Genomic DNA, 57,671 nt, shown 5'->3' with positions numbered 1-57,671 from the left:
TACAGCAAAGCCCTGAGGCCATAACCGCTGAGGAAAACCAGCTTAGACAATTACTCAGTGGCGGCACCGATAACCAATTTGTGTTAGTTAGCGCCGCCAGTGAACAAGGGTTATTAACTGAGCTTGAGCAAGCTGATGACGTGTTAGCCGCCGCAGTGAATGCTAACGAATTAAGTCACTTTGTCAGTCTAAGTAAATACTTGCCTAGCCTGCAGCGCCAGCAACAAAACTACCTTCTATATGAACAGTTATACGCAGATCATTTAAATGACATCATCGACACCTTAGGCCTTGATGATTCAATAAAAGCCACCTTAATTACTGAATTAACAAACAGCCAAAATATGGCTATCAGCTCGGAAGATGTGCTCGCCCTAGCAGGTGACGATTTAGCTGGCTTGTGGCTGCCCGCCCATAGCCAGGATGTTAATCACAGCTCAAGCAGCGTCAGTTCTAGTAACTTAAGTTCAAGCCAGAGCCAATGGGGTAGTATCATATTGCTGGGCGGCATTAACGATTTAACCGCCCTTAAAAGCCGAGTCGACAGCAGTCACCTATCCATCACTGTGGTGGATAAAGTTGGTGATATCTCGCAGTTAATGGCCCAATTTCGCCTCATTACCTTGCAGTTATTAGCATTGGTTTGTGTGGTAGCCATTGGGATATTTAGTTTACGTTTTGGAATAAAGTTGGCGTTATTGATTGTGTCAGTGCCCGTGAGCGCCATGATATTAACCTTGGCTTGCTTGGGGCTTATGGGCTCACCGTTAAGTTTATTCCACGCTTTAGCGCTTATTTTAGTGCTGGGTATTGGTATTGATTACAGCTTGTTTTTTGCCTCGGTTAAACCACAAGCCTCTGCCGACGGAGTGATGATGGCTGTCTTTATGTCAGCTTGTTCCACCCTATTAGCCTTTGGGTTATTGGCCTTAAGCCATACCAATGCGATTCACTTTTTTGGCTTAACCTTATTGTTTGGCATCGGCTTTAGTTTTTTACTGGCCCCATTTATCAGCATAATGACAAGAGAAGTAGCACATTATGGAAAGTAGCTCATTAGAACACGCGCTTACACGAAAGCATCTAACTGACGATATCAATGTTGATGTGGTAATCATTGGCGCTGGACCTTCTGGGGCGATTGCCGCAAGTTTATTGCACCAACAGGGCAAACAAGTGTTGGTATTAGAAAAGCAGCATTTTCCGCGTTTTTCTATTGGCGAAAGTTTACTGCCTTGCTGCATGCAATTTATTGAGCAAGCAGGCATGTTAGCCGCAGTTGAACAAGCGGGATTTCAATTTAAAAATGGGGCGGCATTTAGGCATAAAGATCGCTATACCACCTTTAATTTTACCGATAAGTATACCCAAGGCCCGGGCACGACCTTTCAAGTGCAGCGTGGCCAATTCGATAAAATTCTTGCCGATACCGCAGTCTCTCAAGGGGTAGAAATTCGCTATGGCCACAGCGTTAACGATATCAACTTAACTCCGGGGTTAACTAACGAAAATAGTTCTATTTTATCGGTCACTGACGCGTCAGATAATCACTATCAAGTTACCGCTAAATATGTGCTCGATGCCAGTGGCTTTGGCCGAGTATTACCGCGACTGCTGAATATAGAAAAGCCATCAAACTTACCTTCAAGAAGCGCTATTTTTACCCATATTGAAGATAATATTACCGATGCTGATTTTGATCGCAGTAAAATCCTCATTAGCGTCCATCCAACCGAAAAAGATATTTGGTATTGGTTAATTCCGTTTAGCAATGGCCGCTGCTCCATTGGCGTGGTGGCTGAGCCGCATTTGATTGAACATTACCAAGGGGATTTAGAAAGCCAATTATGGCAACTTATCAAGGAAGAACCGGGGTTAAATCGCTTATTAGCAAATGCCAAAGTGGTACAAGAATGCGCCACTTTAAAAGGCTACTCGGCCAATGTATCCACTTTAGCGACCAATCAATTTGCACTGCTGGGTAACGCAGGCGAGTTTCTCGATCCGGTATTTTCATCAGGGGTGACCATTGCGATGCAGTCGGCCTCAATGGCGGTCAATACCCTTATCAAGCAACTAGATGGCGAAACCGTCGACTGGCAAGCTGACTATGCTGAGCCATTAATGCTCGGGGTTAATACCTTTAGAACCTATGTACAAGCATGGTACGACGGTCGTTTTCAGGATGTGATTTTTTATGATGACCCCAATCCGACCATAAAACAGATGATCTGTTCTATTCTGGCAGGCTACGCTTGGGATAGTAGCAACCCGTTCGTGAAAGATTCAGAGCGAAGACTCAATATGATTGTCGGCTTATGCCAACAACAACCTCAAGCGAGTTAACTATGTGGCGTACTTTATTCACTAACATATCGATAATTGCTGTACTGCTGGTATCAGGTTGTAGCCAGCAACTGCAGCGACAAACCTGCGTGCTATTAACCCCGCAAGTGAACTACTGTTTAGCGCCATTAATGACGCTGTCAGACCAAGAGCTTGCACCGCAAAATAGTCAGCAGCAATTGACACAAAAAATTAGCTTTACCCATGGTGACAAGCATCACGAGCTGTTAACTCAACTGGAACTTAGCCCTGAGATGATGACCATGGTAGGTTTAGCCCCATTAGGTCAGGCATTATTTACGGTCACTTATGATGGCGAAACCGTTGTGAGTCAGCAAAATGTGCTCATGGGGGATGACTTTAAAGCAGAGTACTTGATGGCTATTATGCAACTCATCTATCGACCGCACCAGCAAGTGAATCCCTATTTTAGCCAAGGTCAAATGCAGGATGTGGCTTGCGAGGCTGATAACTATAGTGATAAAAATCGTGATGACAATCGTGATGACAATCGTAATACCGGCAAATGCAGTGCCTTGATAGTCGACAATGAAGCAGCAATTCAAATTAGCTACTCGGATCTCAATCCATGGATTGCTGAGGTAATATTGCGTTTTCCGGCAGCGAATATCACCCTGTCGATCTCGCCTTTGTAGCGGCCCATTTTTCTAGATGTAACAATGGAATAAAAGTGTAATTAATGACTAATTCTATCGCCATAACCCAGATTGGATTGTGTACCCCATTAGGCCATACGCCGCAGCAAGTGCTTGGTAAGCTTTTAGCTGGCGATACCAGTGCCATGGTGTTGCGAGATGATCTAATGTTTAATGCCAATACCCGAGTGGGTGCCATTGATGAGGCGCAGCTAAAAGCTATTCCTGAGAGTCTGCAGCAATTTGATTGTCGTAATAATCAATTACTCTATACCGCAGCGCTGCAATTAGATAAGACTATCGCCCAAGCCAAATTACAATTTGGCCCATCGAGAATAGGCGTGGTGATTGGTACCAGTACTTCTGGTATTTCAAAAGGCGAAGCCGCCTTGGCGTATCACGCCGTTCACGGGGAGTTTCCACCCACGTATCATTACGCTCAGCAAGAATTAGGCAGTACTAGCGACTTCCTGCGTCAATACTTTAAGCTATCAGGCCCATGTTATACGGTTTCAACAGCGTGCTCTTCCAGCACCAAGGTATTTGCCAGCGCGAAACGATTATTAAATGCAGGCTTATGTGATCTGGTGATTGTCGGTGGGGTTGATAGTTTGTGTCAGCTCACCCTCAATGGCTTTAACGCACTAGAATCGGTCGCGGCTGATTTATGTAACCCCTTTAGCAAACATCGCGATGGCATAAATATTGGTGAAGCAGCAGCGCTATTTACCTTACAAAAATCAACCCCACATACTGAGCAGATAATCCTTGCAGGCATTGGAGAGTCATCCGATGCCCACCATATTTCTGCGCCGCATCCACAAGGTACTGGCGCTATAGCCGCTATGAATAATGCCTTAAGTGATGCCAACATTACGCCAAAACAAATCAGTTACGTGAACTTGCATGGCACTGCCACCCCCAAAAACGATGCCATGGAATCATTAGCGATGCAGCAAGTGTTTGGCAACACCGATAACATACCCTTATGCAGCTCCACAAAACCGTTAGTGGGTCATTGCTTAGGCGCAGCAGGGGCAATTGAAGCGGCGTTTTGCTACTTACTATTAAGTCAGTATAACGACAAGCAAGCCTTACCGCCGCAAGTGTGGGATCAACAACAAGATCCCGATAACCCCCTATTGCCATTAGTAACCCAAAATCAATCCACAGCCGTCAATTACATTATGAGTAATTCGTTTGCTTTTGGTGGCAGTAACGCCAGTATCATTTTAGGTCGGAGTCGAGCTCAACATGACTAACCTTATCGCACAAGCAGCGCTATTATCACAAGATGTCAGTCATTTTGTGCCCCATAGAGCGCCAATGATTTTAATAGACCGCTTATTAAGCCATCAAGTAGATACCCTGATCACCGAGGTTAGTATTAGCGACACGAGCGCTTACTTTAATATGGCATTAAATGGGGTGCCAAATTATGTGGGCATCGAGTATATGGCTCAAAGTATTGCCGCACTAGCTGGTGTTGAAGCCCATTTAAAAAATGATAAAATTCGAGTGGGCTTTTTACTTGGAACGCGCAAGTTAGTGATGCATCAAGGGCACTATGAACGGGGTAAATGCTATCAAATTAAAGTCACTCGGCTATACCAAGAAGAAACTGGACTAGCAGTATTTGATTGCCAAATTCTTGCTGCCGATGCCGTCATTGCCACAGCAAATGTCAACGTGTTTCAGCCTCAAGATACCACGGCTTACATACAAGAAAATCTAACTTAGCAGTCTGTTACTAACAGGCAATAGAGATAAGGAAAGTGACCAGCAGGTGCTGAATGTCATGGAGATAAAATGACCACAAATAAAAGAGTCTTAGTAACGGGTTCAAGCCGCGGTATAGGTAAAGCTATCGCGCTGAAATTGGCTCAACAAGGCTATGATATTGCCGTGCATTACCACAGTAATATCGTAGCGGCCGAGCAAACCCAAGCTGAAATTATGGCCTTAGGTGTCAATGCCAGCCTGATCGCTTTTGATGTTGCTGACCGCCAACTAGCAAAAACTAAAATCACTACCGATATTGAGCAAAACGGCGCTTATTACGGGGTAATTCTTAATGCAGGAATTACCCGCGACACCGCATTCCCTGCAATGACTGACGAAGAATGGGATAGTGTGATCCACACTAATCTAGATGGTTTTTACAATGTGATTCAGCCAACGATTATGCCGATGATCCAAGCTAGATTTGGTGGCCGCATCATTACTATGGCATCGGTATCAGGCATTGCAGGCAACCGTGGCCAAGTGAATTATAGCGCTTCAAAAGCTGGGTTAATCGGTGCCACTAAAGCCTTGTCCTTAGAGTTAGCAAAGCGAAAAATCACCGTTAATTGTATCGCCCCAGGACTGATTGAAACTGACATGGTCAGTGACTTCCCCAAAGAGATGATTAATCAAATAGTGCCAATGCGCCGCATGGGCAAAACCAACGAAATTGCCGGCCTAGCCAACTTTTTGATGTCTGATGATGCCGCTTATATCACTCGCCAAGTGATCTCAGTTAACGGAGGCATGATATGAGCCGCAGAGTCGTCATTACCGGAATCGGCGGTATTTCAGCACTGGGCCACGACTGGCCAAGCATTGCTAAGCGCTTACAAGAAAAATATAACTGCGTCGTCACCATGGATGAATGGAATAAATTCCCAGGGCTTAACACCCGCTTAGCCGCGCCAATCATAGACTTTGAGCAGCCCAAACATTACTCACGCAAAAAAATCCGCTCCATGGGCCGAGTATCTATTATGGCGACCCGCGCCAGTGAAATCGCCCTAGAAGATGCAGGATTGCTTGATGACCCTATTATCAAATCAGGTGAAATGGGCGTGGCTTATGGCTCCTCTACAGGCAGCACCGAACCCCTTATAGGCTTTGGTGATATGCTTAAAAATGGCGATATGTCAGGCATTAATGCTACCAGCTATATCCGCATGATGGCGCACACCACAGCGGTAAATGTTGGAGTATTTTTTGGCCTTAAAGGCCGAGTCCATACTACTAGTAGCGCCTGCACCTCTGGCAGTCAGGCCATTGGCTACGCCTTTGAAGCGATAAAATTTGGCCAGCAAACCCTAATGCTCGCTGGCGGCGGTGAAGAGCTGTGCCCTACCGAAGCTGTGGTGTTTGACACCCTGTTTGCCACCAGTACTAAGAACGATCAACCACAATCCACCCCTAGACCATTTGATAGCCAGCGAGACGGCTTAGTTATTGGTGAAGGAGCCTGTACGTTAGTGCTTGAAGAGTTACAACACGCTCAGGCGCGCGGCGCAAAAATTTACGCAGAACTAGTGGGCTTTGGTACTAATTCCGATGGCCTGCATATCACTCAGCCAAACGCTGACACCATGGAGGTGGCTATTCGCTTAGCGTTAAAAGATGCCGCAATTGATGCCGATAAGATTGGTTATATCAATGCCCATGGCACCGCCACTGAACGCGGTGATATTGCCGAGTCACACGCCACCTATTCAGTTTTTGGTGAACAAGTGCCTATCTCATCACTGAAAAGCTATACCGGCCACACCCTCGGCGCTTGCGGCGCATTAGAGGCTTGGGTCAGTATAGAAATGATGAACGCTGGCTGGTTCGCCCCCAGTTTGAACCTTGAGCAAGTTGACCCAGAATGCGCGCCATTAGATTATATCAAAGGTGATATTCGCCATATCGACACCCATTACGTTATGACTAATAACTTTGCCTTTGGCGGTATCAACACCTCATTAATTTTTAAGCGCTGGGATAATTAAACTACTTTATAAAAGACTTATAGCGTTCAACACGTTTTTATAAGTTGTCGGCTTTTCTCTAATCCACTTTGAGAAAAGCCACTTCTCTCCCTCTATCACTGGCATTCCTTGGTGTAAAGATAAGGGTAAAGGGGCAAAATTATTATCTGTGTTATTAAAAATAAGCAGCTGCTTACATTTGGGCTTGATTGATTTAGATAGTCTAGGGAAACAGGTCTCCCCTCCACTTTTGACGTCATTTAAATATATCAATACCGTCTTGAACCTCTGGCCACCATCTCTTAAAGCAACAGCAGAACCTGAATCTTTAGGGTGAAAAAAGTCATAGTGCGCTTTATATTCTTCTGTTGGTGAATAGTGCAAAACATTGCTTAATTCGCCATTTTCAATAGCGAGATTAAAATAAGCTGCTATTTTCATTTCAATGTTCAACAATATCCAATCATTTATTGAAGGCGTCAATTGTGCAACTGATCCAGTACGAGCCTTACTAATCTCATTTTTACCCGTTACACCATCGACCACCGTAGAGCGCTTGATATTTTTCTCTGCATGCCATCTAAGCCAATGACACTCAAAGTCATTGATGAAATCATCCACAGTATACAAGTTAATTTCTTGGGCAATTAATTGATAAGATAAGCTAGATAAGTCAGGCATTTTTATATCATCAAAGTCTTTCGTTGTTATCGCTTTATCCACTGTCCCAAAATCTAACATATTAGAAATAGCTGATACTGACTCGAGATGCTGAAAATGATAAAGAATGCTTTGAGCTTTAGCTAAATTACCCTGCTGATAATATAAATTTACCGCGGCTACAACGGCATTTTCATCACCCTTCAGATATGCCGCATATAAATAAGGCTGGAAAGCCACACCAACTTGAGGGTGAAAATAAAGTAAAAATGCCGCTTTATAATGTGCCCCTGGGATATCTTTTTCGGCAAGTTCAAATACATAATCTAACCCAACAGAAGGTTTTCTACCTATCATTACATCAACGTTCAGGAGTAAAGCTTCCGGGATTTGTTGCTGCAACAAAGGTTTTAAAACCTTTGCAGCTTCAAGATATTGTTGTCGATGTATAAGTGCGCGAGCTTGTTCTAATTGAAAAGAATATTTTGCAGTTAAGGGCATATTATAATAATTGATTTTGTATATGTATTTTTAATCATACTATACAAGTTTAACTATATGCACTTGGATATATTGATTAAAATTTCTCAGCCGAAGGTGAGCTTATGGGTTTCTGGCTCAATATGATTTAAAGAAACCGTAACTCTTAGCACAAATAGTTATGGATTATTTAAAGGTGTACTGAATAGTCAGACTTATGATTGTCGCTAATAGCGATACCAAGGCTAAGTATCAACAAACTTTTAGCGCTAACGCTCCCTGCCCTAGTGTGACTTAAACAGCTCTTGAATCAAGTTCACTTAGCTTTGCTAAAGTACAGCCCAGTAAAGCTGGCACAAAGCTTATCTTTACAATGCAGCTGTACCTCAAGTTTCACTTTTACCTTACCGCCATCAGCAAGGCTTGCTAATGAAACATCTGGCCAAATAACACTAGCAGTGGGGGCTTCAGTAATGGGCGCGCTATAGCGGATGTGTGCATCTGCTAATACGATATCACCACTAAAACCTTGCAACTTTTGCTGTAACCACATCATCCCCCAGCCCGTTAGGGTAGCCAGGGTATAAATACTGCCAGCAAACATGGTTTGATGCAGGTTAATATTGGGCTCGAGCGGCGCGGTAACTGTGAGTGTTTGCTGCTGAAAACTCAGCGGCTGCACTTGCATAAACTCACTCAAAGGAATGGTTTGATACCAAGTGTTTTGCAGTTCAATAAGTTGCTCTTTAGCCGCCATAATGTGCTCCTTTAAACCTGTAAATTAAAGGTCACAGGACCATCATTAACTAACTCTACCTTCATGTTTGCGCCGAAAGAGCCTGTAGCAGTTGTCACCCCTTGTTCACGACAAAAAGCCACGAAAGCTTCATATAGCTCATTGGCTTGATCTGGAGTCGCAGCGCTGGAGAAGCTTGGACGCAGCCCTCGGCCAGTATCAGCGGCTAAGGTAAACTGTGACACTACCAGTAACTCACCACCAGCTTGTTGCAGATTTAAATTCATCTTGCCGTTTTCATCACTAAACACACGATAGCCGATGACTTTTTTGGCCAGCTTTTGCATTTTCTCAATGTCATCGTCACGTTCCACCCCAAGCAGCACTAATAAACCTTTATTGATACTACCGGTGACTTCTTGCCCCAGCTCAGAGTCGATGGTGACACTGGCACGTGTCACCCTTTGGATTAAGCCAATCAATGTTACTTCCTAATACTTACGTGAAGAATTGTGCGATTACTTGCGGATTTACCTACACCAACAATAACCTTAGCCAGCGATATCTTGTTTCATCACTGGGATCGGTTTAATTAAATGCTCAGATCCTTTAGGTAATGATTTACCCACTTGATTAAGGCCTTCATCAGTCCACAACATAAAGCGGCGTAATTCTTCCAGTTCAATGGAATCAACAAATGTCGCAGCGCCTTGTACTTGGATCACCGCCCCATTGTCGCGAATGACGAACTTAGCAAAATTAAGCTTTTGGTTTAGTGAGCCAATTAACAACAATAGCTCTTTACTGCCATGTAATTGCGGATGCACCGCAAACAATCGATTGGTAAGAATACGATCGACCCCTTGCTCACTCATGCTAGGCTGCAGCACAAACTGAGTTTCCCCAAATTGCACCGCCACACTATTAGGGCTGAGTTTAGTGGCTAAGTAACTGGCGTTTAGCAACGTTTTATATAATTCTTCAGCGGCTTGCTCATCGCTCATATTAGCCATGTTGATCATCTTAGGAGCAGCAGAAACTACAGTATCTTCTGTGGTATTTTCGGTGGCGGCGCAAGCAGATAACCCTATTACGCATGCTGCAAGTATCAATTTTTTCATTTTCGTTCCTTGTTAAGTTATCTTTGCTAGCGATAAAGTATCGCAAGTTAACACTCATGTCAGGCTCAAGTGCTAAGCCCAGTCGGTGTATTTATAATGCTTGTGTTACTTCTCATTATCTTCTGAAGTAGAAAAAATCCCGGTATCGAGGTACTCAGGCATCGCGGCCGTTATTTCTGCGCCTAATAAAACAATTATCCACGACACATAAATCCACACAAACAAAATCGGGATGGTGGCTAGCGCGCCATAAATGGCTTCATAACTGGGAAACTGCGTCACATAAAAGGCAAAACCTTTTTTACCCGCTTCAAATAGCATCGCCGCTACCACAGCACCTAATAAGGCATGTAAAAAATGCACTTTTTTATTGGGCACCACCATATACAACAGTAAAATCGAGGCCACAGAAAACAACATCGGCAAACGCTCAACCAGCCAAGTCATTAAGCCTGATATTTCGCTATTATCAAATACCGTTAATGACACCACATAAGAGGTTGCCACTAAGCTGGCACCAATCAATACTGGCCCTAATGTCAGTACCATCCAATACATAGAAAAAGACACCATATAAGAGCGGCTTTCAGTGGTACGCCAAATATTATTCAGCGCTTTATCGATAGCAGAAATCAGCAACAAGGCCACCACCACTAACGCAATCACCCCGACAAAGGTGCCCTTTGAGGCATTTTCAACAAATTCATTGATATAAACCTGTACGGTATCGCCAGCGGCAGGCAAAAAGTTGTCGTAAATAAAGCTCTCAATTTTACCGCGAATACCTTTAAATACTGGAAACGCCGACAACATCGACATGGTCACCGCCACCATTGGCACTAGTGATAATAGTGTCACATAGGCTAAGTGACCGGCTTTGACATTGATTTGATCTTCTACCAAGCGCTGCTTAAGGTGAAGTATAAATTGCCAAATGCTAATAAAAACTCGTTGGATATAGGCTACATCTATCTTATTTGTCACAATATTCTCTTGATTATTTTATTTTCAATTCTGCGTTTTAATTCGTACAATGTTATAACACGATAGTTACACTCCAAGGGAGCGATTTAATGTCTCAACAAGGTTCTGCTGGTAATGTGATTGCCGCCATCGCCAGTTTCTTTTTCCCAGGTTTAGGTCAACTGGTTCAAGGTCGTATTATAGCTGCAATTCTATTTTTCTGTCTTACAGCAGTATGTTACTTCTTCTGGGTATTAATCATCCCAGCCATTATTGGTGCCATACTTCACCTTTGGAGCATTATTGATGCTGCCACATTTACCGCCGACTAATTCGATAATACGATAAGAGAGTAAACAATGAAGAAATGGATATCCTTGGCATTACTGAGTAGCAGCTTACTACTTAGCGGTTGTCAAAGCGCTTATTATGGCGCCATGGAAAAGGTCGGCTACCACAAGCGTGACATCATGGTTGATCGCGTCCAGGAAGCAAAAGAGTCCCAAGAAGAAGCCCAAGAGCAATTTAGTTCTGCGTTAGAAGAAATGCAGGCGTTACTTGCCTTTGATGGTGGCGATCTTGAAGATGCTTATAACAAAGCTAAAGATGAATATGACTCAGCGCAGTCAGCCGCTGATGAAGTGGGCGATCGCATCGATAAAGTTGAAGATGTAGCTGAAGCTCTATTTGAAGAGTGGCAAGCTGAAATTCAAGAAATCAGCAAAGCGAGCCTACGCCGTAATAGCACCTCTAAATTGAATGAAACCCAGCGCTCTTACGATTCATTGGTCAAAGGCATGCGCCGCGCCGAAGCAAAAATGCCTCCGATCCTGACGGCTATGAAAGACAATATGTTGTATTTAAAGCATAACCTTAATGCGCAGGCCATTGGCGCCATTAAAGGTGAGTTTGAAAGCCTGCAATCAGATATTACTAGCTTGATCAGCGAAATGAACAAATCGATTGCTGAATCGAATAAGTTTATTGAAGCCATGGAAAAGGGTTAACATCTTAAAAATAAAGTGAGCAGCTTTTAAGTCCTGACTTAAAAGCTGCTTTTCTCTTTAGTTGCCAATTTATCCAGTTCAGAACAAGTCTTAACGCCATCTCGGCAAGCAATCAATGTCACCTCAATATGTGTAAGCATCTGCTTTTGATCAAGTATAAAACCCTGCGAGGCAGCCAAGTGTGATAATACTTGATAAGCCTCAGTCTCTACTGAGCCAAACTGGAATGTATCGCCATTACTGAGTGATGCAATTGCAGTCATTGATAACTGATTATTGTTACTATCTTTTAGCTTTCGAGCTGAAAAATGTAACCTTTGCTCATCATCAAAGCCGCTAACGAGTGACGTTAACGTCGATTTATCGGCAAATTCAAATGTTATTTCAGGGGATAAATTAGCAATGGGGGTATTATATTCAACCCCTTGGATATAGGCTTCAAACCACATCTTTTTGAACTGGTAATAAGTTATCTTACGCTTCCAATCTGCATTAATTTGCACTATTCGGTCTTTATCATTAACTAATGACCATGCTGTTGCGGCAATGTCTGGAGCAACCTTTATTTGTAGCGGCTCAAAAAAGTCCTGCTGATATAAATACTCTGCATAAGTAATAAACTGTTCACGCTCGAGATTTTGTGGCGCTAAGGGAATAATGGTAGAGCGGTCTTCAAACTGGCAAATGCCTTGGGTGGCAGAGCGATTATAGTCACTACACACTTCAACCATTAATTTAATTACTTCAAATTTACGTAGCTCAAATTGGCTAAAGTTAACCACATTCATAAACGCGTGCTGGCGATTGGCTAACGCTGATAATGCTGCAGCTTGATATTTTTTATCTGAATTACAGTCATTACATTGAAGGTTTATGCTGCCAACTTTATTATTCGCAAAGACATTAGCAGTGACCAACATCAGCATTATTAACAGTACTAATTGGCTTAAAAATCCATTTCTCAAACTATTCCATCCCTATATAAAATTATACGTAACAAGCTAATAATAATCTAAAAGTAGCAATCGCGCCTGATGGCGCTGCAGTGAAATCAATACCCTAGCGATTAATACAGGTCAATGTAGTCATTTTTAGGCACAGCGAAAATCAGCGTATGATTATAATAAGCAATCAGATTGCCGCATGGGTTCTAATTTTGTTCAACGTTAAGGGGGAGTATCCCCAATTAAAGCTCCGACTTACATCCCCCTTAAACTCAGTTCAGTTAATTCAATTTATATAATGCCTACCATTAATCCGTTGAATAATTTGAGTGGCCGTTAAATCATGTACCACATTGATGACAGTCGATGCTGCATCGGTAATGGCGCCTAATACCACCAAAATAGGGATCACTTCGACGGGTAAGCCTAAGGTTGTCACAATAAAGATTTCCCCTAAAAATGCCCCGCCAGGCACGCCGCCAATGACAAATGCTGACAGCACCGAAATCAAAATGGTTAACATAAACACATCCGCGCTAAAGTCGAGCCCAAGTAATGAATAAATAAATACGATTTTAAGCGCGGTTATCATCGCTGCGCCGCCTTTATTTAAATTCACCAATAGCGGCAAGCTGATTTCAGCTATTTGCTCATTTAAACCCATTTTACTTGCTGTGCGAATATTAACTGGCAAGGTGGCCAAAGAGGAACTAGTACCTAGGGCGGTTACTGCAGGAGCTAACATATGCTGCCAAAAATTATTTACTCCTTTCCCTCCACCTCCAATCCATGCATATAGCGTTGAGCCTAAAGTTAAATACAAAAAGGTTGCCACTAAAAATAGCGCAATAGCTCGGGCAAATGTGCCCATTAACTCAGCATCTTGACTGGCCATAGTTGCGGCAAAATAAGCCCCTAAGCCAATTGGTGCTAAGTACATTAAGATGGCTATGATTTTCATGATCACGGTATTAAAGCTATCCAATAATGCCGAAACTTTGAGGCCGTCTTCACCTGATTGACCAATCGCTATTCCGGTGATCAGCGACATAATGATCAGCGCTAAAATATTCGATTTAGACATTAAGCCCACAAAATCATTGGTGGTTAATAAGCTCACAAAATCCATACTGCCAGTGGTTTCAACGGTATCGGCTAAATCAAGTGTCACTCCTTGGGCAGGGTCAAATGCTAGCGCCAACAAGGTAATGCCTACAGCGGGGATCATCGCCATGACAATGGACACGCCCATGATGGTGGCAAGTATGGAGCCAAGCTTTTTTAAATCGGTCATTTTGGCAATGGATGACATCACGCTAACGGCCACCAAAGGCACAATAATCATAAACAACAAGTTGAGAAATATTTGCCCTATGGGTTTAAGTTTAATGGCAAACTCAGGGGCAACTAAGCCCAACATGCCGCCCAGCATCAGGGCTGTGAGTAAAATAATCGATGAGCGATACGCGCGAAGGGCATTCCACATGGTGAGGTTCCAATAATTAAGATCTAGTGAGCATATGCTGATTTTTAATCATAGCCGAAAAGCCGTTACTATGAAGGCTGGGCTTACTGCAGCGCATTGATGACGAGTAACTTATCTGCAGTAAACTTGACTCTGAACTAATGCGCCCAAGCAAAGCCCGCGACTGCGGGCTTTGGCTAAATTGCGATAAACAGCTATCTTCCTCTGCTTCGCCCTTCTCTGGTCATTCCTGACTGACGCGCTTGTCGAGAACGATTCAGACTTTGATGATCTATGCTACTCGAGCGAGTTCGATTAATTGAGTGACTCATATTACTCGACTGATTACGGCTCGGTTGGCTGTGGCTAGTTTGATTTCGACTCGGTTGAATCGAGGTTGATGGCCGCGTACTTGTGACAGGACGAGTATTATTGGCGGGGCGGGTATTACTCGCCGGACGAGTAGTGCTAGATGGCCGTGTCGAAGGAAAACTACTACTATTGCCCTTTGACGGTTTATTTACATTGCTAGGTTTAGACCCTTGAGCTTTTGATGGCACATTATTCCACTTACCATCGCTACGATTTTCCCACTTGCCTTTATTATCACGGGCAACATTACCGTGCTTATCGGCAAACACATCATTAGTGCGCTTTTTATTTACCTTCGCTTTATTAAAATGCTTATTGGCTACACTTGGGCTGGCTAAGCGTTTACGATTCACCTCGCGATGGTAAAGGTTATTGGGTCTAGCGCGATTATTAGCTAATTTGTTCGAACGCATATGATTATGCATTTTAGTGCGATTACCGACACTGATACTGTTACCAATATTGATACGACCGGTATTGATCACCACTGGTCGTCTATAGCCACCGCCATAATAGCCACCACAGCATGGGCGACGATAACCATAACCGCCTCCCCATACCACACCAGCATTGAAAAAGCCGTTGCTCCAGCTCACGCCAACATTCCAACCTGTCCACGGATTATAACCAACATGTAATCCCCAGGTCGGTGGGCGAGGATAATAATAACGGCCTCGATACGGTGGGTAATACCAGCCGGTACCGTAAATTGGCACCCCATAATAAGGGTATGACCACATATAACCCGGCGTATAACCTACGTAAACCACTTCAGGGGTTGAATCATAAACCTGCACGTAAGTGGTGTTATAAACCGGCGAACTTGCGGGTATCTTGGCAATTTCTTCATCAGGAATATTATCAGCAACAATCCACGGGCCTTTGGCAGTTTTTGAGGTAAACCACACCCCATTATCAACAGCGTAATAAGCTTGATTTATCAACAATACTTGTGTGGCGGTATTAACAGCATAGGAGACTGATGTTCCTGTTACCGCTTCAAATTTAGGCTCGCCATCGTATTCAACCTCCAGTGTGGCTTCATCACGCTTAATCGCTGCAGTTTGCGGGATTTGCGCATCTAGCACTGCTTGATTGGCTTCATCAGTGCCTGCAACTGAGACACGTAAGCCACCAATATCAGATTCGGGAGGGATATCGTTAAAGCTTTCAGGCAGTTTGTCAGCCCTAACAAACTGCCAAGGTCCGGCCTGCTTTTTAGATTTAAACCAACGCCCAGATAAAAGCACATACATATCGCCAGAGGAGGTCTCTCTTACCCATGGGGTTTCGGTATTGGTGACATAAAGTAACTTACCATCAATCAGGCTTTGCCAATTGGGTGAGCCATCAGTGGCCACTAACTCAGTCGGTTCATTAGTGGTAATAATCTGCGGCGCATTGACGGTGCTTTTAGCGGCTTCATCCTCGGTATTCACCATGCTGACCAAATCTTCAGGAGGATACAATGTGACTTGCCATGGCCCCATAGGATCATCTGCCACATACCAAAAGGTACCACTGCTTAAATACAGCTTGTTCGTTTGCGTATTACGGGCAACGGCAAAAGGGGTATTTAACACTCGCTCATAGGGACTATTTTCAATTTCACTAAATTGTGGCTCACCATCATAGGACAGCAACACGCTCAAGTTATTACTGAAGACGATTTCTGGCGCATCGTTGTTAATATTATCTAAGCTGCGTTTTACCTGCTCAGCATTTTCAAGGCTGGCTGATAAGCGCTCCATGGAAATTTCGAAGCTAGTTGTCGCTAGCGCTTCTGAGACTGTATCGGTGAACGTTTGCTGGTCTTCGGCAGTGGATGATGGCCAGCGCACTTCGGTCACTTCAATATTACGCACCAAAGCAACATCGTCATCAGTATCGATTCTAGCGCTAAACCAAAAAGCGCCAAATACAGGGTCGTCTTGACCTTCCACTTCAAATGACATCGCAGCGCGGCTCATCAAGATATTGCCATCTAACGATTCTGGCTGCGGCTGATAAACCACTAAGGTGCCGAGTTTCGTTTCAACATCTTGCGGCCATTCAATTGCTACTGCCGAAAAGGGTAATAGCAACAATGCTATCCATACAGTTAGCACTTGCAGCCAGCGACGTTTGATATTGGTTATCATCATGAGTCCTTATTTTGCAATCATTTGCTATTAATCATGCGCGACTAATAATTAAAAGCGTGTATTTAAGTATATGTAGTAAAATCCATTTATTGCCAATTTGGTCATGATTAACAAGTTAGCATCTATTTGTTCATTTAATATACCGACAAACACATTGAATTTGTAAAATAGATTGTAGAAAAATAAAACAGCCACTTTTCTAAATATCCATCTACCCTGCCGTTTTATGAATATGCAAAGATCAAAAAAGCCCTTACTGGAAACCAGTAAGGGCTTTTTACTAACTGTTATTTACTACTATAAAAGCGGTCTATAAAGACGTCTTATAGTGAGTAGTAAAGTTCAAATTCAACTGGGTGAGTAGTACGTGCAACACGCTCTGCTTCACCTTGCTTGATAGCAATATATGAATCGATAAAGTCATTAGTGAATACTTCACCTTTAACTAAGAACTCACGGTCCGCATCTAAGCTTGCAAGTGCATCTTCTAGTGAAGTCGCAACTTGTGGGATCTCAGCCGCTTCTTCTGCTGGTAAGTCGTATAAATCTTTATCCATAGCTTCACCTGGGTGAATCTTGTTTTGGATACCGTCTAGACCTGCCATTAATAGCGCAGCAAAACCTAAATATGGGTTTGCATGTGGATCAGGGAAACGTGTTTCAATACGACGACCTTTAGGGCTTGGTACCACTGGGATACGGATAGAAGCACTACGGTTACGTGCAGAGTATGCAAGCATGACAGGCGCTTCGAAATGTGGCACAAGACGCTTGTAAGAGTTTGTGCTTGGGTTAGTAAATGCATTCAACGCTTTAGCATGCTTGATGATACCACCAATGTAGTAAAGAGCAGTTTCACTTAAACCAGCGTACTTGTCGCCTGCGAATAAGTTAACGCCATCTTTAGCTAAAGATTGGTGAACGTGCATACCACTACCGTTATCGCCCATTACTGGCTTAGGCATAAATGTCGCTGTTTTACCGTATGCGTGTGCCATGTTATGCACAACATACTTAAGGATCTGAACTTCATCAGCTTTAGCAGTTAGCGTGTTAAAGCGTGTCGCGATTTCGTTTTGACCGGCTGTAGCAACTTCATGGTGATGCGCTTCAACAACTTGACCCATTTCTTCAAGTACTAAACACATAGCACTACGTAAGTCTTGTGATGAATCAACTGGTGCTACTGGGAAGTAACCACCTTTAACGAATGGACGGTGACCAGTGTTACCATCTTCATAGCTAGTACCTGAGTTCCATGCCGCTTCTTTTGCATCAACTTTAGCAAAACAACCTGACATGTCAGCACCAAACTTAACATCGTCAAATAAGAAGAACTCTGGCTCTGGACCAATTAATACTGTGTCAGCAATACCAGTAGACGTTAAGTATTCTTCAGCTTTTTTAGCAATAGAACGTGGGTCACGGTTGTAACCTGTCATTGTGCCTGGCTCTAAGATGTCACAACGGATTAGTGCAGTTGTTTCTTCTGTGAAAGGGTCAAGAACAAACGTGCTCGCATCTGGCATAAGTACCATGTCAGATTCGTTAATGCCTTTCCAACCCGTAATAGACGAACCATCGAACATTTTGCCGTCTTCAAAAAAATCTTCATCAACCTGATGAGATGGGATAGAAACGTGTTGTTCTTTACCTCTGGTATCGGTAAAGCGTAAATCAACAAACTTAACTTCCAATTCTTTAAGTTGCGTTAAAACAGATTCAGCTGACATTCTTAAGCCTCCGGTAGAGTAAGGGTATTCCCTTTTATAATTCAAGTTCACCACTATACTACGACATTAAAGACGCGTATGTGTCGAAATATCACATAATTGACAATCTTAAAGCTATTACCATGCCAACTGAATAAGTATATGATTTTTATATATTTGACTTAATAGCCAATTATCGAAAACACAATTTTGCATCATTTTAGTGCAAGCGCACGCACTATTATGGTTCAAATTCTATTTTGGTGCGCGGCTAAAAACACTGCGCTGATTGTTTGTCACATTTCTGAATCGTTACTATTATATGATGCTATAAATGCCAAAATTGATGGTTATTTTTTAGCTAATCACAAAGTGTACAAAAATAATCCTATCCGCAAAGCGTCTCGTGGAGTAGAATGGCACGCTTTTTTATGGTGGCTAAACTTAATGCCGCTATAAACTCCTATTTATTTGTTTGATGGTATAGAGGTTTTATCCGTGTTAGAGAATTTACGTAACATCGCCATTATTGCTCACGTCGACCATGGCAAAACGACCTTGGTAGACAAGCTTTTGGCACAGTCAGGCACCCTTGAAAGTCGAGGCGAAGCCGCAGAACGTGTAATGGATTCTAACGATCTTGAAAAAGAACGTGGTATCACCATTTTGGCTAAAAATACCGCCATCAAATGGAACGACTACCGTATTAATATCGTAGACACTCCTGGTCACGCCGATTTCGGTGGTGAAGTTGAACGTGTTCTATCTATGGTAGATTCAGTATTACTTTTAGTTGATGCAGTTGATGGCCCAATGCCACAAACTCGCTTCGTAACTAAAAAAGCGTTTGCTCAAGGCCTTAAGCCAATTGTTGTAATCAACAAGATTGACCGTCCAGGCGCTCGTCCTGATTGGGTTATTGACCAAGTATTCGATTTATTCGACAACTTAGGTGCAACTGACGAACAGTTAGATTTCCCTATCGTTTATGCTTCTGCATTAAATGGTTTCGCGACCCTTGATCCAGACGAAACTAGCGAAGACATGACACCTTTATTCCAAGCAATTGTTGAAAAGGTTTCTTTCCCTGATGCTGATGCTGAAGGTGAATGTCAAATGCAAATTTCTCAAATCGATTACAACTCATACGTAGGTGTTATCGGTATTGGTCGTGTTAAACGTGGTAGCGTTAAGCCTAACCAACAAGTAACTATTGTTGGTGCAGACGGTAAGACACGTAACGGTAAAGTTGGCCAAGTATTAGGTTACATGGGTCTTGACCGTCACGAAGTTGCTGAAGCTAACGCTGGCGACATCGTTGCAATTACCGGTCTTGGTGAGCTAAAAATTTCTGACACTATTTGTGCTCCAGGCGCTGTTGAAGCCTTGCCTGCTCTTTCTGTTGACGAACCAACGCTAACCATGACTTTCCAAGTAAACACTTCTCCGTTTGCTGGTAAAGAAGGTAAGTATGTTACTTCACGTAATATCCTTGAGCGTTTAGAGCAAGAGCTAATTCATAACGTTGCATTACGTGTTGAAGAAACTGAATCTCCAGATCGTTTCCGTGTTTCAGGCCGTGGTGAATTACACTTAGGTATCCTAATTGAAAACATGCGTCGTGAAGGTTACGAGCTAGCGGTATCACGTCCAGAAGTAATCGTTAAAGAAATTGACGGTGAAATGTGCGAGCCATTTGAAACCTTAACCGTTGATGTTGAAGAAGAACATCAAGGTGCTGTAATTGAAAAATTAGGTACACGTAAAGGTGACATGAAAGACATGCAGCTAGACGGTAAAGGTCGTGTACGTATCGACTTTATCATTCCTAGCCGTGGCTTAATCGGTTTCCAAACTGAATTCATGACAGCGACTTCTGGTACTGGTCTTATCTACCATTCATTCGACCATTACGGTCCAGTGAAAGGCGGTGACATTGGTCAACGTGCTCGTGGTGTATTGATTTCAAACGCTACTGGTAAAGCACTGACTTTCGCATTGTTCGGTTTACAAGAACGTGGTCGTCTATTCATCGGCCATGCTGCTGAAGTATATGAAGGTCAAGTTGTTGGTTTACACGCTCGTGCAAACGATTTAACAGTTAACTGTTTGAAAGGTAAGCAACTTACAAACATGCGTGCATCAGGTACTGATGAAGCACAAGTGTTAACTCCGCATATCGAAATGACCCTTGAGCAAGCGCTTGAGTTCATCGATGATGACGAATTAGTAGAAGTAACTCCTGAGAACATCCGTGTTCGTAAGCGTTACTTAACTGAAAACGAGCGTAAGCGTCATAACCGTAGCGCTAAGTAATCGTTTTGATTAGTTAACGATTTCAAATTTTGAGAACCAAAAAACCCGCTTATGGCGGGTTTTTTATTGGCTAAATATACTTAGCCGCAAAACAGCACATGACTTAATTTCACTTTTAACTCACTTAAATCGACTATATATTTTCTCTCAATAATTAATCAACAGAGAATAATATGACCGTCATTAATCACGTTAACGTAGCCAAGCAAGCCAATGTTTATTTTGAAGGTAAAGTCATCAGTCGTACCATTCATTTTAATGACGGAAGCCAGCAGACTCTCGGAGTAGTGTTGCCGGGCGAATACAGCTTTGACACTGCTGTCGCTGAAATCATGAATGTGACTTCAGGTTCATTTGAGGTGCTATTACCCAACAAGAGTGAATGGCAAACCGTTCCAGCAGGTCAACTGTTTACACTTGATGCGAAAGTCACCTTTAAAATTCGTACCCATGAAATTAGCGAATATTGCTGCGAGTACAAGTAATTAGCCTATGTTAATCAGCAGTTAATACTGATCTTTAATTCAAAAGAGGCTAATATTATAAAGTTTAAAGCTGAAGGTGAAGGAACCCCAAATGCGTTTAACCTTATTAATAACTCTTATTTTATGCAGTGTTATCTTTTCTATCAGTCATGCCACCGTGTATCGCTGGGTTGATGAACAAGGAAATGTACATTACAGCGACCAACCACGAGAAAATGCTGAACAAGTAGAATTGAGTGAAAATACCCAAAACAGTGTTGCTGCGCCCACCGTCATAGAAACAGACAGCAGCCCAAAAGAAGCTAAACCAGTAGAGTATCGGGTACGTATTGTTAATCCGACCCAAGAAGAAACCATTCGCAATAACAATGGCAACTTTACTGTGGTTGCCAGTGCTGCACCAGAATTACCCAGTGGCTTTTTAATGGCGCTGTATATCGACGACTTACTTTATGGTCAGCCGCAATCAAGCAGTATTTTTAATGTTACCGAAGTGAATCGCGGTGAACATAATCTCGTGGTTAAAGTTTTGACCCAAAACGGCAAAGTCCTTGCATCAAGTTCTCCAAGAAAGATATTTCTACACCAAGCATCTGTTTTCTCAATCGCAAAGCCTCGACCTTTGCCAAGTAAAAAGTGATATATATCAAAAAGATAAATATTATGAATTTGAGATTGTTTTAACAAGTTGCCAGTGTAGAACAAGTTGCGCATCGCACCATATTGGTGCAACATAGTAGTGCAACTCTACTTTGCAGGACACTTGATGGACATGAACAATCTGCTGAATCATTTGGTTACCGCTGTATTCGTTATCGATAACGAATTACGGCCGCGTTATGCCAATGCTGCAGCTGAACAACTTCTTGGTATTGGCAGCAATAAATTACTAGAGCAGCGTTTACCTGAGCTATATCAGTTCATGGGCGTTGAAGCCGAGCTCCTCCAAGACTCGGTTAACGCAAATCAAGGGATCACCGTCAACACTGCGGCGTTAATTACTCTTGATGGCGTGCACCACATCATCGATATCACCCTGATACCGATGGAAAGTGAAGACAACATCAGCCTGCTAGAACTACGTCAAGTTGATCAACAACATCGTATTCATCAACAACTTAATTTAGATGCTCAGCAACAGGCGGCACAATTTTTAGTGCGTAACCTCGCCCATGAAATTAAAAACCCATTAGGTGGCTTAAGAGGCGCGGCGCAACTATTATCTCGGGAACTAGAAGACCCAAGCCTTAAAGAATTTACCGATCTGATTATTGAGCAAGCCGATAGACTACGAAATTTAGTTGATAAACTATTGGGCCCTCAGCGCCCGACTCAACATGAAACCCACAATATTCATCAAATAGTTCAAAAAGTGCTGCGCTTAGTCGAGCTAACCCTACCAAGCAATATCCGCTTGGAGCGAGATTATGACCCTTCAATCCCCGATATGGACATGGATGCTGATCAATTACAGCAAGCGGTGCTCAATGTGGTGCAAAATGCCGCGCAAGCATTAGATCCTAATGGCGGAGAAATACTCATCCGCACTCGCACCCAGCATCAAGTCACCATAGGCACTAAGCGTTTTAAGCTGGTACTGGCATTGTCGATTATCGATAACGGCCCAGGGATCCCTGCAGACCTATTAGATACCTTGTTTTATCCCATGGTCACCGGCCGTGAGGAGGGCTCAGGATTAGGATTATCCATCGCCCATAATATTGCACGATTACATGGAGGTCGGATTGATTGTATATCGGCACCAGGACAAACAGAATTTACGATTATTTTGCCATTACAATAATTTGCCAATGATGGCTCAAGAGGAAGTGATATGAACATAAGCGAACAAGTTTGGATCCTTGATGACGACAGCTCGATTCGCTGGGTTTTAGAAAGAGCCTTAGCGGGAGCTAAACTGACAACGGCAAGTTTTGCCGCTGCAGAGTCGTTATGGCAAGCCTTAGAAATATCTCAGCCTATTGTCATCGTATCTGATATCCGTATGCCGGGTACCGATGGCTTAACCTTGCTTGATCGCTTGCAAATGCACTATCCGCATATTCCGGTGATCATCATGACGGCTCATTCGGATCTGGATAGTGCCGTCAGTGCCTATCAAGCAGGGGCATTTGAATATTTGCCAAAGCCTTTTGATATTGATGAAGCCATTGCGCTGGTAGAGCGCGCACTGACCCATGCAACAGAGCAAGTACCGCCGCCTGTAGCTGAGCCAGAAAAGCTTAAAACACCAGAAATTATTGGTGAAGCGCCTTCAATGCAGGAGGTGTTTCGCGCTATTGGCCGTTTATCTCGCTCATCAATTAGTGTGCTTATTAACGGTCAGTCTGGTACCGGTAAAGAGTTAGTTGCTGGGGCGCTGCATAAACATAGCCCCCGTAAAGAAAACCCTTTTATTGCCCTTAACATGGCAGCAATCCCCAAAGATTTGATTGAATCTGAATTATTTGGTCATGAAAAAGGTGCCTTCACCGGTGCCGCTAATGTGCGCCAAGGGCGCTTTGAGCAAGCCAATGGCGGCACACTATTCTTAGATGAAATTGGTGATATGCCATTAGATGTGCAAACCCGTCTATTGCGGGTATTGGCTGATGGGCAATTTTATCGGGTTGGTGGTCACATTGCCGTGCAAGTTGATGTACGTATTATTGCCGCAACCCACCAAGACTTAGAATTATTGGTGCAAAAAGGCGATTTCCGTGAAGATTTATTTCATCGTCTCAATGTTATAAGAGTACATTTACCACCGCTTTCTCAGCGCCGTGAGGATATTACTCAGTTAGCAAGCCATTTCCTTGCCACTGCCGCCAAAGAAATCGGCGTTGAGCCTAAAATCCTCACTAAAGAAACCGCTAAAAAACTTGAGCAACTGCCGTGGCCGGGTAATGTGCGTCAGCTTGAAAATACCTGCCGCTGGTTAACAGTGATGGCATCGGGGCAAGAAATCCTGCCTCAGGATTTACCGCCTGAGCTGCTAAAAGATCCCATCAGTGCCAGCGAGCGTGTTAATGGTGTTTCTGATTGGCAAATGGCGCTGACCCAATGGATTGATGAAAAGCTCTCTGCCGGTGAAAGTGATTTATTAACTGAAGTGCAACCTGCCTTTGAGCGAATTTTACTTGAAACCGCACTAAAGCATACTCAAGGCCATAAACAAGAAGCCGCTAAACGTTTAGGCTGGGGGCGTAATACCCTCACCCGCAAGCTAAAAGAGCTTGAAATGGATTAAAGTCCTGCTTATTTCAGCCTAAAAGGAGTCCTATTTCGATAATGAAATGACTCCTTTTTTATGACTATATTGATTTAGTTTTGTAGTTTAAGCACTATTAACTCAGAGTATAAGCATTATTCAGAGCTTCGAATATGGAGCGAGTAACAACCCTCAATTACCACAAACACATGAGCTGTAAAGCCGCGAAGTATATCGCTCAACATAACTGCAAGGACTGAAAATGGCCGCAAAAAGCATTATTGTCATGGGCGTATGTGCCAGCGGAAAAAGTAGCATTGCTGCGCGCTTAGCTGCTGTTATCAAGGCTAAGTTTATTGACGGTGACGATCTACATCCTAAAGCCAATATCATCAAAATGGCCAAGGGCGAAGCGCTCAATGATACCGACCGCGCCCCTTGGCTTGAGCGCATAAGGGATGCTGCATTTAGCATTGAACAAAAAAACGAAACTGCAGTGATTGTCTGTTCAGCATTAAAACAAAGCTATCGCGAGCAAATACGCGAGGGCAATAATCATGTGGTATTTCTGTATCTTGAAGGCAGTTACCAACTAATTTTAAAAAGAATTCAAGCCCGTCATGGCCATTTTATGAAAGCTGACATGCTTGATAGTCAATTTGCCACCTTAGAAGATCCAAGCAATGAGCCTGACGTGATCACTGTCAATATTGATAATTCTATTGAAGCCATTGTCCAGCAAGCTTTAAAAGCTTTAACCGAGTTAGAATCAAGTTAATTTCGACCGCAACATTATCAAAACCGCACTCATCACTTGGCTGCAGATGTAAAAAAGCCTTAACTGCATATAACAGTTAAGGCTTTTTATTTGGCTAATATTGCCCTTGATAGCAACAGTATTATTAACTGCGGTATCAACTGCAATTGATGTCATCAGCCATTAAATCGGGTCTTGGTGAATAATCACTTCGGCATCTTCAAACTCTGCCCGTAAGCGATCTTCAGTGCCATCAGTAATTTCGTGGGCTTCAAGTAATAACAGTTGCCCATTTAATTCAATATGAAATTGAATGAAGGTGGTTTTACCGGCCTGACGCGTCCGTAAATCATGAATACCATTCACCCGCGGATCCGCGGTGGCAATGGCAACAATCTGCGCCCGAGTCTCTTCATCCAGCTCCCTGTCTAATAACGACTGAACCGAGCGATACGCTAAATCAAATGCTTGATGACCAATGTATAAGGCAATCAATACTGCAAACAAGCCATCAGCCCACCACCAGCCATATTGTGCTAATACCAATGCCAGCAATACTGCACCGTTTAAAAATAAATCTGATTTATAATGCAATGAATCCGCTTCGACTATGGTGCTGTTGGTCTTGGCTAAGGCTTTTTTCTGCAGTATCACCAAGGCAAAAGTCATGACTAAGGCAATAATGGAGACAATGACCCCAAGGCCTGCATGGGCCACTTCTACCGGATTAATTAACCGTTCGCCACCATAAAACATCAACAAAAATGCTGAGCCTAAGATGAAAGCAGATTGGGCAAGTGATGCAAGAGGTTCGGCTTTACCATGACCATATCGATGGTCGTCATCAGCGGGTAAAATGGCATAGCGAATAGCGATGAAATTCACTATGGATGCTAAGGCATCAGCAAAGGAGTCAGTAAGGGAAGCTAACATACTCGCCGACCCTGAATAGAGCCAAGCGAGTAGTTTTATCACGATCAGGATTAATGCTGTTGCCACCGCGGCTCGGCTGGCAAGTTTTACCCAAAAATCGTATTCAGATTCTGCAGTCATAATAGAGAAAACACTAGTAATTAAGCCATTTAGTTAATCTCTATTATAGCGGAGTCTTGGTTTATTTAACGAGAACCTTTACCTTTTACCTTGGTAAAGCGTGATTCAAATTTCTGTTGCTGCTCTTCTGTCAAAATTTGATAGATTTCATTTTGCATTTTGAAGAAATTCATCATTTGTTGTGTTTGCTTCGCCTGCTTAGCAGCAATGATTTGCTCAGCTTGAGACTCATTAAAGTTGGCATCAGTAATTAACGCTAACATGTCTGCTTTATGTGCACTGCGCTCTTCTGCTGAAGGACGCTCGCCTTTTTCAGCTTTGTACTTAGCCATAATCGCTTTAACGTCAGTCTTTTGCGCTTCGGTAAGATCTAAAGAACGTAGCATTTTACGTACGCCTTTATGCATGCTTTTACCGTGATGTTTGCCGCCGTGAGCGCGTTCACCTTTTTGGGTTTGCTCAGTTTTAACTGAGGTATCTGCAGGCTCTGCGGCATAAAGTTGACCAGCTAATAATGCTGATGATGCTACTAGAGCTAAAACGCTGCTTTTCATCTTTAATCGTGTTTTCATAATCTCACCTTTTATCTCAAGTTATTGAACCCGCTAAGACCGACGGTTAACCATTTAATCCATCAAATGTAACCAATCAAAAACTCACCTTAGGCTCAAAATCGTTTGTGTTGTCAGTATGAAAATGAACATCGCACTGATAACGGGATCTGGGGTCACCTACATACTGTTTCGTAGGAATGAAACAAGTTTAGCGAATGCAATGTCAATGAGGGTGTTGGCTCAGTAAAAAAATGTAAAGACCATTTTTTAATCAACACATATCTTGTTCTTCAATAAAATTGCCCATAATCACGACCTCGATGCAGAGAATGGGAGCAAGCTCACGTATTAAAGGTTTGATCATTTTCATAATGAACAAAGTTACACTTGTAACATCAAAGTTAGCGCTAAGTAGTTAACATTATGAGACATTAGCTTTATAGCGAGTGCGACTTATCAGAGATAATTTAAGCGCATGTGACAAAAGACTGCAGCTAAGAGTGAATGACTGATGTTATGAGTGACGAAATGCGGTAAATGATTGAATTGAGGTTATGGATGAACAAAGTTGTCAGCAATATCATTTTTATTAGTAGTTTATTATTTTCTGTCTGTGGTTTTGCACAAAGTAACGTGACACCCAGTCCTCACGAACCCAATGCCAGTATTTGGGTTAATCAAACCCAAGCCGGCCCCGAGATTAACTTACACTTTTTTTGGTCTGCGACCTGCCCACATTGTAAGGAGGCTCACCCTTTTATAGATGCCTTAGCAGAGCGCTATAGCTGGATTCATTTACAAGATTACCTTATCAGCGAGCCTGGCAGTGTCGACAAACTCATGGCCGTGGGCGAATTAACCGGGGTTGAACCCAAGTCAGTGCCTTATTTCGCCGTCTGTGGCGAAGCCATTACTGGCTACAACAGCCATGATGTCACCGGACGCTATATTCTGCAGCGCCTAGAGGCTTGTTATCAACGAAATGCAGGCAGCTTGCCAAGCAAAGACTTAATGGCTGATTTCTATACCGAAAAAACCACTGCTAGTAGCCCGCTTTTTGAAACCTGTGCTGATGATTCAGATCCAAATAACCCCAGCACTTGTGGGATGAACTTTAGTACGACTACTGGCGAACAAGCAAAGCTCGATTCAACGCCACATATCCAGCCCGTTGATATTCCGTTAATTGGTGCAGTACAACCAGAGCAAATGTCACTTCCTGTGTTGACCTTAGTCCTCGCCGGCGTCGATGCCTTTAACCCTTGTGCCTTCTTCGTATTGCTATTTTTGCTTAGCATTATGGTGAATGCCGGTAGTCGTGGCCGCATGTTATTAGTGGGCGGTATCTTTGTGTTTTTCTCGGGCTTTATTTACTTTATCTTTATGAGCGCGTGGCTAAACTTATTCCAGTTACTTGGCGGTGGTGATGGCGGCTGGATAATTACTAGCGCAGGAGTTATCGCACTGGTGGCGGCAGTAGTGAATATTAAAGATTTCTTTTTTGGTAAAGGCGATGTCAGTTTGTCTATGTCAGTTGAAAACCGCGGCAGCTTAATCAAACGCATGGGCAAATTATCTAAAGCTAGCTCTTTACCAAGCTTAATATTGGGTTCGGCATTACTGGCGATTATGGCCAATGCTTACGAGCTACTCTGCACCGCGGGTTTCCCGATGATTTACACCTCAGTGTTATCAATCTCAGGGGTAGATACCGTGCAGCGCTATTTATACCTCATCGCTTATAACCTTATCTATATCATTCCATTAGCGACGATTGTCATTGTTTTTGCTGCCACATTAGGTAAACGTAAGCTCACTGAAAAAGAAGGTGAAGTACTTAAGTTAATGTCTGGGATCATGATGCTAGGCTTAGGCAGCATGTTGGTCCTTAACCCTATGGCACTGCAAAACGTGGTGTTCTCTGTTGGGTTAATTGCCGGCTCAATTTTACTTACCTATATTGTGGTAAAAATTAAGCGCTATAAGCAAAAAGCCGTCTAATTTTTTATCTGGTAACATTATCAATGCGAGTGCTATTAAGTGGCACTCGCTATTGGCTATTTTGATTAGACTGACCAGCTTGGTTTATTGCTTGTTCCAGCCCATTTATAGCTATCACTAAACAATAACCACAGCTTAGTTGGCCAATATGTAAAAGAGTGCAATGTTGCTAAACTTGGCTATTCATTCGTTATATAGTGAATGCTTATTATTGAGCGAGGATCCCATGAGTCGAATTTTATTAGTCGATGATGACGCAGGTTTATCAGAGTTATTAGCCCAGCTTTTAGAGCTAGAAGGCTTTGAATTAACTCAAGCATTTGATGGTCAGCAAGGGCTAGACTTTGCGCAGAATCAAGATTTTGATTTAATCTTATTAGACGTCATGCTGCCAAAACTCAATGGTTTTGAAGTGCTGCGCGCCCTGCGCACCCAAAAGCAAACTCCAGTGCTGATGCTTACCGCCAGAGGCGATGAAATTGACCGAGTAGTAGGGTTAGAAATTGGCGCTGATGACTACCTGCCAAAACCGTTTAACGATCGTGAATTAGTGGCCCGTATACGCGCTATTTTACGCCGTTCTAGCCTCACTCAAGCAGATGCAGGCGCCCAAGATACCATTAGCTTTGGTGATTTAAGCTTAGATCAAGCCAGACAAGAGCTGTACTGTAATGATCAGCTTATTATTCTTACCGGCACTGAATTCTCATTGCTTCATAGCTTGATCACTCAAGCAGGCGATTTGGTCACTAAAGAGCAGCTCAGTGAAACCGTTTTGGGTAAAAAACTGATGCCATTTGACCGCAGTTTAGACATGCATTTATCCAATCTGCGCAAAAAATTACCTGAACGTCACGATGGTCGCCCTCGAGTAAAAACCATCCGTGGTAAAGGCTATATCTGGATCCCATAATGATTAAGCTATCTTCGTTAAATCGTTTATTTGTCAAATTACTGCTGGGCTTTTGGCTTGGCAGCTCTTTAATTATTGGCTTTGTGGCTGTACTGCCTTTATTGCAGCAAAACCACGACAAACAGCCAATGACAGCCAAGCAGCAACAGCTACTTAAACGCACAGCTAAACCATTTATTGAAGATCCTAAATTACTCGAAGATCACAAAGCTTTAAAACGCTTGCATCGCCATCGCAGTCCAAATGGCAAAATGATTAAGTTCTATATCACCAATGACCAAGACCTTGTGATTAATAGCAGGCAAGTCCCTAGAACCTTTAGAGAGTTCTTGCTGATTAGTGAAGAGTTTAACGCGCCAATGAGCCATCAGTTCCGTGATGAATTGATTTTTGGACCTTACACTTTTACTGCTGGGGAACAAGAATATCGCATCTACAGTCGCGTACCAGATAACCACCCTAGACCTTGGTTCTTTTTCTTTAATGACCATAAATTATTAACCACTATTATCGCCATGATCTTATCTGGCATATTATGTGGCTTTTTAGCATGGTATTTAGGCAAACCACTTCGCTCACTCAAGCATAGCTCTAACGCTCTTGCTAGCGGCGATTTAAGCGCTCGAGTCGATGACAGTATTGCCGCCAGAGGCGATGAAATGGGCGAGTTAGCACAAGCATTCAATACCATGGCGCAATCCATTGAAACCATGATGCATAACCAGCAGCGCCTAATGGGTGATATCTCCCATGAACTGCGTACCCCCTTAACGCGCTTACAACTCTCTTTAGCGCTGGCTCGCAAAAAACAACAAAGCAGCGTCGAGATTGAGCGCATTGGCTATGAAGCTGAGCAGCTAGAAGCTTTGATTGCAGAATTGCTGACCTTATCGCGAGTGACCATCAGTAATACTGAAAATAAAGTCCACTTAGAACTTGCCGAGTCTCTCAGTCAAATTCTTGATGATGCTGAATTTGAAGCCGAGCAACAACAGAAAAGATTACTCATTGATATACCAGAAAACATTAGCCTAGATCACTACCCCAAAGCGCTTTCTCGGGCGATTGAAAATGTACTGCGTAATGGCATTCGCTATGCCAATAGTGACATTTCAATCACTGCAATAAAGCAACACCAACAGGTCGTCATTACCATTAAAGACGATGGTCCTGGTATTGAAGACGTTGAGTTAGAGAAAATATTTAAGCCTTTTTATCGCCCTGATAGTTCAAGAGACAGAGAATCAGGTGGTTGGGGCTTAGGTCTGGCGATTACCCAAGCCGCCATCAAGCTCAATAAAGGCGAGATACATGCCAGCAATATTGCCCCCCATGGGCTCAAGGTGGTGATTAGCCTGCCTGAGCGGATCTGCCGTTCGAATTGAACATTGTGAATTGATTACCACCAGCAGCTGGTTTTGCGTATAATTCCCAGCTCAATCAATGAAGGTAGCTATCCATGTTCCATATTGCGCTTTATGAACCAGAAATTGCCCCTAATACCGGTAACATTATCCGTCTTTGTGCCAATAATGGCGCTAAGCTACATTTAATAGAGCCATTAGGTTTTGATTTAGAAGAGAAAAAACTTCGACGCGCCGGCTTAGATTACTCAGACTTAACCAATATCACCCGTCATAAAGATTTTGCAGCCTTCCTTGACGTCATGGCAGGTAAACGTATTATGGCCTGCACCACCAAAGGTAGTCGTCCTCATACTGAGCTGTCGTTCGCTGCTGATGATGTATTGTTATTTGGGCCCGAAACCCGTGGCTTACCTATGGATGTCATTGAGTCGATTCCCACTGAGCAGCGCTTACGTATTCCGATGACGGCTAACAGTCGCAGCTTGAACCTGTCTAACTCAGTGGCGATTATTAGCTATGAGGCTTGGCGTCAATTGGACTTTGCTGGCGCCAGCTAGGTTTTAGGTTTTAGGTTTTAGGTTTTAACCACGGTAAGTTTCAAACATCAATCTGGCTTAAGTGGTTCAGACTAAGTGGTTCATCCCAATCACATAATGCAGCCAACAAAAAGCCTCGCAATAATGCGAGGCTTGTTTATTTAACCTGTTCCGCGCTGAGATAGCTTATTGGCCAAAGCCCACATCGGTAATATTAACCTTAGTAACCTCACCATACTCTTTGGCAATATCGGCAATCTGAGCCGCGTTACCAACAAGCACATACTGCAAATTGTCTTTTGGAAAGTAACGGTTAATGAGACGCTGGGTTTCGGCTAATGTCAGCCCATCGACCTTGGCTTGAAACTCATTAATAAATGCATCATCAAAGTTATAGATATACATATCAGCCAGTAACTCGCCCAGTTGGCCACCGGTTTCAAACTTAGGAGGGTACTGACCTTTGACATAAGCTTTGGCTGAATCTAGGGTTTGTTGATCAATGCCTTGCTCCCATAAACGGCCATAGGTTTTTAAAGCTAAATCCATGGCTTCTTTGGTGGTGCTGGTTTTAGTAAAGGTGCTGATAGAGAACACCCCTGCAGCAGAATAGGCACTAAAGCCAGAACGCGCCCCATAAGTGAGCCCGGCGTTAACCCGTAACTCATCATTAAGCCATGAGGTAAAACGGCCCCCTAAAATGGTATTTACTACCGTTAGCCCCACATAATCAGGGTTATCGCGCTTAATCCCCAAACCGCCAATAACAAAAGTGGTTTCAATGGCATCGGGTTTATCAACTAATAACACCTTACTGGCAGTTAATGGCGCTAGCCCTTGTGTTAAATCAGGCTGCACCGCAGTGTCAGTGTTTTTCCAGCCACCAAATGCCGTTGTCAGCTTGGCTTTCATGGTTGCGATATCAAAGTCACCCACCACGTTAATGGCGGTATTTTTAGGCTGAAAATAACTTTGGTGAAATGCCCGCAACTGAGCGACATTAATATCAGCTAATGACTTACTGTTGCCTGATACCGGATTAGCGTAAGGGTGTTCACCAAATACCAACTTATTGTAGTAACGACCGATTACCGCCCGTGGGCTTTCTTTCGCTTGTGACAAGCCAACAATTTCGCGCTGTCTGAGTTTTTCAAATTCACTATGGTCAAAGTCAGGGCTTATGAGCACTGGCTGGATAATATCGAGCATGGTATCAAGATCTTTACTCATAAAATCCGCTTCCAGCATCATGCTTTCACGCCCTGACGCTGTAGATAAGCTTGCACCGAGAAAGTCCACCATCTGCTCAATTTCAGCTTTGCTTTTACCGCCGGCGCCCAGTAATAAACTTTTCATTGTCATATACGACACCCCAGATGTGGTGTCGTTTACCGCCCCTGCGCGCACAACGGCATTAAAGTTAATTATCGGTACTTCTTGTTGCACCATCAAATTAACCAATAAGCCATTTTTAAGGGTAATGGATTGATATTGCGGCATACTGAAACTGCCAGTATCGAGGGGCTTGCTTGACTCAGTCGTGGCTTTGCAGCCCGCCAACCCCACACCACAAGCAAGCGCTATGGCTGATACCGTTAAGGCGCTGGTCTTTTTAAGCTTTATCAATGACATCATTAGTCAGCTCCCTCTGTGGCGGCTAACACACCCACGGTGCGATTGGCCTTACGTAAATAGGTTTGCGCAACACGCTGAATATCAGCAACGGTTACCTTATTGTAGGCTGCAGGCGCACTAAATAGTTTGTCATAACTGCCAAAATACAGCTCATAACGACCTAAAGTATTAGCGCGGCCATTGATGGTTTGCATGGTGCGATAAAAATCCATTAGCTTGATGTTTTTCACTTTTTCAAGCTCTTGCTCGCTAACGCCTTCAAGGGCAATACGGTTTATCTCGGCAATCATTGAGGCTTCTAATTGCAATGCATCAATCCCTGCATTGGCGACCCCAAGAAAGTAAAACAGATTAGGGTCAAATGACATGGGTAAATATGACATCACATCGGAGGCCAGTTGCTTATCCACCAAGCCTTGATAAAGCCGTGAGCTATTACCTTCACTGAAAATAGTGCTGAGTATATCTAGCGCATAATAATCGGCATGTTTCGTGGATGGCACATGATACGCCAGCAGCACATTAGGGGTAGTGACAGAGGCTTTTTCAACAAAGACTCGGCGCTCACCTTTTTGCAGCGGCTCTACAGTGCGAACGGCTAATGGCGCGGGCTGGGCGGCAATGACGCCAAAATATTGCTTCGCTAGACGCTTCACCTCCGCGGTTTTAACATCACCTGCGATCACCACCACAGCATTGTTGGGCGCATAGTAAGTCTTATGGTATTGCTGTAAATCCGCTAGCGACCAGGCGGCAATATCTGACTCATGGCCAATCACAGGCCAGCTATAAGGGTGAGCTCTAAACGCTGCACCTTTTACTTCTTGTTGCAAGGTGCGCCAGTTGGAGTTTTCAAGCCCTGTGGTGCGCTCTGATTGCACCACACCACGCTCGCTTTCTACCATCTGCGAATTAATATCTAAGTTAGCGATGCGATCAGCTTCGAGATCAAAAATGGTTTCTAACGCATTGGCAGGAAACCAATTGGTGTATACCGTGGTGTCTTCAGTGGTATAAGCATTATTAGCGCCACCCGCGGCTTCCATGGTGCGGTCAAACATTTTAGGGCCATACTTTTTTGAGCCGTTAAACATCATGTGCTCGAAAAAATGCGAGATCCCAGTAATGCCCGGTGCCTCATTACGAGAACCCACTTTCCAAAACAAATACATGTTGGCATTGGGTATGCTGCTATCTTCTAGCACCATAATTTTCATGCCATTATCCAGAGTAAAGCTATTGATATCCTCGACTGTGGTGGCCATCGCCGCGGTACTCACCCAGCAACTGAGTAATACCCATAACGCGCTGATGTTGCGTTTCATAATGGTTTCCTTGTAAGTCATTGCAATGAACAACAGGCCTGCTACAACCCGTTGTTAGTATTTTTATCGCTTAATTCACCGCGCCTAGCGCAGTTAATGCCAGCTGAGTCATGGTTTCAACGCCCACTTTTAAGGCTTTTTCATCAACAAAAAATGCTGGCGAATGATTACTGGCGACAGTGGCAGGATCTGTGCCTGCTGGCGTCACCCCTAAAAAGTAAAACAGCCCCGGCGTTTCAAGCGCATAGTAGGAGAAGTCCTCAGCGCCGGTGATAAGCCCTGGCTCAATGAGATTATCATCGCCCACAACCTCACGAATAACCGGACGCATTTTTGCGACTAACTCAGGGTTATTAACCGTAACTGGATAACCTGCATCAATCTCTGTGGTGGCAGTGGCGCCGAGGGTTTGAGCAGAAAGCGTCGCGATTTCAGCTAGTTTTACTTTAATGTCGGCGCGCATATCTTGATCAAAGGTTCGGATAGTACCAATCAACTCAACTTCATCAGGAATGATGTTCGAGCGTATACCGCCATTAATGGCGCCAAAACTCACCACTGCCGGTGCTTTAGTCACATCAACGCGGCGACTAATAATGGTTTGTACGCTATTAATTATTTGCGCTGAAGCCACAATCGGGTCCACCCCGCCCCAAGGACGAGAACCATGGGTTTGGCGACCCTTTACCGTAATCGTAAATGAATCTTCTGAAGCCATCGCAGGGCCTGCTCGCAAACCAATCATCCCTGTGGGCATACTTGAGGTTACGTGCATACCAAACACTTGATCAGGTTTACGACTAGCAAATAAGCCTTCTTTAAGCATTAACTCTGCACCGCCTTCTTCACCCGCTGGCGCGCCTTCTTCTGCTGGCTGAAAGATAAACATCACATCGCCAGCAAGGCTGTCTTTAGACTTGACCAGATTCTCTGCCACGCCCATTAACATCGCCACATGAGTGTCATGACCACAGGCATGCATCACGCCGACTTTTTGGCCACGATAAGTATCAGTGGCTTTGGAGGCAAAAGGTAAATCAACCTCTTCTGTGACTGGCAACGCATCCATATCTGCGCGAATGCCGATTAGCGGCCCAGACTTTGCGCCTTTTAATATCGCCACCACACCAGTGTGCGCAATGCCGGTTTGTACTTCTAAGCCTAAGGACTCAAGGTGTTTGGCAATCACTTTACTGGTTCTAAACTCGCGGTTAGACAGTTCAGGGTGCTGATGTAAGTCACGGCGCCACTCCAACACCTTAGCTTCAACATCGCTTGCAAGTTGTGCTGCGTTAGGGGTTTGAGCCATTATCGAACCAGAAAAAGTGCCAGAGGCAACCGCAAGGCAAGCAGCAAGTATCGTTAAGCGCATAAATCATCCATGTTTTTATCATTTTTGTAGTATTTCAATCTACAGCGTATCCCTTGAATTGTTAAATATTTTGTTATCCAAAGCACATTTGAAATTGTGTCGATTTATGTAGAGTGGCTCAATAAACACTATGGTTGATGACATTGTGTTGATAATCTATGGCCACTATTAAATTTAAATCGAGAGTCCAAGCCCATGAAAATCACCTTTGAGCAATTAACCGCAGCCGGTGCTAGTAACTCATTGGAGATTGAACAGTGGTTAATTGAAGATCGCCAATCCTGGGGAGTATTCAGCGCCCACAGTGATATTGGCGCCATGCTCGGTGACTTATTAGCAGATGTACCTGTGGGCGTTGGCTCTGACACATCAAATACATCAAGCATTGAGGTCACCGCAGGTTCGATACATAAAACCTCAGGCCGAGTTGCTCAGGTCTCACTCGCTGAGCAACAAAGGTTATTAGCACTTGAACTCGCCAATGATGACAGTGACTTTTTAGATTATGCCGATAAAGGCACTACGGTCGCGGGATTAATTTTTGCCCATTGCCATAAGCAAACATTAACCGACAAACTGCTTGAGGAGCTTGATTTAGTTCAGCTGCAACAGCGCGGGTTTCGTGAACTTTCAACGGGCGAAACCCGTCGCGTGATGCTAGCCATTGCCCTTGCTAGCGAGCCGGATTTTTTAGTGTTAGATAATCCCTATTCAGGGCTCGACATTAGCCATCGTCAAAGCTTAACGGCTTATCTAAGTCAGCTTGATATTCAAATGATGGTGATATTTTCTCGCGAGGAAGATATGCCCACATGGATAGATCAGATTGCTATATTCAGCCACAGCAAACTTGATAGCATCATGGATAAAGCCAGCTGGGAGCAACACCCTGTTATAAGCCAAATTACCGCCCAATCTAAAGTCCAAAGCGAGCAGATGCTGGCTATCATGCAGCGCCACCGCCATCAAAGCCCATTTGATAACCCCATCTTTGAACTTAAAAATGGCAAGGTGGCTTACAGTGATAAAACCATTTTTACTGAGGTTAATTGGCGCATTGATAAAGGCCAACACTGGCAGGTAAAAGGGCCCAATGGCTGTGGTAAAAGTACCTTGTTAGGGCTTATTTTTGGCGACCACCCACAATGCTACAGCAATGATATTCATATCTTTGGTAAGCAACGTGGCACTGGAGAAAGTATTTGGGAAATAAAGCAGCATATCGGCATGGTGTCATCGGCATTACACTTGCAGTATCGCGTCGGTTGCAGCGCTAAAGATGTGATTTTATCCGGCTTTTATGACTCTATCGGCCTGTACCAAAAAGCCACCCAAGCCCAGCAAGATATCGCCCAAGATTGGCTCAGCATTTTGCATATGTCCCACTATGCCAAAGTCTCGTTTAAGCAACTGGATTACAGCCAACAGCGACTATTGTTAATTGCCAGAGCATTAGTGAAACAGCCGACATTATTGATTTTAGATGAACCCTATCAAGGGTTAGATTATCTGGGTATTCGCTTAGTCAAAAATACCCTAGAACTGATCGCCAGAGAAAACCTCAGTCAGCTACTATATGTGTCCCATTACCATGAGGACAGTTTAGACAGTATTAATAACTATCTGGAATTTGTTGCCGATGCAAAAACCGGTGGCTATAAAGCGCTAATCAGCTAGTTAATAGTGCTGCATTGCCAAAGCGCTTACTTTTCTTCGATTTTACGCTCTTTAGCTGCAGCTTCTTTAGCCTCACGCAAATATTTATCCGCCCGAGATTCTCGCTGTTGAAACTGCGCTTGAGATTTCTCTAACTGCTGTTGTTGCCACTCACCAGGCTCTTGGCGTTCAATAATTTCTTGCTCACGACTGCTGGTGTCGCTGGCTGCTTGGCGGGCTTTTTCAAGCTGACTTTGCTCCGTCTTTTTCGAGTCGATTCGACCTTGCTCAGCTTGTTGCGACAAGGTCAGTCGCGGCTTATCAGATGCCTGAGCAGCCACGGCAATAACGCCTAGCAAACTTGAAAGCAGTAATAGCTTGCTCATTAGCCTTAATAGACTGTTTGAATATAAGTTTAGCGACATACAATTAACCTTCCTGGTTGTTTTTAGACTCAATATAACGGGCTCGCACCTCAGCAGGCATGGCATTGAGCTTATGTTGCACCATGGCATCAAAGGCGCTAAATAGCGGGCTGATATCAAGTTCGCTATCGATTGCTTGCAATGTATAAGCGGTGGCTTCCAGTGTTGATAAACTGTCGCTACGTTTGGCCTTGCGAATAAGATATTGTGAAACCCCTTCAAATTCAATATGCAATGCCGGAAGCTCCAATAACCACGGATTAAGCTGCAACATTTTGAATGCTTTGCGCCAGGTGCCATCAATTAATAAAATGCAGCAATCTGCTGGTACTGACGAGTCCGCTGCATTTTGACTATTTTCACAGGGATACACCAGATACACAGGTTTATTGGCCCTTGCCAGCTGTTGTCGCAATGGCGCAAAGTCATCAGCGCTCTCACCCACCACCACTTGAGTTTGCGGCAGGGTTAAACTCAGCAATTTAACAGTATTTTTTGCATGCTCAACTTCAGAGGGGTGCTGCAGCACAATCACCTCAGTTTTAGCCTCCATCTTAGTCACGCTATCACAGATACAAGCCGACTGTGGGTAGCTACATTTTTGACAATACACTCTACTCATTAAACACCAAACACCTTGCTAAATATGTTGCAAAAACAAACGATAAAGGTATGTTTACCTCGCAGGTAAATTTTAAGGTACTAATTTACCTGCAAATTTATTAGATAAACAAGCTCAATTAAACTCAAGGAAGAATTATGACTCGTAGCACGTTATCACTGGCAGTGATGCTCTATCTCGCTAGCAGCGCCGCTTTTGCCGCTGACAGCACATTTCATCACGAAGCAGAAATTGGCTTTCTCGACACCAGTGAAAGCTCTGACGGTTTAGCTAGCGCTAAATATAGTTATTATTTTCAAGGGGTCAAGCAAAATGACGTCCCCTATGCTCTCGCCACATTCTTAAGCCAATCTTCTGTGGTTTCAGCCCGCTATGCAATGACAGAACGCCAAGATCTGTATGAGCTTTCTGGCGAATATGTATTTGACTCAAAATTCTTTATTGGTGGCGCTTATTCTCGACTATCCACTGACAGGGCCTTTGTACCGACCACGGATCTAGATGTCTACGAACTCAAAGCAGGTTATTATTTTAATCCACATGCTAAATTGACCTTGTCATACCTGACCCACTCACATTCTGAATCTACTTCAAACAATATTTACAGCTTTGACAAAAGTGAGGATTATGATGAACTTGCAGTTGAATATCAGCATTATTTACCATTCGAAACTACATCAGGCCTGATGTTAACCGCTACAGCCAGCTACTCTAAAGCTGATACTGAATACAACAATACATACGATACTATTTTTCATGATGGAACTAATGATCCAGTCGATGCCACCACAGAAGCAACAGGTAATGGGACTGGAAAACAAACTAGCCTAGGGGTTAGTGCAGATTGGTATATAACCAATTCTTGGTCCGTTGGCGGCGGTTATCAGTATCTACATTATGACGATAAAAGTTCATACAATCATTTGATTAAAACCGCTGATGACACCCTTAATTACAATGATAGTTATAGTGATTCCGACAACGCCAATATCTATACACTCAACACCAGCTACTTTTGGCATTTTTCTAAATATGTATCGGCTAGAGCCGCTATTGAGCAACGCTTTATCGATAGCGATTCAGATACTAGCGTTGGCATCGCCATTAACGGTAGATTCTAAAATCAATTTTTAGCACTTATAAGAAATTTTTGCTACTCACAAAAAAGGCCTAACGATAATGATCGTTAGGCATTTTTATTTAGCAGCTTAGCCGAGTCAAACTAGACTTATGGGTGCACTTGCTCAACATGTAAATGATTCAAGCGTTTTGATGACATAATAATGAGTAGCACCAGTGACAAGCCGCCCATTAATATCGCTACCGCATAAGGTGCGGTGATATCGGTCATTTGAATTAACGCCGCCAATACTGATGCGCCGCTCATTTGAATACAACCTAACATAGCTGCTGCCGTACCGGCGCGCTCACCAAAGGCTGATAATGCCATTGAAGTTGCTGGGCCGAGTAATATCGCAAAACCAATACATAGCAGCATCATAGGTAGCATAAAGCTAAAGCCTGCAGCTAAACCGGTTTCAGGTCCTACAAGTTGCATCACCACCTCAAGGACTGCCGCGATGAGCATCAAGGTTAATGCCACCACCACACCTGGGCGATTACCAATGCGCTTAACTAACACTGGCGCAGCAAAACAAGCCGCAATATTGACTGCCGCATTGAGGCCAAATAAGCCACTAAATGCCAACTCACTGACCCCTAGATGGCCAATTAACCACATAGGCGAATATGATACGTAGGTGATGATAGATGCCATTGCTGCCATACAGGTTGCAGCATAAAACATGAAGTGTGGGTCGCTTAATACTGGCTTGTAACGTCCCCAGCGATAAAGCTTACCGCTAGTGTCTGTGCTTGCTGGGCGAGTTTCAGGGAATTTAAAAATAACGATAGCCAATACGATGATGGCGTACAGCGCCATAAAGATAAAGGTTGAACGCCAGCCAAACTGCAGGGCTAATAAGCCGCCCAATGTTGGTGCCAGTGCCGGAATAACGCAAATAGCGCCATTTAAATAACTGTACATTTTGACGCTTTCTTGACTGGTATAACAGTCTCGAACCGCACTGAATACCACAATCGAAGTAGAACAAGCTGCCAAGCCTTGCAGAACACGTGCAAGTTGCAATACTTCAAACTCAACCGCCATCGCGCCAATTAGGCTGCTCACGCCATATAACACAATACCGAATAAGGCGATTGGCTTACGGCCAAAGCGATCGGCTAATGGGCCAATTAGGATTTGTCCCAGCCCCATGGCAAACAAAAACAACACTAATGTTGACTGAATTTGGCTACCACTTACCCCATACTCTAGCGCCATGGTTGGCATGGATGGTAAATATATATCGATGGCTAATGGGCTCAGTAGCACCATAAACATCAGTATTGGTAGCAGGTTACGTCTCATTGAATTGGTCTCTTACATTTCATGGTAATGATTAATTGGGCGGCATTTTAGACTACTCATGGTATGAATAGAAATGGTATTATTTCCTAAGTAAATTTCCCTTGAGGAATATCACATGAATATTGATAATCTCGCTAAAATAGACTTAAACCTGCTGGTCATTCTACAAGTCTTACTTGAAGAACAATCGGTCACTCGCGCCGCAAACCGCCTGCATTTAAGTCAGTCAGCGTTAAGCAAAAGCCTTAACCGACTACGGGCAACCTTAGACGACCCGCTATTTCAGCGTACAGCTCATGGGTTAAAGCCCACTGCCCATGCGGTAAATCTTGCCCAACAATTACCTCAACTTCTGCAAAGTTTGCATCAAATAGTGCAGCCACCAAGCTTTATTGCTGCCAGCAGCCACCAGCATTTTTCATTTGCCATGGTCGAAAGCGCCTACGAAACCTTGCTACCGTATTTTATCGGCACCATTTTAAGAGAAGCACCCAATGTAAAGTTAGACTCTTATGTGTGGACTGAAAAGTCGATGCAAGACTTACAGTTGGGGCAAATCGATTTTGGCATTGCAGGTCGTGATACTCATCCTCAAGCTGATTTGAAAATAGAGCAACTGCCTGATGGGATTAAATATCAGACCTTATTTAAAGATAGGCAAGTGTGCTTAATCCGCCAAGATCATCCGCTAATGGCACAAATTAAAGCCGGTCACTGGAATAGAGAGCTGTACCTGCAAATGGCTCATGTGCAGGTGCGCTGTGAAGGCAATGATTGGTGGGCGCTGGATTACCATCTTGCAGAGAAAAACTTACATCGGCGTATTAGCTCTACCGTGCCAGATTTTTATGGCGCTGCCAGTATTTGCGCCCACAGTGACTTAATTTTTACTTTGCCATCGAGCTTTGCAAGGCATGCTGCACTACTTTATCCACTGGTTGAAATTCCGCTACCATTTGAGTTTATGCCCATGGCCTATGTACTACTGTGGCATGAACGCAACAGCCAAGCGCCGGGTCACCTTTGGTTAAGAAATATCATTTGTGGCAGTGTAGAAGAAGCGATAAAACAAACGGCTGTCACGCAGGTTTAATCGCCCAATACTGCAATATAAGCCAGCCCATTTTTCATAACACAATCACTGACGATAAAATTTGGCTCAAATTGCTGCCCAGATTGCCGCAAAAATGCACAAACATTAACCATGATTAACGTGACCTAGGCGCTGGGATCATCGATAGTCATGCTTCAAGTATTAAATTCATCGTCATCCAGTGCTATTTTGATGACGATGTTCAAAGGTTATTTTAGGAGTAACAATGAACTTTAACCAAATGTTTAATCAAACAAATTTAAAACAGCGCCTAGGGAATTTTCACCCACTATTATCATTGCTATTAGTGATCGGGATTTCGTTGACCTCGTTAGTGTTATTACCGTTTTTACTGATGTTTGCTCTAGTCAGCTTCATCGGATTGAACTTATTAGGGCGTAAATACCTAGCCCCTAGAATGCAGCCTATTTTCAGCCAGCAGTCTCAAGCAAATGAGTTTTATCGTAGCAATCCCAACATGCAGCGAGAATCATCTATCTACAAATCAGAGATGTTCCGAAAAGCCAAACCCAGCAACACGGGTCGCACTTTCGAGCACAATCCTGATTAACAAGCTGCTTACCGTTTAGCTATACCAATGAAAACACCGCCAGCTGGCGGTGTTTTGGTATCTGGGATGTATGAAACGATTAAGCCAAAATATGCTGCGCATATTGCAATGACTTTAACTCTTGTTCACTGGGCTTAAGCCCAATCACATTATCAATTTGAATTTGCAGCGACAACCAAATGGGGTCAATAATTTCAGCTTGTTGTTCATTCGCATGCTGTTTTGCCAGCTTTAACAAGGATGCCGATTCCACCACATCAATGCGGCCTAACATGCCATCGGCCAAAGCGACACTCAGTTCAATCATAGCAGGGACACTGCGGCCATAATTGATCACATCACGTAAGTAGCGCTCGGCTAAACAGCCATCGCTACCCAAACCAGCATCGTCATTTAACATGTGCTGCGCGCGGGCAAACATGGCATCAAGCTGACCTTGCTCAGCCGCTTCTGCCAACCAATGCTCACTGGTATTAGCATCAGCCTCACAGCCTTCACCATTATGGAGCATTAAGGCTAAATGGTATTGCGCATGGGGATAACCTGTCTGGGCGGCTTTACTAATCCACTCAAATGCATCGGTTAACTGTTGCTGCTGATAATACAGTACCCCCAAATTCGACATCGCTTCTGCATTTTCTGCCACGGCGGCCTGTTCAAGCCAATTCGCGGCTAATGCCATATCCTGCGGAAACTGCTTAGAGCCCACTAAATAGAAATAACCCAATAAGGCTTTAGCTTCAATCACACCTGCTTGTGCTGCTTGCTCAATGGCTTGCTCGCCTTTTAGCGCGTCTTTATGACCACTGTAACCATGCAGTAGCGCCACACCGTGTTCAAATAAACCTTGATGATGCGCCGTTGCCGCAAGCTCAAACCAGTAAGCCGCCTGTTTAAAGGTGCTGATTGACTCGGCCTGTTCAAGTTCAGGTTGCTGCAGTGATTGCTCCTGCTCTTGTTGCATTAATGCTTTTGACTTGAGCGACATCCCCACCAGATATTGCGCTTGGGGATCATTATGCATGACAGCTTGATAACACAACTCTCGCCCAGCAAAAGAATCAAAAGCTTCAAATTTATATGCTGGCGCAGCTTTTTGGTGGACTTTCGGATATAGCAGCTCAATTAACCCTAAGCTATTTTTAATGGTTTTTTCAGCGAGCGTAACCAATTGCTCTTGGGTTAGATGGTATTTCTCAGGATGAGCGCCACGATTACCGTCACTACGTAATTTATGTAGCGCGCGCGTCGTAGGCACATCAATCAAGCGCATGCGATTTAACTGCTCGATGCGATCATATAAATTGGGGCTAGTGAATTTTAGCGACTGCTTAGCCGCGATTAACGCAGTAACTTGATGGGTAAAACTTCTGACAAACACCAAAGCCTGGGTGGGAATATCTCGCACATAGCTCTTGGCTTTAGTGTAATCTTCAACAATGTCAGGAGAGAAGCTGCCTATCAGCTCAATATCATTTAACACTTCGGGCAACTCCTCAAGGCTATCAACTCACTTAATTAGATTTCGGTATGATCGCTGTTGGTATCATCTTCGCTAACATCAGTGCTGCGATTAACCATATACAATCTGAATAAAGCCACGTTTACAAACAGGCCTAAGAATGCGAATACAGTGTCGATGATCACCTGTAGTGGAAAACCGCCAAATTCAGCGAGAGATAATACCGTACCGCCCACTAATGACAATGGAATATACATCATCAAAATAGCCATTGTTTTCAGCACAATAGGAGATGAAAACTTAAAGCTGTTCTTAATGGCTTCTAGTGGCGTTAGGCGCTCTACAATCACCATAAAGTTTACGTAAGCTAAACGGGCAAATAAATAGAAGCTTATCGCCAAACCTACAACCCAAAACGGCCCAAACACAGCAAACAGCATTACCGGCGCTAAAATCGCTAAACCAGAAAACACCCCAGCTAATAATAGCGGCGGCACGAAAGTGAAGCTGTTTTTCAATATCATCCCAGGGGTCACTTCATGACCACGAGATCGCACCTCTAGGTACAAGGTTAGCGCCGAAATCAACAGTGAAAAAATCAGCAATAACGCCATCATCGCAGCGCCATGCATTGCACCAAATTGTGGTACTTCTACTTCTGCCTGGGCTGCCAGTTCACTGCCTAACCATAATTGGATCACGACTTGGAGTAGCAGCAACGGTACTGTTAATGATGCTAATTGTACAATGTGGTTACGAAAGAAATTATATGCTTCAGTCAAAATTGCAGACAATGACATGGGGGTTCCAATAATCAAAAAAAGATAAATATACTGCTAAGGATACCGAAAAAAGCAGTTTTTTGCACAATTGATATCGTCATTAGACTGAAGTTCCCTAAATCAATTGTCACAATTCTGTTAATAGCGTTACAATGTTAACCAAAGTATCCAATTATTATTACCTACAGGACGGCCACAATGAAAATGACTCCCGCAGTAAGCCTTTTATTAACCGCATTTGCAGTCACCACACCCGCTCAAGCTGGATGGTTAGATAACATTTTTGGTAGTGATGAAGAAAAAGTTGAAACCGTCGCCGCTACTGAAGCGGTTGCTGATGCACAATCAACTGATTTAGTTGGTAATGTCATGTCACAGCTGGGGTTAAACCAGCAGCAAGCTGAAGGTGGTTTAGGGGCATTGCTAAGCTTAGCGCAATCTAACTTGGGCGATTCAGACTTTAGCCAAATTTCAGATAGCATTCCCGGTACTGATGCGCTATTGGCAGCAGTGCCAGCACTATCTTCAGATTCAGGTATGACAGGGTTATTGTCTCAAGCTGGTGATATTGGTAAGTCACTTGAAGGCGCGAGCATGGTATATGACACCTTTGAAGCACTTGGAATTAAAAAAGAATACGTGGCGCCTATGGTCGATATTGCCAAGTCTTATCTGGAAAGCAACGGCTCTGAAGGCACAGTTGATATGTTGATGAAAGGCCTTGGTTCAATCATGTAACCTTTGCGGTATCGTTAATGGATTAATTTTAATTAATGCCGAGCCATTCGCTCGGCATTATTGTCTCTGTTAAGCTAAAGTCATCACATAGGCTGACACAGCTGCATACATCGTTTTGTTTATTGGAGGCAATATGATTGCTAAATTAAAACAGTTCTTACAATCCCATACCCAAGCGACCACCCCAGAAGATCAAGCGCGTCAGCTTAATCTCGCTGCTGCCAGTTTATTACTTGAAGTCATGTACGCAGATGAAACCCTTGATGAGCAAGAGGTGGCCATGTTGCCAGCTATGCTCACTAAGAATCTCGGTTTGACTCTGCAAGCCGCTGATGAGCTCATCGCTGAAGCCAAATTGATTCAAGGCAATGCCACCTCATTGTACGAGTTTACCGCTGAAATAAACGCCCAATGCTCCATCGCCCAAAAACAGAAACTGTTACTGGGGATGTGGAAGCTTGCCTACTCCGACGGCAAACTGTGCCGCAATGAAGATCAAATCATTCGCCGCACCGCAGATTTGCTGCATTTAAAGCACAGTGAAGTTATTCAAATGCGTAATATCGCCATGGAGCAACGTTAAGGGCTCTTTGAGGGCCTAACTCGCGTCGAGGTAGCCTCACAAAATTAAGCTCTTATAGCTAATCACTTATTAGCGCCTTACGAGTTAAATGATTTTTCTGCCAATAGATGAAGGGCGCAACGGTCAGCACTAAGATGCACGAATACCACATATTCTCAGCGAGTGCGTAGCCCACTCCAATACAAAATACACAGCCCGCCACCACCAAAGGTAAGTAAGCTTTACTGAGTAACTTTGCCGCTGACAACATGGTTAATAAATAGATAATCACAAACACCCCATTACTCCAGGCAATCAGATCTTCAAGTTTCTGCGCAGTGATAAATGTCAGTACAATAACCATCACCATAGTCACTAAAATGGTCACCAATGCCCGCAAAGGTACGCCGTATGAGTTCAATTTTTCAAAATACTTGGGCAATATTCCTTGCTGGCTAAAACTCCAAAGTAGCCGCGCTGCACTGGCACAATATACATTTACCGTTGCCAAGCCACTTGCTATGCCTAATACACCGATAACTTGCGCCCCAATGGCAGGCACACCCAAACCGCTCAATAGCTGATTAAAAGCATGCACCATTGCAAGGCCCTCAGCTTCAGCTGGCACAATTAATAACAACAAGGTGCACACCAGATAAATAATCCCCACCAACACAGTGCCTAACATCATTGCTGGTAACATATCTTTTTTCGGGTCGCGAAAGTCATTGGCTAAATGGGTCATGGCTTCTATGCCTAAAAAGCTCCAAAAACCGATGCCCATGGCTAACATCACGCTCGCCGCTTCTGGTTTAGCGACTGCAGAGAGCGAGGTTAATTGCCCAAGGTTGGCGCCGCTGCTGCCAAATAGCACAGTCACTACAGCCACAATGGCCAGTGTTAGCCCAAACTGTAATTTGGCAGACACTTGAATGCCGCGATAATTAAGCAGCAATAACACAGCAACAATGGCGATTTCGGCGGCCAATTGCCCCCAACCTGTTATAGCAACCAGCGCATCCATAAATTGAAAGGTCATTAAAATGGCTGCGGGGGCGCCAATGGGGATCACTAATAAAAAAATCAGCCCTATGGTGCGCCCTGCTGTGATACCAAAGGCTTTTTCAATAAAATAAGCTGGCCCTGCGGCATGGGGGAAGCGACTTGCCAGCAAGCCAAATACCACTGCCACCGGCAATATGGCGACTGTGAGTATAATCCACGCCAGTAAAGCGCCACTCCCAGCCACCTCTATGGTCATCTGTGGCAATATAAATACCCCAGTGCCCAGCAAAGTGGTGGCCATCAGTCCTGCGCCTTGCCAGCGCCCTATGCTTGCTGTAATTTGATTCATTGTCTTTATCTATAGTGATATTTAGTAAGAGTATAAGCTGATAGCGCTTGTCAAACTGCAGCATATCACCTGCAAGATCACCGAACAAACCGACAAAATGACGGCATTTAGCTCAATAACCAACATAATGAGGGTTAGCCTTGGACAAGTTCGATCAATTAATCATTAACGCATTACGCCTTAATGCCCGCCAAAGCATTTCAAATATTGCTGAGCAAGTGAGTTTATCTCGCAGCGCAGTCACTGAACGCATCAAAAAGCTAGAACAAACCGGCGTGATCCGTGGTTATCAAGTGCTATTGAGCGAGTCACAAAAAGAAGGCGTTTCAGCGTATTTCGAAATCCAGCATGAACGCGCTAATTGCGCTGATGTAGTCCATGTTTTTCACGCGATTCCTGAAGTGATCACGTGCCAAGGCATTACCGGCGAAATGGATTTATTAGTGTATGTGAATGCCCCATCAATGAAGCGCTTACATCAAATTCGGGAATACATTGATGCCCAAGCCGATATCGTTAAAATCAAAACCCACGTGGTGATGAGTGAATGGATTAATAACCAGCCCAGTAATTAGGCTATTGGGTTAAATAAAAGCGGTTACTTCAATTGTAGCAATTTATCTGTTCCCCTTTACTGGCGCTATTTTTAGCTTATCAAGCTAGCTTTTTATAATTTTCCAACCGAAATCTTAGATATAGCAGCTTGATAGCGTTACACTTCTTAGTAACTGGTTTTCTATTAGGTTTATCAACATGCAATCACAGCCGACATCTGACATCAATTTACTTTGGGGCGCACTCATTTTAGAAGAGTTAGCCAGACTGGGTGTTAAACATGTTTGTATGGCGCCAGGCTCTCGCTCAACCCCATTAACCTTAGCCGCAGCGGCGCAGTCAAGCTTGCAATCTCATCTTCATTTTGACGAACGTGGGCTGGGTTTCATGGCGCTGGGCTTAGCTAAAGCCAGTCACAGCCCGGTGGCCATCATCACCACTTCTGGCACTGCGGTGGCGAATCTGTATCCCGCCATTATTGAAGCTTGGCTTACTCAGGTGCCGCTGATTATTTTAACTGGCGACAGGCCGCCTGAACTCATTGGCTGCGGCGCTAACCAAGCCATTAATCAGCCCGCCATTTTTACTGATTACGCTAAGCAAGTGAATTTACCGACGCCGGATCTTGCCATCAGCCCTAATACCTTGCTCACCACCATTGATGAAGCAGTGGCAAATTTAACCCAGCCAGTACATGTCAATTGCATGTACCGAGAGCCTCTGTATCCCACAGAGCTTCAAAGCCTAGGGCAATTAGCCCAATCAATGAGTGATTATGTAACGCCAATTACGCCATGGTTAAACCACTCTCACCCTTACACGGATTACGGCCAGTTAGCTCAAACCAATCTGCCTAGCCAAGACACTATGATGCGTTTTGCACACGGCAAAGGGATCATTGTGGCGGGAACCTTATCCCCCCAAGAAAACCCAAAGCAAATTATTGAATTATCTCAAAAACTGGGTTGGCCAATAGTCGCCGACGCGCAATCACAACTGAGGCAGCACCCCAGTGTTATTGGCCATATCGATCAACTGCTGCTAAATCCTAAAGCCAGTAAATTTATTGAACAAGCTGACCGCATTTTGGTGTTTGGTGGCCGCTTTATCTCTAAGCGTTTAATCAGCTTTATTGCTAATCATCAATGGCATAGCTATTGGCAGGTATTAGCAAACCAGCAACGACTGGATCCAAACCATCAATCAAAACGAATTTGGCAAGCCAGTATCACTGCCATGTGCAATAACAATTGGCCTCGCTCCTCTGCAGCTAATTGGGCGTTAAGCTTAGTTGAGCACAATCAAAACATTGAAGCATTACTGACGCAGCATATTGATCAAAGTAGTTTTGGTGAGCCGCAAGTGGTTCGGCATATCGCTCAGCAGCAAAGCGCATCACATCAATGGTTTATTGGTAATAGCTTGCCAATACGCTTATACGATATGTATGCACCAATCATTTGCGAGCTACCCGATATTTATACTAACCGCGGCGCATCGGGTATTGATGGCTTAATCGCTACCGCAACTGGGGTGGCATTAGCCAATAATCAGCCTACCACCTTGCTTATTGGGGATATTTCCAGTTTGCACGACTTAAACTCACTGGCGATGACCAAACACGTTAACAGCCCGTTTGTGATTGTGATTTTAAACAATGACGGCGGTAATATCTTTAACCTGCTGCCGGTACCCAATGATGCCGTTCGAGAGCAATATTACCGCTTAAGCCATGGCTTAGAATTTGGCTACGCAGCAGCCATGTTTGGTCTGGCCTATAATCAAGTGGATAGTTTAACGAGTTTTAATGAAGCCTACGCCGATGCGATGGGATATGCAGGCACCTCAGTCATTGAAGTGAATGTCAGCCCAACTCAGGCCAGCGATCAGATTAAACTCATCGGACAATGGGTGAGGCAGCACTAATGCCAATAATTAATCGTTTTGGCGACACCAATTTACCAGCACTGGTATTATTGCATGGTTTTTTGGGGTCAAAAGAAGACTGGCAAGCAAGCTTACAGATTTTAAGTCAGCACTTTCACTGTATCTGTATCGACTTACCAGGCCATGGTGACAATCAGCTAGAATTGCCAACCCCAGGCTTTGAAACGGCGGCGCAGTCTATTGTCGATAAAGTCATCCAGCTCGGTTATAGCCAATTTCATTTGTTAGGTTATTCATTAGGTGGCCGTATTGCACTGCACATTGCCAAGCTTTACCCCAAAGCAGTATTAAGTTTATTGCTGGAGTCAGCGCACTTAGGCTTAACCAGCAGCCGCGACAAACAAGCACGCCTCAAGCACGATCAAAAGTGGGCCGATAAGCTCGCCGTCGAACCTATTAGAGACTTTCTCGAGCAATGGTATCAACAGCCAGTATTTGCTAATTTAACCACGGACGCGAGAAAAAACCTGATTGCGATTCGCAGTAAAAACAATCCCCAAGCGCTGCTGCACTGTTTTAAAAGTACCTCGCTAGGGTTACAACAAAATGGCGAAAAAGTGCTGAAGCAATTACACTGCCCCGCCTACCTGTTAGTGGGAGAACAAGACAGTAAGTTCAGTCAACTTGCCCAGCAGTGGCAGCAAAAACTGCAACTTAACACAGTCACCATTGCTCATTGCGGTCACAATATCCATAAAGCGCAACCTAAGATGTTTGCCGCTAGGATCATCCAACTTTTAACCCCTTAAGGACATCATTCATGGCAACCGCTAACAGTAATAATAACCAGGTTTTAATGAATGCCCCACGTATTAGTCAGCTTGAGTTATATCGTTATCAAATTAACTTGGCGCCCCATTTACCCGTAGCTAAACAACGTATTGATATCCGCCACGGCTTAGTCATTGCAGCAAGTCTAACTAGCGGCCAACAAAGCTTTGTTGAAATAGCGCCACTGTCTGGCACTGACATTGAAGGCGTGGCGCTCAGCGGTTTTAGTCATGAATCACTTGACGCAGTTATCGAACAACTCACCACCCTATTACCACGCTTAATAGGCAGTAGCCTTACTCAAATTAATGAGATATTGGCATCTGCTGAGCTTTATCCATCCGCTGCATTTGGCTTAAGTTTATTAGCCCTTAAGCTTGATGGCGGGTTTGATCATCCCCAATATGATTATGCTCAATCAATGCAAAGTAAAATTGGCCTTTTCTATTATCAACCAGACTCAGATCTCAATAAGTTACGAGCAAAACTGGCCCAATTAGATAAACGCAGCTACTCAGTTAAAGTGAAAGTCGCCCAAGCCAGTATCGAGCAGGAAATAAAATATATTCATCAAATACTTGAGCTTAATCCAAAGCTTAAACTCCGTTTAGATGCCAACCAAGGCTTTACACCTGAGCAAGCCATTGAGTTTCTAGCGTGTTTGCCTAAAGCGGCCATTGAATATATTGAAGAGCCATGTAAAACCCCAGCAGAAAACCAACAGGTTTACCAAGCCCTTAAAATTCCTTTTGCTTTAGATGAAAGCTTAAACGACAGCAAGTATCAATTTGACATGCTTGAAGGTCTAACCGCGCTGGTAATTAAACCCACCATCATAGGCAGCATTAATCAATTAACAGGGTTAATTACCACGGCCAATAGCCATGGCGTGCGCTGCATTTTAAGCTCAAGTTTAGAGGCAAACCTTGGGATTAATGACTTGGCTAAATTAAGCTATATGCTGACTCCAGATGAAACCCCAGGACTCGATACCCTATCAAGCTTTAGTGAACCGCTTATTGATAAGCAAGGCCAACTGAATAAAGCGGTTTGTGTGCTACTGCAGCGCGAAACGATTTCTGAAGCGACGATCAATCAAGACGCTGATCTCAATCAAGCATCGACCCTTATTGCCGATAGCGAGCATTAATATGAATAACATGATATCGCCGCTGCACCAAACTGCTATTGAACATCCAAATGCAGTGGCAATCATCTTACCGAATAGCGCCGCTGAGCTCACAGCGGGTTTCAATAAAACCGCCAGTGCATCAACTGCGAGTAACGATACCCAAACCGCCATTAGCTATGCTCAGTTAAGTCAGCTGGTATTAGCATTGGCGCAGCAACTTAGCGGCCAAGGGGTTGCAAAAAATCATCGACTGGCCTGCATTAGTCGTAATAATCTGGAAATGATTTGCCTGTATTGGGCCTGTATTGATTTAGGGGCATTATTTTTTCCGATATCACCCCGTTTTCCTGCTGCGCAAATAAGCCAACTATGCCTGCGTTTTAACATCAATTACTATTGGTCTGAGGCTGATTTAACACCGCAATTAGCATCAGTATTAGCCACACAGGCACAGCCGCAACCTATCACAACTGAGGTGACATTTAAGCTTAACCTAAATACCAGTAAGCCACTCAGGCCCTTCGCTATCGACGCTAGCCAGCCAGTGAATGTTATTCTGACCTCTGGATCAAGTGGCACCCCAAAAGGAGTGGTTCATAGCCTTAGTAATCATATTGCTAGCGCCAAAGGCTCAGCTGAAAATATCAACCTAGATAAAGGGGATAGCTGGTTATTATCATTACCGCTATTTCATATTGGCGGCCTCGCCATTGTTAATCGCTGCGCCATCGCCGCTGCCACCATAGTACTCAGTACCGAGCAGCCTCTTGTTAAGCAATTAGCCCAAACGCCATTAAGCCACTTATCGTTAGTATCTGCCCAGCTAAGCCAGATTTTAGACACTGATGCGACAGTACTTAAACATGTAAAAGCATTATTGCTCGGTGGCGGCGCGATCGATCTGCTACTGGTTAAACAGCTAGCTCAGTTACACATCAGCGCTTTTTGCAGTTACGGCATGTCAGAGATGAGCTCACAAATCACTACCGCGGCCATTAATAGCGCTAATCATTTAGGTACAGCGCTGCCACAGCGGCAATTAAAGCTAGTTGATGGGGTAATTTGGGTCAAAGGCCCATGTTTATTTTTAGGCTATTTACAAGCAAGCCCTGATCACACCCTAAGCGCTTCACAGCAGCGAGCAGAGCCCATACTTGAGCGTCCTGTTGATGAGAACGGTTGGTTTTGCACTAATGACCAAGGCCAATTTGATGACCAAGGTCAGTTACATTTACTGGGCCGCGTAGACAATATGTTTATCTGTGGTGGTGAAAATATTCACCCAGAAGAAATTGAAGCCGCCTTAAGGGCTCACCCTGATATCGCTCAGGCCATTGTGTTTGGCCAATATGATGCTAAATTTAGCTTGCTACCAGCAGCAATTATTCAATTTAAAGCTCCCCAAGCCCAGCTAACAACCGAGGTTATTGGCAGCATTGAAGCACTGCTATTAAAGTTTATCGCTCGCTTTAAGCGCCCGCGTCACTATTACCCTTGGCCCGATAATATTGAGTCCGCCAGTTTAAAAATACCTCGCAAACAGATCATTGCTGCGGTTAAGAGCCAATATAACCTCGACTCACTTTAGGCTGTTTTATCACGGCTTTCAGCTAATAACAGCTTTAGTTGAAAGCTAATTTTTAGCCACAAAAAAACCTGCCGTAGCAGGTTTTAGTTTTAAGCGAGATTGAAGTGAATCAACCCGAGGCTAAGTTAGATTTCCATACAAGATTTAAGCTTGGTCATGGCATTCTTTTCAAGCTGTCTAATGCGCTCTGCAGACACTTGGTAAGTAGCGGCTAATTCTTGTAGTGTTGTCTTGTCATCATCTAACCAACGCGCTCTTAAAATATGTTGGCTACGTTCATCAAGGGTTTTAATTGCCGAGAATAAACGCGCTTGAGAGTCTGACTCCCAATTTTGATTTTCAACTTCAAGTGCAACATCGGAAGAATGATCTTCTAAATAATGAACTGGGGCAAAATCCACACCGCTGTCATCATCATTGTCGCTGGCTAAATCAAATGCAGGATCTTGAGCCGCCATACGCGACTCCATCTCAGTGACGTCTTTTTTAGACACCCCAAGGTTTTCGGCAACCATGCCGACTTCTTCATCACTAAACCAGCCTAAACGCTTTTTGGTTTTACGAATGTTGAAGAATAATTTACGTTGCGCTTTGGTGGTGGCAACTTTCACAATACGCCAGTTTTTAAGCACGTATTCATGAATTTCAGCTTTAATCCAATGCACAGCAAAAGACACCAAGCGCACACCAACACCAGGATCAAAACGTTTTACCGCTTTCATCAAACCAATGTTGCCTTCTTGAATAAGGTCCGCCTGTGGCAAACCATATCCTGAATAACCTTTAGCCACATGCACTACAAAGCGCAGGTGCGACATAATCAGTTTTTTTGCCGCTTGTAGATCGCCAGTTTCTTGCAAACGCTTGGCTAACTCATGCTCTTCTTCGGCCCCAAGCATTTCGATGCCTGTGACTGACTGCATATAAGCTTCTAAGCTGCTACTACCTCTAGGGACAGTAAGTGACATAGATTGCGATTGAAAGGCCATTGGCGCTCCTACATTAACAACATTAAAACGGTCTATTGCTCATTATACAGCTAGCTGGCGGCAATAGCTTGTGAACTATCTATGATATGGCGACATATGTCAACATGGCGACCAGATTAGTTGGTGCACATTTTTTGTGCTAATTTATACTCGACTGAAAACACATCGATTACAAGTTAATAAAAATTCATCAAAGCCGCGATCAACTTAGCTATTACGCGATCAATTTAGCTATTAAATGATACCAACCAAGCCCTAAGAAGGTTCAATGGCACGTAAATGCTGCCTTACCGATAAGTATGAACCTAGCCAGCCTAAAAACGAGGCAAGTAGCACTAACTTAATTAGCTCAGAGAAACTCAAGGCTTGAATTTGCAACTGGCTACCATAAAGACCTAACAACTCAGCTAAAGCAGAATCAAGATACCAGACTAATAAATTGATAATAACCCAAGCTAACACGCCGCCAATCACCCCATACCAAATACCGGTATAAAGAAACGGCCGTTGAATAAAAGACTCTGTGGCGCCGACCAGTTTCATGACTTCAATTTCAGTACGGCGATTCATAATGGCTAAGCGAATAGTATTGCCAATCACTAACACCACTGCTAATACCAGTAACGCAGCAATGGCGAGTACCGTGCGCTCAATTAACCTGACCATGGCTTGCAGGCGCTCAAGCCATTCAATATCTAAACGGCCAAAGCTCACTTCAGGCTCACGCTCAAGCTTTACTAATAGTTGTCTTGCCCCTTCAGGGCTCGAGTGACGCGCCAAAGGTGTTACCACCACCACGGCTGGCAACGGGTTACTATCAAGGTAAGATAATGCTTCGCCAAAGCCTGATAAGCGCTGAAACTCTTCTAGCGCTTGCTCGCGGTTTATATAGTCAACCGCATCAACTTCAGCGTATACATTAATACGGCGGATTAAATTTTGAATAGATTGCTCACTGCGGCCTTCGTTAATAAATAACGATATTTCAGCAGCATTATTCCATGACTGGGTGATGTTCTCGGCATTTTTAACCAGTACTTGCAAAGCTGCAGGTAAGCTTAAGCTCACCCCAAGTACCGCCATGGTCATCACAGAGGACACCGGGTTGCGCCACAGCTCGCCCACACTCGCCATTGCTTGCTGAATGTGGCGCACAAAAAACATCACTACTCGACCCGTAAAAGGCAGCTTACTGGCGGTAATTTTAACTTTTCTGGTCATTATACTTGCCCTTCTGTGGTCGCAGAATAGAGCTCGTCATTGCCAAGCATTTTGCCCTGACGCAGGGTTAAGGTGCGGTATTTCATCCGGGCAATCAAGCCTAAGTCATGGGTGGCAATCAGCACGCTAGTGCCAGAATCATGGAAGGTTTCGAATAATCTTAAGATATCCATCGATAACTTAGGATCTAAGTTACCTGTGGGTTCATCGGCCAGTAATAAAGGCGGTTTGTTGACAATGGCGCGGGCAATACCAACACGTTGTTGCTCACCGCCAGATAGCATGATGGGCAAATGACGCTCTTTGCCATACAGCCCCACCATGTCGAGTGCGCCAGCAACTCTTTTGCGGATCTCGCCGTGGGAGAAGCCTTCAATCACTAATGGCAGCGCAATATTATCAAATACGCTTTTATCCATTAATAAGTGGTGGTTTTGAAAAATCATGCCGATATTGCGACGTAAATACGGCACATGCTTTTTCCCTAACTTGGCAATATCATGACCATTAATCGATACTTTACCGGCACTGGCTCGCTCAATCACAGTGATCAATTTGAGCAAGGTACTTTTACCTGCGCCAGAATGTCCGGTTAAAAAGGCCATTTCCCCTTGTTGGAGGTGAAAATTAACTTCTGAGAGTGCTTTTTGGCCACCCGGATAAATCTTACTGACTTGCTCAAACTGGATCATAAATGACTATTCTGCCTTTTCCTGACTAAATAATGCTTCGATGAAATCGCTGGAATTAAAAGTACGTAAGTCATCAATTTGCTCACCAACACCTATGTGTCGGATCGGAATATTAAACTTATCAGCAATGGCGAAAATAACCCCACCTTTTGCAGTACCATCTAATTTACTAATGGTGATCCCCGTTACCCCAACGGCTTCTTGGAATAACTGCGCCTGGCTAATGGCATTTTGCCCGGTACTTGCATCTAGCGTTAGCATCACCTCGTGAGGCGCATTAGGGTCTAATTTTTTCATGACGCGAACAACTTTTTTCAGCTCTTCCATCAAATGACTCTTATTTTGTAAACGCCCTGCCGTATCGGCAATCAGTACGTCAACATTACGCGCTTTGGCAGCTTGTAATGCATCAAATAATACCGAGGCACTGTCTGCGCCGGTATGTTGGGCAATCACTGGGATGTCATTACGTTGTCCCCAAACCTGTAATTGCTCAACGGCTGCTGCACGGAAGGTATCACCAGCCGCTAACATGACAGATTTGCCTTGTTTTTGATACTGTTTTGCTAATTTACCAATGGTGGTAGTTTTACCCACGCCATTGACGCCGACCATTAAAATAACAAATGGGCCGTCTGCATTTTCAGGCACTAAAGGGACTGCCACTGGATCGAGAATAGTTTGTAATTCGTCTCGTAATAAATCATATAGCGCTTCGGCATCTTTAAGTTGCTTACGTGATGCTTGTGAGGTCAAATTATCAATCAGGCGAGTGGTGGTTTCGACGCCCACATCGGCAATCAATAATTGCTCTTCGAGTTCTTCGAATAAGTCATCGTCAATTTTTTTACCGCGGAAGATCCCCATAAAGCCGCTACCAATGTTTTCACTGGTTCGCAGTAATCCACGCTTTAAGCGGGCAAATAAGCCCTCTTTTACCGGTTTAGCCTGAGGCTCATCCACTTGCTCTTGCTCAACGTCAGCCGCTTCGGCTTCTGCTGCCAATCGAGCTTGCTCTTGGTCAGCAAGACGCTGCTGCTCTGCTGCACGTTCAGCTTCTAGTGCAATACGCGCCGCTTCGGCTTCTGCTGCCAATCGAGCTTGTTCTTCGTCAGCAAGACGTTGCTGCTCTGCTGCACGTTCAGCTTCTAATGCAATACGCGCCGCTTCGGCTTCTGCTGCCAATCGAGCTTGCTCTTG

The 57,671-nt window shown here is 43.9% G+C and carries 54 protein-coding genes (1 of these 54 running past the window's edge); 30 read left to right on the top strand and 24 right to left on the bottom strand.

Annotated elements, in window-relative coordinates; all coding sequences use genetic code 11:
* From Q4557_RS09995 to Q4557_RS09965, 7 genes are all read left to right on the top strand, one after another.
* Window positions 1–1,052 carry the 3' end of an MMPL family transporter gene (locus Q4557_RS09995; protein WP_303412428.1) on the top strand. The gene continues 1,462 nt to the left of window position 1, outside the view, so only the last 1,052 of its 2,514 coding nucleotides appear in the window; the start codon falls outside the window, past its left edge; its stop codon occupies window positions 1,050–1,052.
* Window positions 1,042–2,346: an NAD(P)/FAD-dependent oxidoreductase gene (locus Q4557_RS09990; protein ID WP_303412426.1), complete on the top strand. Its 1,305-nt coding sequence runs from the start codon at window positions 1,042–1,044 to the stop codon at window positions 2,344–2,346. The genes Q4557_RS09995 and Q4557_RS09990 overlap by 11 nt, the downstream gene beginning before the upstream one ends.
* Window positions 2,319–3,002, top strand: a complete 684-nt coding sequence (locus Q4557_RS09985) for a DUF3261 domain-containing protein (protein WP_303412424.1) — start codon at window positions 2,319–2,321, stop codon at window positions 3,000–3,002. The genes Q4557_RS09990 and Q4557_RS09985 overlap by 28 nt, the downstream gene beginning before the upstream one ends.
* A 44-nt stretch (window positions 3,003–3,046) precedes the next feature.
* Window positions 3,047–4,264: a beta-ketoacyl-[acyl-carrier-protein] synthase family protein gene (locus Q4557_RS09980; protein WP_303412422.1), complete on the top strand. Its 1,218-nt coding sequence runs from the start codon at window positions 3,047–3,049 to the stop codon at window positions 4,262–4,264.
* Window positions 4,257–4,742, top strand: a complete 486-nt coding sequence (locus Q4557_RS09975) for a thioester dehydrase (RefSeq protein ID WP_303412420.1) — start codon at window positions 4,257–4,259, stop codon at window positions 4,740–4,742. Before Q4557_RS09980 ends, Q4557_RS09975 begins: the two co-directional genes overlap by 8 nt.
* 69 nt (window positions 4,743–4,811) lie before the next feature.
* Window positions 4,812–5,543, top strand: a complete 732-nt coding sequence (locus Q4557_RS09970; protein WP_303412418.1) for a 3-ketoacyl-ACP reductase FabG2 — start codon at window positions 4,812–4,814, stop codon at window positions 5,541–5,543.
* Window positions 5,540–6,772: a beta-ketoacyl-ACP synthase gene (locus Q4557_RS09965; protein ID WP_303412416.1), complete on the top strand. Its 1,233-nt coding sequence runs from the start codon at window positions 5,540–5,542 to the stop codon at window positions 6,770–6,772. The genes Q4557_RS09970 and Q4557_RS09965 overlap by 4 nt, the downstream gene beginning before the upstream one ends.
* 6 nt (window positions 6,773–6,778) lie before the next feature.
* Here Q4557_RS09965 and Q4557_RS09960 read toward each other — a convergent pair whose 3' ends face one another.
* The 5 genes from Q4557_RS09960 to Q4557_RS09940 form a co-directional block, all read right to left on the bottom strand.
* Complete coding sequence (locus Q4557_RS09960) at window positions 6,779–7,912, bottom strand: 2OG-Fe(II) oxygenase (RefSeq protein WP_303412414.1); 1,134 nt, start codon at window positions 7,910–7,912, stop codon at window positions 6,779–6,781.
* A gap of 295 nt (window positions 7,913–8,207) precedes the next feature.
* Window positions 8,208–8,648: a thioesterase domain-containing protein gene (locus Q4557_RS09955; RefSeq protein WP_303412412.1), complete on the bottom strand. Its 441-nt coding sequence runs from the start codon at window positions 8,646–8,648 to the stop codon at window positions 8,208–8,210.
* Window positions 8,649–8,659: 11 nt separating this feature from the next.
* Window positions 8,660–9,109 carry a D-aminoacyl-tRNA deacylase gene (gene dtd / locus Q4557_RS09950; RefSeq protein ID WP_102439862.1) on the bottom strand — a complete coding sequence of 150 codons (450 nt, stop codon included), beginning with the start codon at window positions 9,107–9,109 and terminating at the stop codon, window positions 8,660–8,662.
* A gap of 69 nt (window positions 9,110–9,178) precedes the next feature.
* Window positions 9,179–9,748: a hypothetical protein gene (locus Q4557_RS09945; RefSeq protein ID WP_102439863.1), complete on the bottom strand. Its 570-nt coding sequence runs from the start codon at window positions 9,746–9,748 to the stop codon at window positions 9,179–9,181.
* Window positions 9,749–9,853: 105 nt separating this feature from the next.
* On the bottom strand, window positions 9,854–10,732 hold the full coding sequence (locus tag Q4557_RS09940; RefSeq protein ID WP_102439864.1) for a virulence factor BrkB family protein: 879 nt from the start codon (window positions 10,730–10,732) through the stop codon (window positions 9,854–9,856).
* Between the two features lie 89 nt (window positions 10,733–10,821).
* Here Q4557_RS09940 and Q4557_RS09935 point away from each other — a divergent pair, with 89 nt between their 5' ends.
* Window positions 10,822–11,043, top strand: a complete 222-nt coding sequence (locus Q4557_RS09935; protein ID WP_076538103.1) for a hypothetical protein — start codon at window positions 10,822–10,824, stop codon at window positions 11,041–11,043.
* Between the two features lie 27 nt (window positions 11,044–11,070).
* Complete coding sequence (locus Q4557_RS09930) at window positions 11,071–11,718, top strand: DUF2959 domain-containing protein (protein WP_102439865.1); 648 nt, start codon at window positions 11,071–11,073, stop codon at window positions 11,716–11,718.
* A gap of 38 nt (window positions 11,719–11,756) precedes the next feature.
* On the opposite strand, the gene Q4557_RS09925 is transcribed toward Q4557_RS09930, so the two are convergent.
* The 4 genes from Q4557_RS09925 to glnA all read right to left on the bottom strand — a co-directional run bounded on the left by Q4557_RS09925 (window position 11,757) and on the right by glnA (window position 18,376).
* The gene (locus tag Q4557_RS09925; RefSeq protein WP_133126585.1) at window positions 11,757–12,683 is read right to left on the bottom strand and encodes a hypothetical protein; all 927 of its coding nucleotides are present in this window, start codon (window positions 12,681–12,683) and stop codon (window positions 11,757–11,759) included.
* Between the two features lie 265 nt (window positions 12,684–12,948).
* A complete protein-coding gene (locus Q4557_RS09920; RefSeq protein WP_102476581.1) occupies window positions 12,949–14,148 on the bottom strand; it encodes a dicarboxylate/amino acid:cation symporter in 1,200 nt (399 codons plus the stop codon).
* 194 nt (window positions 14,149–14,342) lie between these two features.
* The gene (locus Q4557_RS09915) at window positions 14,343–16,643 is read right to left on the bottom strand and encodes a carbohydrate-binding family V/XII (protein WP_303412404.1); all 2,301 of its coding nucleotides are present in this window, start codon (window positions 16,641–16,643) and stop codon (window positions 14,343–14,345) included.
* Between the two features lie 323 nt (window positions 16,644–16,966).
* Window positions 16,967–18,376 (bottom strand): glutamate--ammonia ligase, encoded by a 1,410-nt coding sequence (gene glnA / locus Q4557_RS09910; protein ID WP_102520396.1) that lies wholly within the window; start codon window positions 18,374–18,376, stop codon window positions 16,967–16,969.
* Between the two features lie 477 nt (window positions 18,377–18,853).
* On the opposite strand from glnA, the gene typA reads away from it, so the two are divergent.
* From typA to Q4557_RS09880, 6 genes are all read left to right on the top strand, one after another.
* Window positions 18,854–20,671 carry a translational GTPase TypA gene (typA, locus tag Q4557_RS09905; RefSeq protein ID WP_076538117.1) on the top strand — a complete coding sequence of 606 codons (1,818 nt, stop codon included), beginning with the start codon at window positions 18,854–18,856 and terminating at the stop codon, window positions 20,669–20,671.
* Between the two features lie 173 nt (window positions 20,672–20,844).
* The gene (locus Q4557_RS09900; protein ID WP_102440175.1) at window positions 20,845–21,156 is read left to right on the top strand and encodes a pyrimidine/purine nucleoside phosphorylase; all 312 of its coding nucleotides are present in this window, start codon (window positions 20,845–20,847) and stop codon (window positions 21,154–21,156) included.
* Between the two features lie 91 nt (window positions 21,157–21,247).
* Window positions 21,248–21,796, top strand: coding sequence for a DUF4124 domain-containing protein (locus Q4557_RS09895; RefSeq protein WP_102440174.1), 549 nt, complete (start codon window positions 21,248–21,250; stop codon window positions 21,794–21,796).
* 126 nt (window positions 21,797–21,922) lie between these two features.
* Window positions 21,923–22,960, top strand: coding sequence for a nitrogen regulation protein NR(II) (glnL, locus tag Q4557_RS09890; RefSeq protein ID WP_102440173.1), 1,038 nt, complete (start codon window positions 21,923–21,925; stop codon window positions 22,958–22,960).
* Window positions 22,961–22,990: 30 nt separating this feature from the next.
* A complete protein-coding gene (gene glnG / locus Q4557_RS09885; RefSeq protein ID WP_102440172.1) occupies window positions 22,991–24,406 on the top strand; it encodes a nitrogen regulation protein NR(I) in 1,416 nt (471 codons plus the stop codon).
* A gap of 223 nt (window positions 24,407–24,629) precedes the next feature.
* Entirely contained in the window at window positions 24,630–25,145 is a 516-nt protein-coding gene (locus Q4557_RS09880) for a gluconokinase (protein ID WP_303412399.1), read from the top strand.
* Window positions 25,146–25,307: 162 nt separating this feature from the next.
* Here the strand turns inward: Q4557_RS09880 and Q4557_RS09875 are convergent, their stop codons facing one another.
* On the bottom strand, window positions 25,308–26,177 hold the full coding sequence (locus Q4557_RS09875; protein WP_102440170.1) for a cation diffusion facilitator family transporter: 870 nt from the start codon (window positions 26,175–26,177) through the stop codon (window positions 25,308–25,310).
* Window positions 26,178–26,242: 65 nt separating this feature from the next.
* Window positions 26,243–26,749 (bottom strand): Spy/CpxP family protein refolding chaperone, encoded by a 507-nt coding sequence (locus Q4557_RS09870; protein ID WP_102440169.1) that lies wholly within the window; start codon window positions 26,747–26,749, stop codon window positions 26,243–26,245.
* Window positions 26,750–27,289: 540 nt separating this feature from the next.
* Here Q4557_RS09870 and Q4557_RS09865 point away from each other — a divergent pair.
* The 4 genes from Q4557_RS09865 to trmL all read left to right on the top strand — a co-directional run bounded on the left by Q4557_RS09865 (window position 27,290) and on the right by trmL (window position 31,569).
* The gene (locus Q4557_RS09865) at window positions 27,290–28,732 is read left to right on the top strand and encodes a cytochrome C biosynthesis protein (protein ID WP_102440168.1); all 1,443 of its coding nucleotides are present in this window, start codon (window positions 27,290–27,292) and stop codon (window positions 28,730–28,732) included.
* Window positions 28,733–28,958: 226 nt separating this feature from the next.
* On the top strand, window positions 28,959–29,645 hold the full coding sequence (locus tag Q4557_RS09860; protein ID WP_102440184.1) for a response regulator: 687 nt from the start codon (window positions 28,959–28,961) through the stop codon (window positions 29,643–29,645).
* Window positions 29,645–31,030, top strand: coding sequence for an ATP-binding protein (locus Q4557_RS09855; protein ID WP_102440167.1), 1,386 nt, complete (start codon window positions 29,645–29,647; stop codon window positions 31,028–31,030). Before Q4557_RS09860 ends, Q4557_RS09855 begins: the two co-directional genes overlap by 1 nt.
* A gap of 74 nt (window positions 31,031–31,104) precedes the next feature.
* Complete coding sequence (gene trmL, locus Q4557_RS09850) at window positions 31,105–31,569, top strand: tRNA (uridine(34)/cytosine(34)/5-carboxymethylaminomethyluridine(34)-2'-O)-methyltransferase TrmL (protein WP_102476589.1); 465 nt, start codon at window positions 31,105–31,107, stop codon at window positions 31,567–31,569.
* Window positions 31,570–31,734: 165 nt separating this feature from the next.
* Here trmL and Q4557_RS09845 read toward each other — a convergent pair whose 3' ends face one another.
* The 3 genes from Q4557_RS09845 to Q4557_RS09835 form a co-directional block, all read right to left on the bottom strand.
* Window positions 31,735–33,183 carry a pitrilysin family protein gene (locus tag Q4557_RS09845; protein ID WP_303412393.1) on the bottom strand — a complete coding sequence of 483 codons (1,449 nt, stop codon included), beginning with the start codon at window positions 33,181–33,183 and terminating at the stop codon, window positions 31,735–31,737.
* Window positions 33,183–34,508: a pitrilysin family protein gene (locus Q4557_RS09840; RefSeq protein WP_102476591.1), complete on the bottom strand. Its 1,326-nt coding sequence runs from the start codon at window positions 34,506–34,508 to the stop codon at window positions 33,183–33,185. Before Q4557_RS09840 ends, Q4557_RS09845 begins: the two co-directional genes overlap by 1 nt.
* 70 nt (window positions 34,509–34,578) lie before the next feature.
* Complete coding sequence (locus Q4557_RS09835) at window positions 34,579–35,817, bottom strand: amidohydrolase (RefSeq protein WP_241901070.1); 1,239 nt, start codon at window positions 35,815–35,817, stop codon at window positions 34,579–34,581.
* 258 nt (window positions 35,818–36,075) lie between these two features.
* Here Q4557_RS09835 and Q4557_RS09830 point away from each other — a divergent pair, with 258 nt between their 5' ends.
* Window positions 36,076–37,557: an ATP-binding cassette domain-containing protein gene (locus Q4557_RS09830; RefSeq protein WP_303412390.1), complete on the top strand. Its 1,482-nt coding sequence runs from the start codon at window positions 36,076–36,078 to the stop codon at window positions 37,555–37,557.
* Between the two features lie 26 nt (window positions 37,558–37,583).
* On the opposite strand, the gene Q4557_RS09825 is transcribed toward Q4557_RS09830, so the two are convergent.
* Window positions 37,584–37,961 carry a hypothetical protein gene (locus Q4557_RS09825; protein WP_241901066.1) on the bottom strand — a complete coding sequence of 126 codons (378 nt, stop codon included), beginning with the start codon at window positions 37,959–37,961 and terminating at the stop codon, window positions 37,584–37,586.
* Window positions 37,962–37,965: 4 nt separating this feature from the next.
* The gene (locus tag Q4557_RS09820) at window positions 37,966–38,583 is read right to left on the bottom strand and encodes a tRNA-uridine aminocarboxypropyltransferase (RefSeq protein WP_303412387.1); all 618 of its coding nucleotides are present in this window, start codon (window positions 38,581–38,583) and stop codon (window positions 37,966–37,968) included.
* A gap of 137 nt (window positions 38,584–38,720) precedes the next feature.
* Here Q4557_RS09820 and Q4557_RS09815 point away from each other — a divergent pair, with 137 nt between their 5' ends.
* Window positions 38,721–39,704, top strand: coding sequence for a putative porin (locus Q4557_RS09815; protein WP_303412386.1), 984 nt, complete (start codon window positions 38,721–38,723; stop codon window positions 39,702–39,704).
* A gap of 107 nt (window positions 39,705–39,811) precedes the next feature.
* Here the strand turns inward: Q4557_RS09815 and Q4557_RS09810 are convergent, their stop codons facing one another.
* Complete coding sequence (locus tag Q4557_RS09810; RefSeq protein ID WP_102440159.1) at window positions 39,812–41,014, bottom strand: multidrug effflux MFS transporter; 1,203 nt, start codon at window positions 41,012–41,014, stop codon at window positions 39,812–39,814.
* A 115-nt stretch (window positions 41,015–41,129) separates the two neighbouring features.
* On the opposite strand from Q4557_RS09810, the gene Q4557_RS09805 reads away from it, so the two are divergent.
* Window positions 41,130–42,107, top strand: coding sequence for a LysR family transcriptional regulator (locus tag Q4557_RS09805; RefSeq protein ID WP_102440158.1), 978 nt, complete (start codon window positions 41,130–41,132; stop codon window positions 42,105–42,107).
* A gap of 226 nt (window positions 42,108–42,333) precedes the next feature.
* Entirely contained in the window at window positions 42,334–42,678 is a 345-nt protein-coding gene (locus tag Q4557_RS09800) for a hypothetical protein (RefSeq protein WP_102440157.1), read from the top strand.
* Window positions 42,679–42,757: 79 nt separating this feature from the next.
* Here Q4557_RS09800 and Q4557_RS09795 read toward each other — a convergent pair whose 3' ends face one another.
* Together Q4557_RS09795 and Q4557_RS09790 are read right to left on the bottom strand one after the other, a co-directional pair.
* Window positions 42,758–44,161 carry a tetratricopeptide repeat protein gene (locus tag Q4557_RS09795; RefSeq protein WP_102440156.1) on the bottom strand — a complete coding sequence of 468 codons (1,404 nt, stop codon included), beginning with the start codon at window positions 44,159–44,161 and terminating at the stop codon, window positions 42,758–42,760.
* Window positions 44,162–44,196: 35 nt separating this feature from the next.
* Window positions 44,197–44,940 (bottom strand): hypothetical protein, encoded by a 744-nt coding sequence (locus Q4557_RS09790; RefSeq protein ID WP_102440155.1) that lies wholly within the window; start codon window positions 44,938–44,940, stop codon window positions 44,197–44,199.
* Between the two features lie 180 nt (window positions 44,941–45,120).
* Between Q4557_RS09790 and Q4557_RS09785 the strand changes: the two genes are divergently transcribed.
* Window positions 45,121–45,660 carry a DUF2780 domain-containing protein gene (locus Q4557_RS09785; RefSeq protein ID WP_102440154.1) on the top strand — a complete coding sequence of 180 codons (540 nt, stop codon included), beginning with the start codon at window positions 45,121–45,123 and terminating at the stop codon, window positions 45,658–45,660.
* A gap of 133 nt (window positions 45,661–45,793) precedes the next feature.
* Window positions 45,794–46,243 carry a TerB family tellurite resistance protein gene (locus Q4557_RS09780; RefSeq protein ID WP_102440153.1) on the top strand — a complete coding sequence of 150 codons (450 nt, stop codon included), beginning with the start codon at window positions 45,794–45,796 and terminating at the stop codon, window positions 46,241–46,243.
* A gap of 58 nt (window positions 46,244–46,301) precedes the next feature.
* On the opposite strand, the gene yjeH is transcribed toward Q4557_RS09780, so the two are convergent.
* A complete protein-coding gene (gene yjeH, locus Q4557_RS09775; protein ID WP_303412384.1) occupies window positions 46,302–47,576 on the bottom strand; it encodes an L-methionine/branched-chain amino acid transporter in 1,275 nt (424 codons plus the stop codon).
* Between the two features lie 140 nt (window positions 47,577–47,716).
* On the opposite strand from yjeH, the gene Q4557_RS09770 reads away from it, so the two are divergent.
* The 5 genes from Q4557_RS09770 to menE all read left to right on the top strand — a co-directional run bounded on the left by Q4557_RS09770 (window position 47,717) and on the right by menE (window position 53,569).
* Window positions 47,717–48,151: an Lrp/AsnC family transcriptional regulator gene (locus tag Q4557_RS09770; RefSeq protein ID WP_102440151.1), complete on the top strand. Its 435-nt coding sequence runs from the start codon at window positions 47,717–47,719 to the stop codon at window positions 48,149–48,151.
* 178 nt (window positions 48,152–48,329) lie between these two features.
* Window positions 48,330–50,057, top strand: a complete 1,728-nt coding sequence (gene menD / locus Q4557_RS09765) for a 2-succinyl-5-enolpyruvyl-6-hydroxy-3-cyclohexene-1-carboxylic-acid synthase (RefSeq protein WP_303412382.1) — start codon at window positions 48,330–48,332, stop codon at window positions 50,055–50,057.
* Entirely contained in the window at window positions 50,057–50,827 is a 771-nt protein-coding gene (menH, locus tag Q4557_RS09760; RefSeq protein WP_102440149.1) for a 2-succinyl-6-hydroxy-2,4-cyclohexadiene-1-carboxylate synthase, read from the top strand. Before menD ends, menH begins: the two co-directional genes overlap by 1 nt.
* Before the next feature lie 11 nt (window positions 50,828–50,838).
* On the top strand, window positions 50,839–51,999 hold the full coding sequence (gene menC, locus Q4557_RS09755; protein ID WP_241903580.1) for an o-succinylbenzoate synthase: 1,161 nt from the start codon (window positions 50,839–50,841) through the stop codon (window positions 51,997–51,999).
* Window position 52,000: 1 nt separating this feature from the next.
* Window positions 52,001–53,569 carry an o-succinylbenzoate--CoA ligase gene (gene menE, locus Q4557_RS09750; RefSeq protein ID WP_102476597.1) on the top strand — a complete coding sequence of 523 codons (1,569 nt, stop codon included), beginning with the start codon at window positions 52,001–52,003 and terminating at the stop codon, window positions 53,567–53,569.
* 125 nt (window positions 53,570–53,694) lie between these two features.
* Here menE and rpoH read toward each other — a convergent pair whose 3' ends face one another.
* The 4 genes from rpoH to ftsY form a co-directional block, all read right to left on the bottom strand.
* Window positions 53,695–54,558 (bottom strand): RNA polymerase sigma factor RpoH, encoded by an 864-nt coding sequence (rpoH, locus tag Q4557_RS09745; RefSeq protein ID WP_102440147.1) that lies wholly within the window; start codon window positions 54,556–54,558, stop codon window positions 53,695–53,697.
* Window positions 54,559–54,813: 255 nt separating this feature from the next.
* Entirely contained in the window at window positions 54,814–55,779 is a 966-nt protein-coding gene (gene ftsX / locus Q4557_RS09740; protein ID WP_102440146.1) for a permease-like cell division protein FtsX, read from the bottom strand.
* Window positions 55,779–56,471, bottom strand: a complete 693-nt coding sequence (gene ftsE, locus Q4557_RS09735; protein ID WP_076538182.1) for a cell division ATP-binding protein FtsE — start codon at window positions 56,469–56,471, stop codon at window positions 55,779–55,781. The genes ftsX and ftsE overlap by 1 nt, the downstream gene beginning before the upstream one ends.
* Before the next feature lie 6 nt (window positions 56,472–56,477).
* Window positions 56,478–57,671: signal recognition particle-docking protein FtsY (ftsY, locus tag Q4557_RS09730; RefSeq protein ID WP_303412374.1), on the bottom strand; the 1,194-nt coding region annotated here is incomplete at its 5' end.

The sequence above is a fragment of the Shewanella sp. 5_MG-2023 genome (genome assembly GCF_030547465.1).
GTDB lineage: Bacteria > Pseudomonadota > Gammaproteobacteria > Enterobacterales > Shewanellaceae > Shewanella.
The sequence above is the reverse complement of the archived record's forward strand: the minus strand, read 5'-3'. Positions and strand labels throughout refer to the sequence as shown.

Coding starts and splice junctions, on each gene's coding strand:
- Q4557_RS09975 (WP_303412420.1), top strand. CDS start 4,257: ATGACTAACCTTATCGCACAAGCAGCGCTATTATCACAAGATGTCAGT.
- ftsE (WP_076538182.1), bottom strand. CDS start 56,471: ATGATCCAGTTTGAGCAAGTCAGTAAGATTTATCCGGGTGGCCAAAAA.
- Q4557_RS09990 (WP_303412426.1), top strand. CDS start 1,042: ATGGAAAGTAGCTCATTAGAACACGCGCTTACACGAAAGCATCTAACT.
- Q4557_RS09895 (WP_102440174.1), top strand. CDS start 21,248: ATGCGTTTAACCTTATTAATAACTCTTATTTTATGCAGTGTTATCTTT.
- Q4557_RS09815 (WP_303412386.1), top strand. CDS start 38,721: ATGACTCGTAGCACGTTATCACTGGCAGTGATGCTCTATCTCGCTAGC.
- menE (WP_102476597.1), top strand. CDS start 52,001: ATGAATAACATGATATCGCCGCTGCACCAAACTGCTATTGAACATCCA.
- menD (WP_303412382.1), top strand. CDS start 48,330: ATGCAATCACAGCCGACATCTGACATCAATTTACTTTGGGGCGCACTC.
- Q4557_RS09915 (WP_303412404.1), bottom strand. CDS start 16,643: ATGATGATAACCAATATCAAACGTCGCTGGCTGCAAGTGCTAACTGTA.
- Q4557_RS09935 (WP_076538103.1), top strand. CDS start 10,822: ATGTCTCAACAAGGTTCTGCTGGTAATGTGATTGCCGCCATCGCCAGT.
- Q4557_RS09955 (WP_303412412.1), bottom strand. CDS start 8,648: ATGGCGGCTAAAGAGCAACTTATTGAACTGCAAAACACTTGGTATCAA.
- Q4557_RS09825 (WP_241901066.1), bottom strand. CDS start 37,961: ATGTCGCTAAACTTATATTCAAACAGTCTATTAAGGCTAATGAGCAAG.
- Q4557_RS09920 (WP_102476581.1), bottom strand. CDS start 14,148: ATGTGGAATGCCCTTCGCGCGTATCGCTCATCGATTATTTTACTCACA.
- Q4557_RS09845 (WP_303412393.1), bottom strand. CDS start 33,183: ATGATGTCATTGATAAAGCTTAAAAAGACCAGCGCCTTAACGGTATCA.
- Q4557_RS09860 (WP_102440184.1), top strand. CDS start 28,959: ATGAGTCGAATTTTATTAGTCGATGATGACGCAGGTTTATCAGAGTTA.
- Q4557_RS09840 (WP_102476591.1), bottom strand. CDS start 34,508: ATGAAACGCAACATCAGCGCGTTATGGGTATTACTCAGTTGCTGGGTG.
- Q4557_RS09835 (WP_241901070.1), bottom strand. CDS start 35,817: ATGGCTCAAACCCCTAACGCAGCACAACTTGCAAGCGATGTTGAAGCT.
- menH (WP_102440149.1), top strand. CDS start 50,057: ATGCCAATAATTAATCGTTTTGGCGACACCAATTTACCAGCACTGGTA.
- Q4557_RS09980 (WP_303412422.1), top strand. CDS start 3,047: ATGACTAATTCTATCGCCATAACCCAGATTGGATTGTGTACCCCATTA.
- ftsX (WP_102440146.1), bottom strand. CDS start 55,779: ATGACCAGAAAAGTTAAAATTACCGCCAGTAAGCTGCCTTTTACGGGT.
- Q4557_RS09900 (WP_102440175.1), top strand. CDS start 20,845: ATGACCGTCATTAATCACGTTAACGTAGCCAAGCAAGCCAATGTTTAT.
- glnA (WP_102520396.1), bottom strand. CDS start 18,376: ATGTCAGCTGAATCTGTTTTAACGCAACTTAAAGAATTGGAAGTTAAG.
- Q4557_RS09930 (WP_102439865.1), top strand. CDS start 11,071: ATGAAGAAATGGATATCCTTGGCATTACTGAGTAGCAGCTTACTACTT.
- Q4557_RS09805 (WP_102440158.1), top strand. CDS start 41,130: ATGAATATTGATAATCTCGCTAAAATAGACTTAAACCTGCTGGTCATT.
- Q4557_RS09830 (WP_303412390.1), top strand. CDS start 36,076: ATGAAAATCACCTTTGAGCAATTAACCGCAGCCGGTGCTAGTAACTCA.
- Q4557_RS09875 (WP_102440170.1), bottom strand. CDS start 26,177: ATGACTGCAGAATCTGAATACGATTTTTGGGTAAAACTTGCCAGCCGA.
- Q4557_RS09780 (WP_102440153.1), top strand. CDS start 45,794: ATGATTGCTAAATTAAAACAGTTCTTACAATCCCATACCCAAGCGACC.
- Q4557_RS09960 (WP_303412414.1), bottom strand. CDS start 7,912: ATGCCCTTAACTGCAAAATATTCTTTTCAATTAGAACAAGCTCGCGCA.
- rpoH (WP_102440147.1), bottom strand. CDS start 54,558: ATGGCCTTTCAATCGCAATCTATGTCACTTACTGTCCCTAGAGGTAGT.
- Q4557_RS09855 (WP_102440167.1), top strand. CDS start 29,645: ATGATTAAGCTATCTTCGTTAAATCGTTTATTTGTCAAATTACTGCTG.
- Q4557_RS09820 (WP_303412387.1), bottom strand. CDS start 38,583: ATGAGTAGAGTGTATTGTCAAAAATGTAGCTACCCACAGTCGGCTTGT.
- glnL (WP_102440173.1), top strand. CDS start 21,923: ATGGACATGAACAATCTGCTGAATCATTTGGTTACCGCTGTATTCGTT.
- Q4557_RS09965 (WP_303412416.1), top strand. CDS start 5,540: ATGAGCCGCAGAGTCGTCATTACCGGAATCGGCGGTATTTCAGCACTG.
- menC (WP_241903580.1), top strand. CDS start 50,839: ATGGCAACCGCTAACAGTAATAATAACCAGGTTTTAATGAATGCCCCA.
- Q4557_RS09810 (WP_102440159.1), bottom strand. CDS start 41,014: ATGAGACGTAACCTGCTACCAATACTGATGTTTATGGTGCTACTGAGC.
- Q4557_RS09880 (WP_303412399.1), top strand. CDS start 24,630: ATGGCCGCAAAAAGCATTATTGTCATGGGCGTATGTGCCAGCGGAAAA.
- Q4557_RS09865 (WP_102440168.1), top strand. CDS start 27,290: ATGAACAAAGTTGTCAGCAATATCATTTTTATTAGTAGTTTATTATTT.
- Q4557_RS09800 (WP_102440157.1), top strand. CDS start 42,334: ATGAACTTTAACCAAATGTTTAATCAAACAAATTTAAAACAGCGCCTA.
- yjeH (WP_303412384.1), bottom strand. CDS start 47,576: ATGAATCAAATTACAGCAAGCATAGGGCGCTGGCAAGGCGCAGGACTG.
- Q4557_RS09970 (WP_303412418.1), top strand. CDS start 4,812: ATGACCACAAATAAAAGAGTCTTAGTAACGGGTTCAAGCCGCGGTATA.
- glnG (WP_102440172.1), top strand. CDS start 22,991: ATGAACATAAGCGAACAAGTTTGGATCCTTGATGACGACAGCTCGATT.
- Q4557_RS09985 (WP_303412424.1), top strand. CDS start 2,319: ATGCCAACAACAACCTCAAGCGAGTTAACTATGTGGCGTACTTTATTC.
- Q4557_RS09790 (WP_102440155.1), bottom strand. CDS start 44,940: ATGTCATTGTCTGCAATTTTGACTGAAGCATATAATTTCTTTCGTAAC.
- Q4557_RS09945 (WP_102439863.1), bottom strand. CDS start 9,748: ATGAAAAAATTGATACTTGCAGCATGCGTAATAGGGTTATCTGCTTGC.
- trmL (WP_102476589.1), top strand. CDS start 31,105: ATGTTCCATATTGCGCTTTATGAACCAGAAATTGCCCCTAATACCGGT.
- Q4557_RS09870 (WP_102440169.1), bottom strand. CDS start 26,749: ATGAAAACACGATTAAAGATGAAAAGCAGCGTTTTAGCTCTAGTAGCA.
- Q4557_RS09785 (WP_102440154.1), top strand. CDS start 45,121: ATGAAAATGACTCCCGCAGTAAGCCTTTTATTAACCGCATTTGCAGTC.